Source organism: Bradyrhizobium erythrophlei (assembly GCF_042430365.1).
Taxonomy (GTDB): Bacteria; Pseudomonadota; Alphaproteobacteria; order Rhizobiales; family Xanthobacteraceae; genus Bradyrhizobium; species Bradyrhizobium erythrophlei.
In genome coordinates this window covers 1-57671 of record NZ_JBHMET010000068.1, presented here as the reverse complement: position 1 = coordinate 57671, position 57671 = coordinate 1, and the positions used below count along the sequence as shown (strand labels likewise).

Annotated in this window: 50 protein-coding genes and 1 pseudogene (1 of these 51 running past the window's edge); 29 read left to right on the top strand and 22 right to left on the bottom strand. The window is 65.0% G+C overall.

Features of this window, described 5'->3' with window-relative positions:
• The 6 genes and pseudogenes from ACFFWD_RS12475 to ACFFWD_RS12450 form a co-directional block, all read right to left on the bottom strand.
• A protein-coding gene (locus ACFFWD_RS12475; RefSeq protein WP_376965382.1) for a SoxY-related AACIE arm protein crosses the window boundary here: on the bottom strand, window positions 1-97 show its 5' portion. 383 nt of this gene lie to the left of the window's left edge; 97 of the gene's 480 nt are visible here — the first part of the coding sequence; it begins with the start codon at window positions 95-97; the stop codon falls past the left edge of the window.
• Window positions 98-106: 9 nt separating this feature from the next.
• Window positions 107-556 (bottom strand): sulfur oxidation c-type cytochrome SoxX, encoded by a 450-nt coding sequence (gene soxX, locus ACFFWD_RS12470; RefSeq protein WP_376965380.1) that lies wholly within the window; start codon window positions 554-556, stop codon window positions 107-109.
• Entirely contained in the window at window positions 549-1820 is a 1272-nt protein-coding gene (locus ACFFWD_RS12465; protein WP_376965378.1) for an FCSD flavin-binding domain-containing protein, read from the bottom strand. Before ACFFWD_RS12465 ends, soxX begins: the two co-directional genes overlap by 8 nt.
• Window positions 1821-1875: 55 nt before the next feature.
• Window positions 1876-4074 (bottom strand): xanthine dehydrogenase family protein molybdopterin-binding subunit, encoded by a 2199-nt coding sequence (locus ACFFWD_RS12460; protein ID WP_376965376.1) that lies wholly within the window; start codon window positions 4072-4074, stop codon window positions 1876-1878.
• Between the two features lie 10 nt (window positions 4075-4084).
• Window positions 4085-4534, bottom strand: a complete 450-nt coding sequence (locus tag ACFFWD_RS12455) for a (2Fe-2S)-binding protein (RefSeq protein ID WP_376965374.1) — start codon at window positions 4532-4534, stop codon at window positions 4085-4087.
• Between the two features lie 152 nt (window positions 4535-4686).
• Window positions 4687-6034: pseudogene (locus ACFFWD_RS12450) on the bottom strand (MFS transporter).
• Here ACFFWD_RS12450 and ACFFWD_RS12445 point away from each other — a divergent pair.
• A complete protein-coding gene (locus ACFFWD_RS12445) occupies window positions 5949-6125 on the top strand; it encodes a hypothetical protein (RefSeq protein ID WP_376965433.1) in 177 nt (58 codons plus the stop codon). The pseudogene ACFFWD_RS12450 and the gene ACFFWD_RS12445 overlap by 86 nt on opposite strands.
• A 67-nt stretch (window positions 6126-6192) precedes the next feature.
• Here ACFFWD_RS12445 and ACFFWD_RS12440 read toward each other — a convergent pair whose 3' ends face one another.
• Complete coding sequence (locus tag ACFFWD_RS12440) at window positions 6193-6804, bottom strand: TetR/AcrR family transcriptional regulator (RefSeq protein WP_376965372.1); 612 nt, start codon at window positions 6802-6804, stop codon at window positions 6193-6195.
• A gap of 76 nt (window positions 6805-6880) precedes the next feature.
• Between ACFFWD_RS12440 and ACFFWD_RS12435 the strand changes: the two genes are divergently transcribed.
• The 5 genes from ACFFWD_RS12435 to ACFFWD_RS12415 all read left to right on the top strand — a co-directional run bounded on the left by ACFFWD_RS12435 (window position 6881) and on the right by ACFFWD_RS12415 (window position 12004).
• Window positions 6881-7243 carry a darcynin family protein gene (locus tag ACFFWD_RS12435; protein ID WP_376965370.1) on the top strand — a complete coding sequence of 121 codons (363 nt, stop codon included), beginning with the start codon at window positions 6881-6883 and terminating at the stop codon, window positions 7241-7243.
• A gap of 174 nt (window positions 7244-7417) precedes the next feature.
• Window positions 7418-9187 carry an ABC transporter permease gene (locus ACFFWD_RS12430; RefSeq protein ID WP_376965368.1) on the top strand — a complete coding sequence of 590 codons (1770 nt, stop codon included), beginning with the start codon at window positions 7418-7420 and terminating at the stop codon, window positions 9185-9187.
• Between the two features lie 21 nt (window positions 9188-9208).
• A complete protein-coding gene (locus ACFFWD_RS12425) occupies window positions 9209-10234 on the top strand; it encodes an ABC transporter substrate-binding protein (RefSeq protein WP_376965366.1) in 1026 nt (341 codons plus the stop codon).
• 15 nt (window positions 10235-10249) lie between these two features.
• A complete protein-coding gene (locus tag ACFFWD_RS12420) occupies window positions 10250-11353 on the top strand; it encodes an ABC transporter ATP-binding protein (protein ID WP_376965364.1) in 1104 nt (367 codons plus the stop codon).
• Window positions 11354-11425: 72 nt separating this feature from the next.
• Entirely contained in the window at window positions 11426-12004 is a 579-nt protein-coding gene (locus tag ACFFWD_RS12415) for a diguanylate cyclase domain-containing protein (RefSeq protein ID WP_376965362.1), read from the top strand.
• A 2-nt stretch (window positions 12005-12006) separates the two neighbouring features.
• Here the strand turns inward: ACFFWD_RS12415 and ACFFWD_RS12410 are convergent, their stop codons facing one another.
• From ACFFWD_RS12410 to ACFFWD_RS12385, 6 genes are all read right to left on the bottom strand, one after another.
• Window positions 12007-12792 carry an ABC transporter ATP-binding protein gene (locus ACFFWD_RS12410; protein WP_376965361.1) on the bottom strand — a complete coding sequence of 262 codons (786 nt, stop codon included), beginning with the start codon at window positions 12790-12792 and terminating at the stop codon, window positions 12007-12009.
• Window positions 12780-13835, bottom strand: a complete 1056-nt coding sequence (locus ACFFWD_RS12405) for a dihydrodipicolinate synthase family protein (protein ID WP_376965359.1) — start codon at window positions 13833-13835, stop codon at window positions 12780-12782. Before ACFFWD_RS12405 ends, ACFFWD_RS12410 begins: the two co-directional genes overlap by 13 nt.
• An 8-nt stretch (window positions 13836-13843) precedes the next feature.
• A complete protein-coding gene (locus ACFFWD_RS12400) occupies window positions 13844-14668 on the bottom strand; it encodes a GNAT family N-acetyltransferase (RefSeq protein ID WP_376965357.1) in 825 nt (274 codons plus the stop codon).
• On the bottom strand, window positions 14655-15692 hold the full coding sequence (locus tag ACFFWD_RS12395; RefSeq protein ID WP_376965355.1) for an NAD-dependent epimerase/dehydratase family protein: 1038 nt from the start codon (window positions 15690-15692) through the stop codon (window positions 14655-14657). The genes ACFFWD_RS12400 and ACFFWD_RS12395 overlap by 14 nt, the downstream gene beginning before the upstream one ends.
• A gap of 15 nt (window positions 15693-15707) precedes the next feature.
• Window positions 15708-16478 (bottom strand): ABC transporter permease, encoded by a 771-nt coding sequence (locus tag ACFFWD_RS12390; protein WP_376965353.1) that lies wholly within the window; start codon window positions 16476-16478, stop codon window positions 15708-15710.
• A gap of 940 nt (window positions 16479-17418) precedes the next feature.
• A complete protein-coding gene (locus ACFFWD_RS12385) occupies window positions 17419-18066 on the bottom strand; it encodes a TetR/AcrR family transcriptional regulator (protein WP_376965351.1) in 648 nt (215 codons plus the stop codon).
• 99 nt (window positions 18067-18165) lie between these two features.
• Between ACFFWD_RS12385 and ACFFWD_RS12380 the strand changes: the two genes are divergently transcribed.
• Entirely contained in the window at window positions 18166-19182 is a 1017-nt protein-coding gene (locus ACFFWD_RS12380; protein WP_376965349.1) for an ABC transporter substrate-binding protein, read from the top strand.
• Window positions 19183-19303: 121 nt separating this feature from the next.
• Here ACFFWD_RS12380 and ACFFWD_RS12375 read toward each other — a convergent pair whose 3' ends face one another.
• Window positions 19304-20287 (bottom strand): Bug family tripartite tricarboxylate transporter substrate binding protein, encoded by a 984-nt coding sequence (locus ACFFWD_RS12375; protein ID WP_376965348.1) that lies wholly within the window; start codon window positions 20285-20287, stop codon window positions 19304-19306.
• 43 nt (window positions 20288-20330) lie between these two features.
• Entirely contained in the window at window positions 20331-21119 is a 789-nt protein-coding gene (locus ACFFWD_RS12370; RefSeq protein WP_376965346.1) for an IclR family transcriptional regulator, read from the bottom strand.
• Window positions 21120-21223: 104 nt separating this feature from the next.
• Here ACFFWD_RS12370 and ACFFWD_RS12365 point away from each other — a divergent pair, with 104 nt between their 5' ends.
• Genes ACFFWD_RS12365 through ACFFWD_RS12355 form a run of 3 tightly spaced genes read left to right on the top strand, consistent with a single transcriptional unit; the run spans window position 21224 to window position 26317 of the window.
• Window positions 21224-22468 carry an acyl-CoA dehydrogenase family protein gene (locus tag ACFFWD_RS12365; protein WP_376965344.1) on the top strand — a complete coding sequence of 415 codons (1245 nt, stop codon included), beginning with the start codon at window positions 21224-21226 and terminating at the stop codon, window positions 22466-22468.
• Window positions 22469-22515: 47 nt separating this feature from the next.
• Entirely contained in the window at window positions 22516-24336 is a 1821-nt protein-coding gene (locus tag ACFFWD_RS12360; protein ID WP_376965342.1) for a flavin-containing monooxygenase, read from the top strand.
• A 37-nt stretch (window positions 24337-24373) separates the two neighbouring features.
• Window positions 24374-26317 (top strand): alkyl/aryl-sulfatase, encoded by a 1944-nt coding sequence (locus ACFFWD_RS12355; RefSeq protein WP_376965340.1) that lies wholly within the window; start codon window positions 24374-24376, stop codon window positions 26315-26317.
• 118 nt (window positions 26318-26435) lie between these two features.
• On the opposite strand, the gene ACFFWD_RS12350 is transcribed toward ACFFWD_RS12355, so the two are convergent.
• Complete coding sequence (locus ACFFWD_RS12350) at window positions 26436-27506, bottom strand: glycosyltransferase family 4 protein (RefSeq protein WP_376965339.1); 1071 nt, start codon at window positions 27504-27506, stop codon at window positions 26436-26438.
• A 313-nt stretch (window positions 27507-27819) separates the two neighbouring features.
• On the opposite strand from ACFFWD_RS12350, the gene ACFFWD_RS12345 reads away from it, so the two are divergent.
• From ACFFWD_RS12345 to ACFFWD_RS12330, 4 genes are all read left to right on the top strand, one after another.
• Window positions 27820-29583, top strand: coding sequence for an ABC transporter ATP-binding protein (locus ACFFWD_RS12345; protein WP_376965337.1), 1764 nt, complete (start codon window positions 27820-27822; stop codon window positions 29581-29583).
• Window positions 29584-29652: 69 nt separating this feature from the next.
• A complete protein-coding gene (locus ACFFWD_RS12340) occupies window positions 29653-31848 on the top strand; it encodes an amylo-alpha-1,6-glucosidase (RefSeq protein WP_376965335.1) in 2196 nt (731 codons plus the stop codon).
• A 54-nt stretch (window positions 31849-31902) separates the two neighbouring features.
• Window positions 31903-32421, top strand: a complete 519-nt coding sequence (locus tag ACFFWD_RS12335; protein WP_376965333.1) for a PRC-barrel domain-containing protein — start codon at window positions 31903-31905, stop codon at window positions 32419-32421.
• A 93-nt stretch (window positions 32422-32514) separates the two neighbouring features.
• On the top strand, window positions 32515-33753 hold the full coding sequence (locus ACFFWD_RS12330) for an MFS transporter (protein ID WP_376965331.1): 1239 nt from the start codon (window positions 32515-32517) through the stop codon (window positions 33751-33753).
• Here ACFFWD_RS12330 and glgA read toward each other — a convergent pair.
• On the bottom strand, window positions 33722-35158 hold the full coding sequence (glgA, locus tag ACFFWD_RS12325; RefSeq protein ID WP_376965431.1) for a glycogen synthase GlgA: 1437 nt from the start codon (window positions 35156-35158) through the stop codon (window positions 33722-33724). The genes ACFFWD_RS12330 and glgA overlap by 32 nt on opposite strands.
• A gap of 190 nt (window positions 35159-35348) precedes the next feature.
• Between glgA and ACFFWD_RS12320 the strand changes: the two genes are divergently transcribed.
• The 8 genes from ACFFWD_RS12320 to ACFFWD_RS12285 all read left to right on the top strand — a co-directional run bounded on the left by ACFFWD_RS12320 (window position 35349) and on the right by ACFFWD_RS12285 (window position 44362).
• Complete coding sequence (locus tag ACFFWD_RS12320) at window positions 35349-36560, top strand: CaiB/BaiF CoA transferase family protein (protein WP_376965329.1); 1212 nt, start codon at window positions 35349-35351, stop codon at window positions 36558-36560.
• A gap of 120 nt (window positions 36561-36680) precedes the next feature.
• On the top strand, window positions 36681-38222 hold the full coding sequence (locus ACFFWD_RS12315) for an ABC transporter substrate-binding protein (RefSeq protein ID WP_376965327.1): 1542 nt from the start codon (window positions 36681-36683) through the stop codon (window positions 38220-38222).
• 6 nt (window positions 38223-38228) lie between these two features.
• Entirely contained in the window at window positions 38229-39179 is a 951-nt protein-coding gene (locus ACFFWD_RS12310) for an ABC transporter permease (RefSeq protein WP_376965325.1), read from the top strand.
• A complete protein-coding gene (locus ACFFWD_RS12305; RefSeq protein WP_376965323.1) occupies window positions 39166-40035 on the top strand; it encodes an ABC transporter permease in 870 nt (289 codons plus the stop codon). Before ACFFWD_RS12310 ends, ACFFWD_RS12305 begins: the two co-directional genes overlap by 14 nt.
• Before the next feature lie 32 nt (window positions 40036-40067).
• Window positions 40068-41021 carry an ABC transporter ATP-binding protein gene (locus ACFFWD_RS12300; RefSeq protein ID WP_376965321.1) on the top strand — a complete coding sequence of 318 codons (954 nt, stop codon included), beginning with the start codon at window positions 40068-40070 and terminating at the stop codon, window positions 41019-41021.
• On the top strand, window positions 41018-41986 hold the full coding sequence (locus tag ACFFWD_RS12295; RefSeq protein WP_376965319.1) for an ABC transporter ATP-binding protein: 969 nt from the start codon (window positions 41018-41020) through the stop codon (window positions 41984-41986). Before ACFFWD_RS12300 ends, ACFFWD_RS12295 begins: the two co-directional genes overlap by 4 nt.
• An 80-nt stretch (window positions 41987-42066) precedes the next feature.
• Window positions 42067-43137, top strand: a complete 1071-nt coding sequence (locus ACFFWD_RS12290; RefSeq protein ID WP_376965317.1) for an alcohol dehydrogenase — start codon at window positions 42067-42069, stop codon at window positions 43135-43137.
• Window positions 43138-43279: 142 nt separating this feature from the next.
• Entirely contained in the window at window positions 43280-44362 is a 1083-nt protein-coding gene (locus ACFFWD_RS12285; protein ID WP_376965315.1) for an isocitrate/isopropylmalate dehydrogenase family protein, read from the top strand.
• 38 nt (window positions 44363-44400) lie between these two features.
• Here ACFFWD_RS12285 and ACFFWD_RS12280 read toward each other — a convergent pair whose 3' ends face one another.
• Entirely contained in the window at window positions 44401-44715 is a 315-nt protein-coding gene (locus tag ACFFWD_RS12280; protein ID WP_376965313.1) for a hypothetical protein, read from the bottom strand.
• Window positions 44716-44900: 185 nt separating this feature from the next.
• Window positions 44901-46262 (bottom strand): L,D-transpeptidase family protein, encoded by a 1362-nt coding sequence (locus tag ACFFWD_RS12275; protein ID WP_376965311.1) that lies wholly within the window; start codon window positions 46260-46262, stop codon window positions 44901-44903.
• A gap of 299 nt (window positions 46263-46561) precedes the next feature.
• Between ACFFWD_RS12275 and ACFFWD_RS12270 the strand changes: the two genes are divergently transcribed.
• Complete coding sequence (locus ACFFWD_RS12270; RefSeq protein WP_376965309.1) at window positions 46562-47545, top strand: Bug family tripartite tricarboxylate transporter substrate binding protein; 984 nt, start codon at window positions 46562-46564, stop codon at window positions 47543-47545.
• A 175-nt stretch (window positions 47546-47720) separates the two neighbouring features.
• Here the strand turns inward: ACFFWD_RS12270 and ACFFWD_RS12265 are convergent, their stop codons facing one another.
• On the bottom strand, window positions 47721-48116 hold the full coding sequence (locus ACFFWD_RS12265) for a helix-turn-helix domain-containing protein (RefSeq protein ID WP_016844123.1): 396 nt from the start codon (window positions 48114-48116) through the stop codon (window positions 47721-47723).
• Window positions 48117-48417: 301 nt separating this feature from the next.
• Here ACFFWD_RS12265 and ACFFWD_RS12260 point away from each other — a divergent pair, with 301 nt between their 5' ends.
• Window positions 48418-49005 (top strand): hypothetical protein, encoded by a 588-nt coding sequence (locus ACFFWD_RS12260; protein WP_376965306.1) that lies wholly within the window; start codon window positions 48418-48420, stop codon window positions 49003-49005.
• 112 nt (window positions 49006-49117) lie between these two features.
• Here the strand turns inward: ACFFWD_RS12260 and ACFFWD_RS12255 are convergent, their stop codons facing one another.
• Window positions 49118-50437 carry a dicarboxylate/amino acid:cation symporter gene (locus ACFFWD_RS12255; protein ID WP_376965304.1) on the bottom strand — a complete coding sequence of 440 codons (1320 nt, stop codon included), beginning with the start codon at window positions 50435-50437 and terminating at the stop codon, window positions 49118-49120.
• 99 nt (window positions 50438-50536) lie between these two features.
• Window positions 50537-51811, bottom strand: coding sequence for a serine hydrolase domain-containing protein (locus ACFFWD_RS12250; RefSeq protein WP_376965302.1), 1275 nt, complete (start codon window positions 51809-51811; stop codon window positions 50537-50539).
• Window positions 51812-51946: 135 nt separating this feature from the next.
• On the opposite strand from ACFFWD_RS12250, the gene ACFFWD_RS12245 reads away from it, so the two are divergent.
• The 5 genes from ACFFWD_RS12245 to ACFFWD_RS12225 all read left to right on the top strand — a co-directional run bounded on the left by ACFFWD_RS12245 (window position 51947) and on the right by ACFFWD_RS12225 (window position 57458).
• Window positions 51947-52861, top strand: coding sequence for an intradiol ring-cleavage dioxygenase (locus ACFFWD_RS12245; protein ID WP_376965300.1), 915 nt, complete (start codon window positions 51947-51949; stop codon window positions 52859-52861).
• Window positions 52862-53206: 345 nt separating this feature from the next.
• Window positions 53207-54523 (top strand): CmpA/NrtA family ABC transporter substrate-binding protein, encoded by a 1317-nt coding sequence (locus tag ACFFWD_RS12240; RefSeq protein ID WP_376965298.1) that lies wholly within the window; start codon window positions 53207-53209, stop codon window positions 54521-54523.
• Window positions 54524-54587: 64 nt separating this feature from the next.
• Window positions 54588-55490, top strand: a complete 903-nt coding sequence (ntrB, locus tag ACFFWD_RS12235) for a nitrate ABC transporter permease (RefSeq protein WP_376965296.1) — start codon at window positions 54588-54590, stop codon at window positions 55488-55490.
• Between the two features lie 11 nt (window positions 55491-55501).
• On the top strand, window positions 55502-56296 hold the full coding sequence (locus ACFFWD_RS12230) for an ABC transporter ATP-binding protein (protein WP_376965294.1): 795 nt from the start codon (window positions 55502-55504) through the stop codon (window positions 56294-56296).
• 259 nt (window positions 56297-56555) lie between these two features.
• Window positions 56556-57458, top strand: a complete 903-nt coding sequence (locus ACFFWD_RS12225; protein ID WP_376965292.1) for an SMP-30/gluconolactonase/LRE family protein — start codon at window positions 56556-56558, stop codon at window positions 57456-57458.
• The last annotated feature ends 213 nt before the right edge of the window (window positions 57459-57671 follow it).

The window sequence follows — 57671 nt, the reverse complement described above, 5'->3', positions numbered from 1 at the left end:
CCGGCCGCACGATCACGACGGGCACGGCGCCGAGCGTAGCGGCGCCGCCGGCGAGACCCAGGAACGTTCGGCGTGTGGTGTAGTCCGAATTCGCCATGGTGTTTTCCTACTCCCGCAGCGTCACCAGATACGCCACGATATCCTCGATCTGTTCCGCCGACAGGATCGGCTTGCCGCGCCAGGAAGTGCCGACGCGATTGAGCTCGTCCACGCGATAATAGGACGGCATGATCGTCGCGGCATTGAGGCGTGACGCGTCCACCAGCCGCAACCGCAACTGCCCTTCCGACCAGCGGCTGCCGCTGCCGGACAGGCTCGGCGCCAGGTCGCCCTGGAACTTCTGCTCGGGAAATGGGCCACTGTGGCAGAGGATGCAAGTGCTGGAGCGCTCAACAACCAGTGCGCGTCCTCGCGTTGCATCGCCTCTGGCTCCCGTCAGCGGCTCGGGAATGGCGTCGCCGGCGATGGTGGCGGGCCGCAAGCCCTGCGCAGCGGCGGGCGAGGGCGCGGCGAGCCACGCGGCGGCCAACAACGCGATGGTTGCGACCCTAGCCAAACGTGTCCACCGTGATGCTCTTGAACCAATCCAGCGCCTGCTCGGCCTCACGCTGGCGCAGCTCGCGCGGCGCATCGACCGGACTGGTCGTCACCTCCGCCTCGGCGTACTGATCATCCTTCGGCTGGTAAATGCCGCGCAGCGAGAATGCATAGCCTGGTGCCACCGTGTTGTAGCAGGCGCCATTGAGGCGCGGCGTATCCGCCGGCTTTCCTGCAAGCGCATTCACGATCGAAGCCGCGCAGGCCTTGCCTTGCGCGCTCGCCGCGGAGGCGGATTTCGGAATGCCGCCGGAGATGGCGGCATCACCGACGACATGGATATTGGGAACGAGCTTCGAGGCAAAGGTGACGGGATCGATCGGGCACCAGCCGGTGCGGTCGGCGGCGCCGGCGATTTCGGCGATGCGTCCGGCCTTCTGCGGCGGGATCACGTTGGCAACGGCGGCGGTGTAGTTGCCGAAGTCGGTAACGATTTCGTTGGTGGCGAGGTTGACCGACGTCACGCGCCCGCCCTGCGACAATCCGATGCGCTCGATCATGCCGGGATAGAGCTCCTTCCAGGCGCTCTCGAACAGCTTCTGCTGTGAATAATTATCCTTGGCGTCGAGGACCAGGATCTTCGAACGCGGCTTGTTGGCCTTGAGATAGTGCGCGATCAGGCTGGCGCGCTCATAGGGCGCCGGCGGGCAGCGCAACGGCGCGGCCGGAACGGCGATCACGACCAGGCCGCCATCGTCCATCGCCTCGATCTGCCGGCGCAGCAGCGCGGTCTGCTCGCCGGCCTTCCAGGCATGCGGCATTTTTGCCGACGTGGCCTCGTCGTAACCGGGCAGCGCGTCGAAATGCATGTCGATGCCGGGCGCCAGCACCAACCGGTCATAGGCGAGGGTGCTGCCGTCGGCAAGTCCGACCATGCGCGCTTGCGCATCGACTTTCGCTGCGACCTGCGCGACGATAGCCACGCCGTCGGCCGCGGTCCGGTCGTAGGTGAATTGCTGCTCGGAGAGCTCGCGCAGGCCCGCGATCACTTCATTGCTGAACGGGCACGCGGTGAACGTCTTGTTCGGCTCGATCAGCGTGACCTGAAGCTTTGGGTCGAGCCGCCGCAGTGCACGCGCGCAGGCCGCGCCGCCAAAGCCGCCGCCGATCACGGCGACGCGCGCCGAGCCTTGCGCGAATGACGGGCATGCCAACGTCGTCGCCGCGACGACCGCGGCGCCACGGACGACATCCCTGCGCGTCTGAAGACGCGTGACGACCATGCGCGTGATCCGGAAAAAGGGAACGGCGGCCACGGGGCCGCCGTTGGTTGTCTTGTCAGGCGAAGCTGATGTTCTGGTCGCGCAGCGGGAACGAGCGGATTCGCTTGCCGGTCGCCGCGAAATAGGCGTTGAGCACCGCGGGCGCTGCGACACCGATGGTCGGCTCGCCGACACCGCCCCAGAACCCGCCGCTCGGCACCATCACCGACTCCACCTTCGGCATCTCGTTGATGCGCATCGAGTTGTAGGTGTCGAAGTTGGTTTGCTCGATGCGGCCGTCCTTCACCGTGCAGCCGCCATAGAACAGCGCGCTCAGACCGTAGACGAAGGAGCCCGCGATCTGCCGCTCCACCTGCGCCGGATTGACGACGTAGCCGGGATCGGTGGAGGCGACGATGCGATGCACCTTGATCTTGCTGCCGTCGGTCACCGAGATTTCGGCGGCGCCGGCGACATAGCTGCCGTAGCCCATCACCTGCGCGATGCCGCGATAGACACCCTTGGGTGCTGGCGTGCCCCAGCCGATCTTCTCGGCCACGGCGTTGAGCACCGCCAGATGCTTCGGATGCTTCCCCATCAGCTTCCGGCGGAATTCGAGCGGGTCCTGGCCGACAGCCTGGGCCAGCTCGTCCATGAAGCATTCCATGTAGATCGCGTTGTGATTGACGTTGACGCCGCGCCAGAAGCCGGGCGGGACGTGCGGATTGCGCATCGAGTGCTCGACCAGGAGGTTGGGCACCGAATAGCCGATCGCCGCTTCACCTGATTGGGCGACGCCCTGGAAGGCGGCCGGATCCATGCCGTTCTGCAGCGCTTCGGGACGCACCGAGAACAGAATGGATTGGCCGGACAAGCGGTAGTGCAGTGCGATCAGGTTGTTGTCGGCATCGAACGCACCGGTCAGCTTGCACTGTGTGACCGGGTGATACTTGCCGTGCGCCATGTCCTCTTCGCGCGACCACAACAGCTTGACCGGTGTGCCCGGCATCTGCTTGGCGATCGCGACCGCCTGGCGCACATAGTCGGTCATGCCGCGCCGGCCGAAGCCGCCGCCGAGCATCAGCTTGTGCACCTCGCACTTCTCGGCCGGCAGACCGGAGGCCTCCAGCGCCGCCGCGAAGGCCGCCTCGCCATTTTGCGTGCCGCACCAGACCTCGCATTTGTCCGGCGTGTAGAGCGCGGTGGCGTTGAGTGGCTCCATCGTAGCGTGGTTCTGATAGGGGTAGCTGTAGATCGCCTCGACCTTCTTCGCGGCGCCGGCGATGGCGGCCTTGGCGTCGCCGTTCTGGTTGCCGACATAGGCCGGCTGCGCATTGTCGAGGCCTTCCGCCAGCCATTTCGCAATCGACTCGCTACTGACCTTGGCGTTGTCGCCTTCGTCCCAGACGATCGGCAGCGCGTCGAGCGCAGTCTTGGCGTGCCACCAGGTGTCGGCGACAACCGCAACCGCGCTGTCGCCGACTTTGACGACCTTCTTCACGCCCTTCATGTTGGCGATCTTGGCCTCGTCGTAGCTCTTCACCTTGCCGCCGAACACCGGGCAATCCTTGATCGCCGCGTTCAGCATGCCCGGCAGCTTGATGTCGATGCCGTAGATCATCGCGCCGGTGGTCTTGTCTGATGTGTCGAGCCGCTTGATCCCCTTGCCGGCAATCTTCCAGTCCTTCGGGTCCTTCAGCTTGACGTCGGCCGGCGGCTCGAGCTTGGCCGCAGCTTCCACCACCTTGCCGTAGGTCGTGGTCTTGCCTGATGGCGTGTGGGTAATGACGCTGCTGGACGCTGTGCATTCGGAAGCCGGTACCTTCCATTCATTGGCCGCGGCCTGGATCAGCATCATGCGCGCGGTGGCGCCGCCCTTGCGCACATAGTCCTGCGAGGTGCGGATGCCGCGGCTGCCGCCGGTCGAGAAATCGCCCCAGGCGCGCTTGCGGGCGACGCTCTGGCCGGGCGTCGGGTATTCGGTCGTGACCTTCGACCAGTCGCATTCGAGCTCCTCGGCGACGAGCTGGGCGAGGCCGGTCAGCGTACCCTGGCCCATCTCCGAGCGGGCGATGCGGATCACCACGGTGTCGTCGGGCCGGATCACGACCCAGGCGTTGATTTCGGGCGAGCCGTCGGCCGCGCGCACCACGGTCGGGCCGCCGAAGGGCAGATCGAGGCCGAGCGCGAGACCGGCACCGGCGGTGGCCGTGCCGATCACGAAGGCGCGGCGATTGAGTCTTGAAGTATGTTTTGGCATGACGTGCTGATTCATGGCTGCCCCCTTATGCGCTTGCGGCAGCGTGGATCGCCTCGCGCACCTGCTGGAAGGTGCCGCATCGGCAGATATTGGTGATGGCCTCGTTGATGTCGTCGTCGGTCGGCTTCGGCTTCTCGTTCAACAGCGCCGCCACCGCCATGATCATGCCGCTCTGGCAGTAGCCGCATTGCGGGACGTCATTGGCGATCCAGGCCAGCTGCACCTTGTGCAGGGCGCCGTTGGCGCCGAGGCCCTCGATCGTGGTGATCTGCTTGCCGACTGCTTCGCTGACCGTGACGCCGCAGGAGCGCATCGCGACGCCATCGATATGCACGGTGCAGGCGCCGCATTGTGCGATGCCGCAACCGTATTTGGTCCCCGTCAGCCCAACGTTTTCCCTGATAGCCCAAAGCAGCGGCGTATCGTCCTCGACGTCCACATTGATTGTTTTGCCATTGATGTTGAGGTTTGCCATCGCGTTCCCCTGATTGGTCCAATCCTCCGATTGAACTTCGCTGTGATGTTGGACGTGAAACTGGAACGGTTCAAATCAAGAAAAAGCGTTTGCGCCACGGAAGAAATTTGATGGAGCGGTGTTGAGACGTGGTTGCGTGCGCCGCATGGCTGTCATGTCTTTTGCGGCGAGCCAACAGCGAGCCGCAGGACGCTCATGATGCTGCCGAGCACCGCGAATCCTGCGCCGAGCGCCAGCGCGATCGTCGCGCCGTCGCGGCCGGCGAGGGCAAAGCACAGCGCGGCAAGTGCCGCGCCGGTCGTCTGTCCGATCAGCCGCGCGGTCGCGACGATGCTGCTCGCGCTTCCGCTGCGATGCGACGGCGCGCTCGACATGATCGCCTTCATGTTCGGGGTCTGGAAGAAGCCAAAGCCGATGCCGCAGATGACCATGCGCCAGACGATGTTGGCGACGCCGGGCTCGCTCGGCAGGACCGCCAACAGCACCATGCCGAACCCAAGCAGCAGCATGCCGATGCTGCCGAGGATGCCTGCGGGATAACGGTCGGACAGGCGTCCGCCGATCGGCGCCATGAAGGCGACGACCATGGGCCAGGGCGTCATGAAGAAGCCGGTCTCGACCTGGGAGCGGCGCAGAACGTCCTCGAAGTAGAACGGCAGCGACACGAAGGCGAGCCCCTGCACGGCGAATGAGCAGATGGCGGTGGCGGCCGACAGCGCGAAGATCGGCCGGCGAAACAGGTCGAACGGCAGCATCGGCGCAGGATGATCGGCGTGTCGCCTGATGAGGATCCACCCGAACAGGACCGCACCGAGGATTGCGGCGCCGACCAGCCATGGTGATGTCTGGTGGGCGGCACTGCCGATGGCGATGATGAAGAGGCCGAGGCAGGCCGAGGTGAGCGCCGCGCCGGTGAAGTCGAAGGCGTGGGTGGCGCGTGGCGTCGACGGCAGCGTTTTCATGCCGATCGCGAGCGCGATCAGGCCGAAGGGCAGGTTGACGGCGAACAGCCACGGCCATGGTCCCAACGCCAGGATGCCGGATGCGATCGTCGGCCCCAGCGTCATCGCGGTTGCGACCACCAGCGCATTGTGACCGAAGCCGCGGCCATGCATGCGGCTCGGATAGACGAAGCGCACCAGCGCGGTGTTCACGCTCATCAGACCGCTTGCGCCGAGCCCTTGCAGCGTCCGCGCCACCAACAGGCTCGGCAGTGACCACGCCAGGGCGCAGCCGAGTGACGCCAGCGTGAACAGCAGAAGGCCGCCGAGATAGATGCGCTGGTGGCCGACGATTTCGCCGAGTGCCCCGAGCGGCAGCAGGGGTCGCGACCAGTGCGATCTGGTAGACGTTGACGACCCATACCACTTCAGCCGGGCTGACATGCAGATCTGCAGCGATCGCGGGCAGCGCGATGTTGGCGATCGCGACGTCGAGCGAGGCCATCGCCAGCGCGGCGAAGATCGCAGCCACCGCCCAGCGTCCGCGGTCCGGCGGCAGTCCATCGGCGACGGGCGCCATCGGCGCAGCGGTGGTGGCGGTCTTTTCGAGCATGTCCAGGCTTTCCCGGGACCGCATGTACTACGCCTGACATTCGTTCCACAGGCGTGTCCCTGCATGATGCATATGCGGCGTTGGCGACATCGTCACTGCCCCGGTCACCGCGCATGCAAGTATCCCTCGACGGCGCGCATGATCCGGCGCGCCGCTACCGGCCGCGACAGGTCCTTCTGCAACGCGTGATCCACCATGGCACGGGTGATCACGATCAGGTCCTCGACGGCGGCGGCGTCCACGGGCCTGGCGATCTCGCGCTCGTGGCTCGCCAGCAGGGTGCTGACCAGCTTCTTCAATTCCGCGGCCGCCGACAAATCGCCGGACGCCGGCTGCAGGCGATCTTCCTCGATCTCGAGGATGCGGTTGAGCCTCGCGCGCTCGGCATGTGCCTCGAGGAGGCCGCCGATGACGAGATCGAGCGATGCCTTGAGGCCCTTTCCCTCTGACGCCGCGACCGCGGCCCGCGCTTTCTCAAGCAGCAAGGCCTCGAACCGCGCGATCAGGGCGAGCGTCATCGCGTCCTTGTTGGGAAAGTACTGGTACACCGACCCGACGCTGATCCCGCCGCGCTCGGCGACCGCGTTGGTGTTGTAGCCCTCGAGCCCGCGCTGCTCCAAAACGCGAGCCGCGGCTTTCAGGATGACGGCGACGGTTTCCCGCGAGCGCTGCTGAAGCGGCTGTTTTCGGGCACCTAGGCGCTGTTTGGTTGCCACGGGAGTCGGTTTCCGGAACGCGAGTTGTGAATATGAGCAATTACTCAGATTATGGCCGCGAAAGGAGAACTGATCAATGTCCAATCTGCAATCCACGACGTCACCGATCCTCCCCGAGCACGAGGACGATCCCGACACCTTCCACATCTTCGTCATGGTCAAGACCACGCGGCACTGGCTCGACATGAAAACCGAGCATCGCCGCGCCTTCCTGGACCAGGAGATCATCCCGCTGCTGCGGCGGCGCCCGGAGCTCAAGATACGCTGGTTCGAACCGGAGGCATTCTCGATCCGGGCGACCGACGTGATGATCTGCGAGACCAGGGATCTCTCGGCCTGGGCATGGTTGTGCGACCATCTTCGCGACAGCCTGTTCTGGGATCATTACTTCGAGGTGCTCGACATCATGCCGGCGCTCGAAGGCAGCTACCTGCGCTGACGCGGCGAGCGGCCGGCCCGGGAACGCATCCGGGCTGGCCTCGCCATTCTCGCAGGACGTCGTCCCGCAATCGCGAGGCGACTTTCGGATAGTTGCGTCCCCGGGGCGATGGACTACGCTTGGAATACAAGGCGTCAGCGACATCACAAATGACGCCGCAAGAGGGGAAGCGCATTGCACGGACAGGCGGACCTGCGCAACGAGGCCACAGGTAGCGCCAGCGAGAGAACTCGTCGGCGCGCAATCACGGGCCTTTGGGTCGCATCGCTGCTCGCGATCCTGACCTTCCTCGTGATCTATCCCATTTTCATGCTGCTGTTGGGCGCGCTGACCGACAGCAATCCGGTGGTTGACGGAATTGGCGTCGGCCGGCTCTCGATCGCCAATTTCCTCACCGTGCTGGCCAACCCGAACGTCGGCGAAGCGCTGCTCAACACACTGATCGCCTGCGGCGGCGGCACGGCGATCGCAGTCGTGATCGGATTGTTCTTCTCCTGGATCGTGGTTCGCACCAACACGCCGTTCAAGGGCTTCATCGCTGCCGCCAGCATCCTGCCATTGTTCGCGCCGCCGCTGGTCGCGGGGGTGGCGTGGGCGATCCTCGGTTCGCCAAAGACCGGGCTTATCAACACCATGTTCAAGTGGATGGGGTCGGACCTTCGCGTCGACCTCTACTCGATGTGGGGCTTGGTGTTCGTGTTTGGCATCTACTACGCGCCCTATGTCTACATGTTCACCTCGTCGGCGCTGCGCAACATGGATCCGAGCCTGGAGGAGGCGGCCGAGATTTCCGGCGCCAGCGCATTCGCGACGCTTTTCACCGTGACGTTTCCGCTGATCATGCCGGCGATCGTGTCGGGCATGCTGCTGTCGTTCATCGTGATGCTCGGTATCTACGGCATCCCCGCAGTACTCGGCGCGCCGACCAATCTCAGCGTGCTCACGACCTACATCTTCAAGCTCACCAATTGGTCGCCGCCGCTCTACGACACTGCCGCTGCGGTTGCGATCATCCTGATGGTAGTCACCGGCCTCCTCGTCTATCTGCAGCAAAAGGTGCTGAGCGGGCGCAGCTACACAACCGTGGCCGGGAAGGCGTTCCGGCCGCGCAGCCTTGATCTCGGACGCTGGCGCTGGTTCACCTTTGGACTCGGCATCGCCTATCTTCTGATTGTCGTGGTGCTGCCGTCGCTTGCCCTGATCGTCGCCGCATTCCGCAAGTTCATGTTCATCCGCGACCTCGCGAGCCTGTTCGACACGCGGCAATATTCGCTGATGCATTTCGAGGCGATCTTCGACAATCCGCTGACGATGCGGTCGATCTACAACGCGGTCGAGGTCGGTATCATCACCGCTATTGCCGGCGGCGCGCTTGCATTTGCGATTGGCTATACCGTCCATCGCACCCAGGTGGCAGGACGCCGCAGCATCGACCTGATCGCGACGCTGCCGGTCGCGATCCCCGGGCTCGTGGTCGGTGTCGCCTATCTCTGGGCCTGGATCGGTGTTCCCGGCGGGCTCTACGGCACGATCTGGATCCTGGCGCTGGCGTTTATCGCACGCTTCATGCCCGATACCGTGAAAGCGCTGTCGACCTCGTTCCTGCAAATCCACCGCGAGCTCGAGGAGGCGGCCTGGGTCTGCGGCAGGGGCATGCTCGGCACCATCAGGACGATCGTGCTGCCATTGGCGCGGCCGGGCGTGCTCGCCTCGATGACGCTGTTGTTCGTGCTGGCGATCCGCGAGCTCGGCTCGTCGCTGTTTCTCTACACCAGCAATACGATGGTGATGTCGGTGTTGCTGCTCGACTACTACGAGGGCGGCAATATCGGGAAGACTGCGGCATTCAGCCTCGTGCAAACTGTTCTGCTCGCTGTTCTCATTGGCGGCGCCAATTGGCTGTCGCGCGGATCGGCGCAAGGCAGCGTGGCGCGAACCGGATAAGAAACATGGGGAGGAGTGGCGATGGATAGACGGAGTTTTGCCGCATTGGCCATTGCCGGCGTTGCGATGGCGGCCCTGGCGCCGGCCGCGCGGGCGCAAGAGTTCGGCCCGCCTGAGCTGATCGCGGCCGCTAAGGCGGAAGGCAGGCTTGTCTATTACACCGCCAATTTCGCCGAGATCGAGCAGCAGGTGATCAAGGCCTTCAACAAGCGGTTTCCCGAAATCAAGATCGAGATGGTCCGCGCGCCCGGCGGCCAGCTCATCACCCGCGTGAAGACGGAGGCCGCCGCCGGCAAGCTGATCGCCGACGTGGTCGACCATTCCGACCGCGCGCTGATGCAGCCGCTCGAGGACCTGTTCCAGGATTACGCGCCGCCGAACGCCGCCGACTACAGCAAGGATGCGCTGATCTCGCCCAAGCTCTGGCCGCGCGTGACCCTCGCCTGGTCGATCGCCTACAACACCGAGCTGGTAAAGGATCCGCCGAAATCGTGGATGGACCTGACCAAGCCGCAATATGATAAGATGATCGGACAGGTCTTCGCGCAGTCCGGCGGCACGACCTGGACGCGGGTCATGTTCGAGCGCCAGGTGCTCGGCGAGGACTATTGGGCCAAGCAGGCGGCGACCCACCCGGTGCTTTATCCGTCCGGTGCGCCGATGGCTGATGCGCTGGTACGCGGCGAAATCGCGATGGGGCCGCTGCTGTACAACGTGATCTACCAGAAGAAGAAGGACGGCGCGCCGATCGAGATCTTCTTCCCACCCGAGGGAACGCCGGTCAATCCCTATGCCACCGGCATTCCCAAGACAGCTGCGCATCCCAATGCCGCAAGGCTGTTCCTGAACTGGTGCCTGTCGAAGGAAGGGCAGACCTTCATGATCAAGGAGCTCGGCAATTTGACGTCGCTGAAGGAGCCGCCGGCCTATCCGGAAGGGTTCGATCCCAAGATCGTCAAGCTCTGGTATCCGAAGTTCGACGACTATGTGAAGCTGCACGCAGCATGGGTGGCCGACTGGGACAAGACATTCGGCTATCGACAGTGAGATACAGGTGCATCGATGACGGCGACGCTCGAGGTCACCGAGCTCAGGAAGCAATTCGCGATCGGTCGGCCAGCGATCGACGGCGTCAGCTTTGCCGTGCCGGCAGGCGAGATCGTTGTGCTGCTCGGCCCGTCCGGCTGCGGCAAGACCACAACGTTGCGCTGCGTGGCTGGGCTCGAGCATCCGACGGGCGGCGAGATCTCCATGTCCGGGCGCCTGATGTCGTCGCCGGCGCGCGGCATCCTGGTTCCGCCGCGGGCGCGCGATCTCGGCATGGTGTTCCAGTCCTATGCGGTGTGGCCACATATGACGGTACGGCAGAACGTGATCTATCCGCTGAAGCACCGGAACATCAGCCGCGCCGATGCTAGCCGCAAGGTGGAGGAGACGCTGGCGCTGGTCGGTCTCTCCGACTATGCCGACCGGTCGGTGGTGGCGCTCTCGGGTGGACAGATGCAGCGCGTGGCGCTGGCGCGCAGCATCGTTTACCGGCCGCAACTGCTGCTGCTGGATGAGCCGCTGTCGAATCTCGATGCCAAGTTGCGCCTGCGGCTTCGCGACGATCTTCGCGTCATCCTCAAGCAGACCGGCATGACCGCGCTCTACGTCACTCATGACCAGGCCGAGGCGGTCGTGCTCGGCGACCGCATCGGCGTGATGCGCGACGGCAAGCTGCTGCAGATGGACACGCCCAGCGCAATCTACAACCGTCCGGCCGATCTGTTCGTCGCCAATTTTACCGGCGCCACCAACGAACTTGCCGGCACGCTGGTCGCGTGCAACGGCGAGTTCGGCGTGGTCGATTTCGGCGATGGCAGGCAAGGCGAGGTCGCGCTGCTCCATGCGGTCAGGCCTGACGAAAAGGTGCGGGTCGCGCTGCGGCCGGAGAACATCGCGATCGGGAGGCCAGACGGCGCCAACACCTTTTCGGCAAAGGTGCTCGACCGCCGCTACCAGGGCACGCAGACGGCCTACGGCATCGAGCTGTTCGGCAGGCGCCTCGAGGTGATCGAACTCGGTACCGCGGCGCGGCATCAGGTCGGCGTCGAGGCGCCGGTCTCACTGCCACGTGAATGCCTGTGGGCCTATCGCGACGCAGGGCCGTCGTCCTATGAATAGCGGCGACCAGGAGTCGTGAGGAAACGCAATGCCCATTGTTGTTCTGCCGGGCGACGGCATCGGACGGTTCGCTTGTCGTATCGCAACACGCTGAACCAGATGACGCTGAAGCAGAAGTTCGAACAGCTCGCGCGCATCGATCCGATGACCGGCCTGCTCAACCGTTCGGCGCTTGCCGCCGACGTCACTAAGATCGTCGCCGGGCGCGGCGACGCCATGATCGCGGTTCATACCATCGACCTCGATCACTTCAAGGCGGCCAATGATCGATTCGGCCATCCCGTCGGCGATGCCTTGCTTCGGCAGGTGGCGGCACGGCTGTCGTCGCTTGCGGGCCGATCCGATCTTGTGGTGCGGATGGGCGGCGACGAATTCATTCTGGTGCAGACCGTGCCGAGCTCCCGCGGCGGTGCCGAAGCCATGGCGCAGCGGATCTTCGAGACGGTCAGCGCGCCGTATCGGATCGGCGACCATGAGATCGTGATCGGCGCCAGTATCGGCATTGCCCTGTCGCCGGAGCACGGCAAGACGGTCGAGGCGTTGCTCTCCCGGTCCGATGCGGCGCTTTATCGGGCGAAAGAGCGTCGCGGCGGCTACGCCATCGCGGCCGAGCCCGCGGGTCTCGATCACGATCGGCAGCGGGCCGCCTGACATCATCCACCCGCGCCGAGCCCGAGGCTCGCATAGATCCGCCGCGCATAGGCGCCGAACGCGTCTGACGTCTTGATCGGCAGGTCGCGCGGGAAGGGCAGGTCGATCGGGAAGTATTCCGCCATCTTCGCGGGGCCCGAAGTCAGCACTGCGCAATGCGAGGCCAGGAACACCGCCTCCTGGATCGAGTGGGTGACGAAGATGATGGTCTTGCCGCTCTCGCGCCAGATCCTGAGCATTTCGAGGTTCATCTGCTCGCGCGTCAGCGCGTCCAGCGCGCCGAACGGTTCGTCCATCAGGATCAGCTTTGGATCATGCACGAAGGCACGCGCGATCGCGGTGCGCTGCTGCATGCCGCCGGAAAGTTGCTGCGGATATTTGTCCTCGTAGCCGGCGAGCCCGACCAGGTGGAGCAGGTCGCGGGCGCGCTCGCGCGCCGCCCTCATCGGGAGGCCTACGATCTCCGCAGGCAACAGCACGTTGTCGAGGATGGTGCGCCATTTCAACAGCAAGGCCTGCTGGAACACCATGCCGATGTCGCGCGCGGGATCGAACGGCGTTTTGGCGTTGCCGATCTTCACGGTGCCGCTGTCGGCGCCGTGCAATCCAGCCAATATCTTCAGCACGGTGGTCTTGCCGCAGCCGGACGGCCCGACCAGCGACACCAGCTCGCCTTCCTGCACGTCCATGGTGACGTCGGACACCGCAAGGAATTCGATGCCCTTCGTCCGGTAAACTTTCCGGACGTTGCGCAGGCTGATGAAGGGTTCGAGCGTCATGCCAGCCATTTCTGAAGGTTCGCGGCGACGAACGCATCATCGGAGAGATCGGCGTGCTCGCGGCAGACCCGGTCGATCTCGGCCATCTGGCCGGGGCTCAGGCCTTCGTCGGGATCGAGGCACCAGATGCCCTCCATCAGGCCTTGACGCCGCAGGATCTCGTGACAGCCTGCGATGCAGCCATGGAAATTGTTGGCGACGTCGAAGAAGGCGCTGTTGCAGTCGGTGACGCGGGCATCGAGCGCCAGCAGATCCGCCGGCACGGTGTCCTTGTGCCGCGCCGCCTTGCAGGCCTCGAACTGTTTGATCGCGCTTGCGGTCCAAACCGACCAGTGGCCGAGCAGGCCGCCCCTGAAATAGGTCCGCGTGGTGACGCCCTTGTCGCGCAGGTCGAACGGCAGCATCAGGTCGAGCAGGATGTGGTCGTCATTGCCGGTGTAGAGCGCGACGCGGTCGAGCGCGTTCGCCGCGGCAACCCCGCGCAGCACGTCGAGCGTGCGGTAGCGGTTGAACGGCGCGATCTTGATCGCGATGACATTGTCGATCGCGGCAAACCGCCGCCAGAAATCGGCGCTGAGGATGACGCCGCCGACCGCCGGCTGTAGATAGAAGCCGACCAGCGGGATCTCGCGCGCAACCGCCGCGCAATGGGCGATGATCTCGTCCTCGGAGGCCGATTTCATCGCGGCAAGGCTGAGGAGGCCGGCCTGATAGCCGATGCCGCGCGCAATCGTTGCTTCTGCGACCGCCTGGCTGGTCGGGCCGGCGAGGCCTGCGACCATCGCCAGCGGCCGCTTGGTCCAGCTCGTGGCGGTCTCGGCGGCGAGCTCGAGCACCGGTCTGTAGAGGCCGACATCGCGGATCGCGAATTGCGTGGTGTGGACACCGACCGCAAGGCCGCCGGCACCGGCGTCGACATAGTAGCGCGTCAGCGCACGCTGGTGGCGGACATCGAGCTTGCGGTTGGCGTCGATCGCGAGCGGATGCGCGGGCAACACCGTGCCGTCGACGATCAGTTGGCGTATCTCGGACTTGATCTCGCTGTGGTGCATGGCATGTCCTATCCAAACTCGGGGCCGGCGACGGCGAAAGCTTGTTCGGTCGCCTGCGTCGTCGGGCGGCCGAACCGCATGCGCTGGAACGGACGCTCGATGCTCCAGCCGGCGGCGGTGAGGCCTGTCACGAACGCGGCCTGCGAATGCACGGCGTCGATGATCAGGGGCCGCGCCTCGGCTTCCGCGACGGCGTCGACCAGCGCCAGCGCGCTCGCCGTGTCGTCCGCGAACAATGGTCCGAGCTGTCGTGCGACCCGGCCATCCCGAACGAGGGCCATGGCCTTGCCGTCGGACACGAGGCGTGAGCCTGCGCGATCGCAAAATGCGCGCAGCAGCGGTCCGCGGTCGAAACCCATGGCGCGCCGGTCGCGTGCGATCAGCTCATCCAGGTCTCCGGTTGAGAGCGCAAGCGTGGCCGCCGGCGGTGCGGGGTGTGCCAGGCGAAGCCGCCGCAATTCCACCGTCGGGGTGAAGCCGAGCGGTCCGTAGACCGCCGTGCCCGCGGGCGTCGCATCGAGCCAGACCGTCAGTTTCCGCATCTTCGCGGCGTCGAGGCATGCATCGACCAGCCGTGTCGCGATGCCGCGGCGCTGAAAGCGCGCGGTCACCAGCACCATGCTGATCCAGGCATTGCCGACGGAGTAGGGCAACAGCGCGGCGGTAGCGATCAGATCGTTGCCGCTGCGCACGCCGTAGACGATGCCATGGTTGAGGAAGGTCAGCCAGTCGGCCTCGTTCTGGTTCCAATGCGCCTCGGTCGACAGCGCAAGACCGGCCTGCGCGTCAGCAGGACCGAGTTCGACGATCGCGACATCGTCAGTACCGGCCATCGCGCACCTCGTATTTGGTCGGCTTGCCCAGGCTCGGCATCGATCGCGCGACCCAGTCGGCGGTCCATGCGATGAGCTGATCGGTATCGACGATCGGCAGGCCGAACAGTTTCACCGCCTGCGAGGTATTTGTCAGCCAGGCGGTCGGCTCCTCCCTGCCGACGAACACGGGCCTGCGGCCGAAACGCGCGCCAAATTTGGCGGCAAGGTCGCGCACGGCCAGGATCTCGTGGCCGCTGACATTGATCGGCGAGGTCGGGGTGTCACAATGGGCGAGGCAGCGCAGCGCCTGCGCGGACGCATCGCCCTGCCAGATGAAATTGACATGGCCGAGGCTGACGTCGATCGGCGCGCCCAAAAACACCTTGGTCGCGATGTCGTGCAGCACGCCGTAGCGCATGTCGATCGCGTAGTTGAGGCGGAACAGCCGGCCCGGGGTCGAGAATTTGCGGGAGAAATATTCGAACATGCGCTCGCGCCCGACGCAGGACTGCGCGTACTCGCCGGGGGGGTTCGGCGCCATCGCCTCGTCCGAGCCTTTGCCGTCGACCGGCACGAACGGATAGACGCAGCCGGTCGAGAAGGCGACGATCCGCGAGCTGGCGAAGGCCTGCGCGACCAGCGCCGGAACATGCGCGTTCATCGCCCAGGTCAGCGACAGGTCACCCTCGGCGCCGAACTTGCGCCCGGCCATGAAGATGACGTTCGGGCTCTTCGGCAACGCCTTGATCGCGGCCTCGTCCAGCAGGTCGCAATTGATGGTCTCGATGCCGCGGGCGCTCAGCCAGTCCTTTACGCTGGCGTCGCTGAAGCGCGCGACGCCGATCACCCGGCGGTCCGGCAGCGCGCGTTTGGCGAGGCCCGCCAGCGTTGGACCCATCTTGCCGGCGACGCCGAGGATCATGATGTCGCCGTCGACCTTGCTGAGATCGTCGATCAGCGCCTGGCTCGGCCGGCACAACAGCTCGTCGAGGGTTGCGATATCGGGGATCGCTTCAGGCAGAGTGTCGCGGGTGAGCAGCATGGTTCGTCCCTGTCGTTATTGCAGCCTGACGTCGCGGACCACGAACAATCGTTCAAGTCCGAGCACGAGGCCGTAAAGCGCGACGCCGAGCAGCGTGAGCAGCACCACGGCCATCACCATGGCCGGCGTATCGAGCGAAGACTGCACCTGGATCATGAGGTAGCCGAGCCCGCGCTCGGAGGCGATGAACTCGCCGACGATCGCGCCGGCGACGGCGAGGATGGCGCCGACCTTCATCCCCGAGAACACGTAAGGCAGCGAGCCCGGCAACTGAATCTTGCGGAACAGCGTCCAGCGCGAGCCGCGCAGCGACTTGACGAGATCGAGCAGGTCGGGCTCGACCTCGGAGAGACCCCGCGCGGTGGTGAGCAGGATCGGGAAGAAGCAGATCGAGAAGGCGATCAGGATGTTCGGAAAGATGCCGTAGCTGAACCAGACGATGAACAGCGGCCCCAGCGCGACCTTCGGGATCATGTTCAACGTCACGAACAGCGGCAGCAGCAAGAGACTGACCAGCGGCGACCAGGTGAACATCACCGCCAGCGCCACGCCGACCAACGCGCCGAGGCAGAAGCCGCCGAGGATCTCGGCCGCGGTCACCAGCAGATTCGACAGCCAGGCATATTTGGCGGCGCCGAGCGTCGCCACCGTTGCGAGCGGCGAGGGCAGGATGAACTTCGGAATCTGAAAGGCATCGACCGCGACCTGCCAGAGCACGATCACGGCAAGGTGCACGATCAGGATGACCGCAAATGACCGTGCCGACCGCCCTCCGTCACTGAACACCCGAGTACTCCCTTGATCGCGTCCGTTCCTGATGGCTCGGGTAGCCTATCGCGGTCTCCGGCAACTTTCAACCAGTTGGTTGATTAGCTAGCAAGTCGGTCCCCGTCATTGCGAGCGAATCGAAGCAATCCATCGGCCGCGGTGGGAAAGATCGTCGCTATCGCTCCTCGCAATGACGGGAAGAGCGCGCCGCGCTCACAAGCGTCGTCCCGGCGCAGGCCGGGACCCATGCTCCGCGGCGGATGTTGTGAATGGGACTCGTCGTTCTGGCGTCGCAAGGCAATCTGCGCCTGTGATTATGGATCCCGGCCTGCGCCGGGACGACGCCGAATTTGTTGCGCCGTCTGAGAGACATATCCCCGCCTTCTCGCGGCGCGATGCGTCCGAGTCTTGCGTCTCGTTCCGCCCTCCTATCGAATAGAGGGCGCAGGGAAAGCCGGGTGCCGATTGCACCCATGGGCCCTGTGCAACAAAAAGCACAGGGGTAGGACCACAGGTGAAACCGGAAAACACGCCGGCTTTCCCTGCACGATGGTTTTACGGCTTGCTTCGTGCTCTCCCCGGCGAGACCGGGCTTTCTTGTCACCGTCCTCGCAGAACGCTTCGCGTCTTGCGAGGAGACACCAACCACTGGGGCGTCAGGACCACACGACTTCACCGTCCGCTTCACGCGTGCTCGTCAGTCACGCCATCGGCGTCCACCGCATCCCACACCACGTTCGTGACGATCGCGAGCCGCCCCTCAATCGGGTGGGACGGGCGGAGTCATACACTGAGTTGTCGTTCCGAAAAACAGAAATATTTTCGCGCGAGGGGCTTGCGCCGTCGGGCAAATCAGTGCCAAGGCGCCAGTGCGTAGGGCGGATGAGCCGAAGGCGTAATCCGCCGCCCGGCCGCGCAGGGAAAGGCGGATTACGCCTGCGCTAATCCGCCCTACAGCCTACGGCCGTAGCGACTGCAGCACGAGGTCGACGACGTGCTTGCGGCGGGCGCGCTTCTCGGCCGCGCTGGAGAGGTCCTTGCCGAAGATCGCCGACAGTGTTGGCGTGTTGGAGAAGAAGAAGTAGCTCAGGCCCGCGATCGAGATGTAGAGGTGGACCGGGTTGACGCCCTTGCGGAACGTGCCGGCGCGAACGCCCTCGCCGAGGATCTTCGAGACCATGCTGACCAGCGGCGAATGCATCGCCTCAAGCCGGCGCGAGGAGCGCACATGCGGCGCGCCGCCGCGGTTCTCGTCGTTCAGCAGCACGATGAAATCGGGGTGCGCGGCGAGGTGGTCGAACGAGGCCTCGATCAGCGTCTTGATCGCCTCTTCGGGCGGCAGGCCATCGAGATTGAGCTTGCGCTCCTGGGCGCGGATCTCCTCATAGACCCATTCCAGCACGGCGAGGTACAGCGCGTCCTTGTCGCCGAAATAATGGTAGACGAGCTGCTTGTTGACGCCGGCGCGGGCGGCGATCTCGTCGACCCGGGCGCCGGCCAGGCCGTTCTGTGCAAACTCGCGCCGCGCCGCGGTCAATAGCTTCTTCCGTGTGGCGACGGGGTCGCGCCGCTTCGGCTTTGTGTCGTCCGATCTCTTCTTCGGCATTTCCAACCAAACAGTTGACAACTTGTCTCGGCCTCTGTTGCATTGGTAGCGTCAGGGGCGGGCAACGACAAGGCCGGGTGGAGCTTGAGGAGATCTGCGATGAGGGGTTTGAAAGCGGCGGCCTTAGCGATCGCCTTGGCGATCGCGCTGCCGATGCCGGCCGCGCCGTCGTTTGCCGGCGAGGCCGTCAACCTGGTGCTGAACTGGACGCCGACCGCGGACCATTCGCCGTTCTATTATGCCAAGTCGCAGGGCTGGTACGAGAAGGCCGGCATCGACCTCACCATCGAGGTCGGCAAGGGCTCCGGCGTCTCCGCGCTGAAGGTCGGCTCGGGCGGCTCGCCGTTCGGTATCGCCGATCTTGCGACCATGCTGGTGGCCAAGAGCAAGGGCGCCGACGTGGTGGCGCTGATGAGCATCTATGCCAATACCGGACAGACCTTCTACTGGCTGAAGAGCTACGGCGTGAAGGCGCCGAAGGACTTTGCCGGCCACAAGATCGGCAACCCGCCGGGCGATGCCTCGCGCGTGATGTGGCCGGCCTTCGCCAAGGCCGCCGGCATTGCGCCTGATGCGGTGACCTTCGTCAATGTCGGCCCGACCGCGAAGATCGCGGCGCTGAAGAGCCACACCGTCGACATCATCAGCGATTTCTACAACGAGCACGATCTCAAGGTGATCGAGTTCGGCGGCGATCTCGGCTACGTCAACTGGAAGGACATTGGGCTCAACCCATACGGCAATTCGCTTGTTGTCAACGGCGCCTATATGGCGAAGAACCCGAAGCTGGTCGAGGAATTCGTGCGGGTCAGCCAGAAGGCCTATGCGGCCTGCGTCGCCGATGTCGCGCCCTGCCTGAAGGCGCTGCTCGACCAGGTCTCCGGCCTCGACAGGGAGAACCAGCAGCGGCAGTGGGAGCGCATCAAGTTCCTGATGACCGACGAGTTCACCACGACCAAGGCGCTGGGCTGGATCGACGGCGAGCGGATGAAGAAGGACTACGAGCTGGTCCAGACCTATCTCGGCATGGAGAAGCCGTTTGACGTCACCAACGCGTTCTCGACCAGGATGCTCGATGGCAGCATCAAGATGGATGCGAGCAAGGTGAAGAAGTGAGGCCGAAGGCCTTCCCTGATCGTCATTGCGAGCGAAGCGAAGCAATCCATCGGTCCGCATGTGGAGGCATGGATTGCTTCGTCGCTATCGCTCCTCGCAATGACGTGGAGGGTGAGCGGGTCTACTGCAACGCCATGCCCGCGGTCTTGATCACGGTCGTCAGCTTTTCCTGGTCGGTCTTCATCAGCACGGCGAGCTCATCCAGCGACATTGGCTTGCCCGGAATGTTGGCGAGCGAGAGCTGGCGCTGGACGTCGGGATTCTCAAGCGCCTTGCTGATGGCGGCGTTGATCTTCGTAAGCAGCGGCGTCGGCGTCGCCGACGGCACGTAGATGCCGTACCACGGCACATAAGCGGCTTCGGCAAAGCCGGCTTCCGCAATCGTCGGGACGTCGGGCAGGTCAGCGACGCGCTTTTCGGTGAAGACGGCGAGCGGTTTCACGCTGCCGGCCTTGATGTGCGGCAGCGCGAGCTCGAGCGAGACGATCTCGAAATGCATCAGGTTGGTCATCAGGTCGATCAGCGCCTGGGGCTGGCCCTTGTAGCCGACATTGGTGAGCTTGATGCCTGCGACCTGAAACAGCTTCTGCGCGCTGAGGTCGATCGACGATCCCGTGCCGGGATTGCCGAAGTTGAAGACGCCGGGCTGCTTGCGGGCGAGCTCGACGAACTCGCCGATGGTCTTGACTGGCATCGACGGATGCACCAGCGCCACGCTCTGGTTCCAGACCGCGAGGCCGACGCAGCGGAAATCCTTCGCCGCGGTCCAGCCGGCGTCGTTGTAGAGGTCGGGGTTGACCAGCACCGCGGGGCCGGTGACGAGCCAGGTGTAGCCGTCAGGCTCGCTGCGGGCGACGGCCGACGTGCCGATATTGCTGTTGCCGCCGGGCCGGGCCTCGACCACCACGGTTTGCTTGAAGTCGCGGCCGACCTGCTCGGTCACGGCGCGCGCGACGATGTCGACGATGCCGCCGGCGGGGTAGGGCACGATGATGTGGATCGGCCGGCTCGGATAATTGTCCTCGGCGAGAACCGAGGCTGAGCCGCCAAGCAATGCCGCGGCGATGGCCGCAGCGAAGCGGATGGCGGTTGTGATGCCGCGCATGTCTCCCTCCCCATGTCTGACGCATCGTCTTTCGCGATGCGTTTTAATCGTTGGCCACCAGCGAGCGGATGCTGCGGGCGAGCCCGAGGATGCGCGGACCGCATTCGCGCTCGATCTGCTCGGCGCTGAAGCGGAATGAAGGGATGCCGCAATTAACCGACAGGCATTCGCCGGTCGGCGTGCGGTAGAGCGGGGCGGCAACGCCAAAAATCTCGCGTCGCCATTCGCCCAGCGACACGGCGAAGCCGCGCTCCTTGCAGAGCTCGATATCGGGCAGCGTGCGCTTCTGCACGTAGTCGAATTCGTCCGGACGCTCGGCCTTCACGCGCGCCACGTAGGCGTCGAGCTCGTCCTTGGTGAACAGCGACAGCAGCGAGCGCCCGACCGCGGTCGGCGCCAGCGACGAGACAAAGCCGACATCGGGCACGTGCGGCACCGCGTCGGTGGTGCGCAGCGTCTCGACATAGATGAAGTCTAGCCCGAACGGCATCGCGATCGACACCGTGCCGCCGGCGTAAGCCGCGAAGTCGCGCATCAGGGGCCGCGCGAGCTGGCGGACCTTCAGGGCCGACAGCACCGGATAGGCGGCCGCGAGCACGCCGAGCCCGAGCACGAAGCGCCCCTTGGCGTCGCGCCTGACATAGCCGAGCTGCTCCAGCGTGTAGGTCAGCCGCGACACCGTCGGCCGCGACAGCCCGGTGTGCGCGGCGAGCTCGGCATTCGACAGCGAGCCTGGGTGGTTGCGGAAGGCGGCCAGCACGTCGAGCCCATGCGCCAGGGTGGTCGCAAAGGATGGATCGGCCTGGGTTTCGACAGGGGCGAGTACCGTCATACGAAATAATGGTCTCAGAACGGAATATTTGTCAATATATCGAAATAAATTTGCAAATTGTGTCGATATAGGTATATGTGCCAGCCAAAAGGACGGGAGGCGACATGGATTTCGAGCTGTCCGGCAGATCGGAGCAGTGGCGGAAACGGCTGTTCAGCTTCTTCGAGGCCGAGGTGCTCCCGCGCCACCGCGCCTGGCTCGAGCATGTCCGCGAGCGCGGCGATACGCCGCCCTTCATGGCCGAGCTGCAGCAGAAGGCCCGCGCGGCGGGCCTGTGGAATCTCGGCCTGCCCGAACTTGCCGACGACGAGCCCGGCACCCGGCTCTCCAATCTCGACTACGCGCCATTGGCGGAGATCATGGGCCGGCTGTTCTGGGCGCCGGAGGTCTTCAACTGCCAGGCGCCCGACGTGCCGAACATGATCGCGTTACAGCACTGCGCGACGCCGGAGCAGAAGGCGCGCTGGCTGCGCCCGCTGCTCAATGCCGAGACGCGCTCGGCCTTCGGCATGACCGAGCCCGATGTCGCCTCATCCGATGCCACCAACATCGCGACCAGGATGGTGCGCGACGGCGACCATTACGTCATCAACGGCCGAAAATGGTTCATCACGGGTGCGGCGCATCCGCGCTGCAGCTTCCTGATCGTGATGGGCGTGACCGACGCGGGCGCCGAGCGCACCGGCCGCCATTCCTGCATCATCGTGCCGATGGATGCACCGGGCGTGCGGCTGGTGCGGCGGCTGCGCTGGATGGGCTGCGAGGATCATGTCGCGCCGATCGGCGAGCTCACCTTCGAGAATGTCCGCGTGCCGGCCGAGAATCTTCTTGGCGCCGAGGGCGAAGGCTTCAAGGTCGCGCAGGTGCGGCTCGGGCCGGCGCGCATCCATCACTGCATGCGCTCGATCGGGCTCTGTGAGCTCCTGATCGAGCTGATGATGGCGCGCGCGTCCGAGCGCAGCGCGTTCGGGCGCAGCGTGATCCAGTACGACACTATCCAGCGCTGGATCGCCGAATCCCGCGTCGAGCTGGAGCAGGCGCGCCTGCTCGCCTATCGCTGCGCCTGGCGGCTCGACCAGGCCGGCCATCACGGCGCCTGGCGCGACGTCTCGCTGATCAAGGTCGCAGTGCCTGCGATGCTGCAGAAGATCGCCGATCGCGCGATGCAGGTGTTCGGCGCGATGGGCGGCTCCGACGATACGCCGATCCATCAGGCGCTGGCATGGGGACGGCTGTTGCGGATCGGCGACGGGCCCGACGAGGTGCATCTCCGGCAGATCTTCCGGATGGAGCCGATGCCGGAATGGTCGATCGCCAGCTCGCCCTATCTCTCTGCACACCCGTCCTGAGTGGCGCTAGAGTGAGCCACCGATTTCCCTGAACAAGGCGCCTTCTGATGACAATGACGGACCAACCCCAGGACGCAAAACCGGCTGCAATCGACAAGGCGCGGCTGCGGCAGAAATATCAGGAGGAGCGCGCCAAGCGGTTGCGTCCTGACGGCAACGACCAATACATCCAGGTCAAGGGCCAGCTCGCGCATTATCTCGACGATCCCTACACACCGGTCACGGAGCGCGCGCCGAAGACCGATCACGTCACCTTTGCCTTCGTCGGCGGCGGCTTCGCCGGGCTTGCCACGGCGGCCCGGATCGCGGAGGCGGGTATCGAGGATGTGCGGATCGTCGAGAAGGGTGGCGATTTCGGCGGCACCTGGTACTGGAACCGCTATCCCGGCGCGCAGTGCGACACCGCGTCGATGGTGTACATGCCGCTCTTGGAAGAGACCGGCCACATGCCGTCGGAGAAATACGCGCATGCGCCTGAAATCCTCGCGCATTGTCAGCGGATCGGCCGGCAATTCGGCCTCTACGACAACGCGCTGTTTCACACCGAGGTGACGAGCCTCGCCTGGGACGCGGCGCAATCGCGTTGGATCATCCGCACCACGCGGGGCGACGAATTCACGGCGCAGTTCGTCGGCATCGGCACCGGCCCGCTGCATGTGCCGAAGCTGCCCGGCATTCCTGGCATCGAGCGCTTCAAGGGCCACTCGTTCCACACCAGCCGCTGGGACTATGACTACACCGGCGGCAATCCCAAAGGCGGGCTGATGTCGAAGCTCGCCGACAAGCGCGTCGGCATCATCGGGACAGGAGCCACCTCGGTGCAGTGCGTGCCGCACCTCGCGCGCGCGGCGAAGGAGCTCTACGTGTTCCAGCGCACGCCGTCGTCGGTCGATGTGCGCGGCAATGGCCCGATCGATCCCGACTGGTTCTCCGGCATCGCGACGCCGGGCTGGCAACAGCGCTGGCTGGAAAATTTCACCGCCAACCAGGCCGGCGGATCGGCCGAGGAGGATCTGGTGCAGGACGGCTGGACCGACCTGTCGAAGCGGATCCGCGCCAGGGTCATGCTGCTGCCGCGCGAGCAACGGACCGTGGAAAACATGCGGGCCGCCTTCGAGGATTCCGACTTCGAGAAGATGGAGGAAATCCGCAACCGGATCGACACCATCGTCCGCGATCGCGAGACGGCTAGGAACCTCAAGGCCTGGTACGGCCAGCTCTGCAAGCGGCCGTGCTTCCACGATTCCTATCTGCAATCGTTCAACACCCCTGGCACGCATCTGGTCGATACCGACGGCAAGGGCGTCGACGAGATCACCGAGAACGGGATCGTCGTCGCGGGCAAGGAATACGCGCTCGATTGCATCATCTATGCGTCGGGATTCGAGGTCGGCACCGAATATCGCCGGCGCGCGGGCTTCGACCTGACCGGCCGCGACGGCGTCAAGCTGTCGGAGCATTGGGCACAGGGCATGCGCACCAAGCACGGCATCCACGTCCATGGCTTTCCTAACGTGTTCTTCGTGCAGCCGACGCAGGGCGCCAATCTCATCTCCAACGTGCCGCACAATCTGACCGAAGCGGCGCGGACCATCGCCCTGATGGTCAGCCATGCGCGGGACAACGGCTTCAAGGAAATCGAAGTCACAAGGGATGCCGAGGATCGCTGGGTCGAACTGCTCTTGACCGGCGTCGGCCGGATGATCGGCGGGCCCGACTGCACGCCCGGCTACTACAACAATGAAGGCCGCGAGCCCGGGCCGGCCGCCCGCCTCAATGTCGGCCATCCCGCCGGCGCGTTGGCCTATTTCAAATATATCGACGGCTGGCGGCGCAGCGGCCAGTTCGAAGGATTGCAGTTTCGCTGAGTGAATTGATCTCCGTTATGTGAGGGAGTGCTTGAGTATGACCCAGACCACCGCAGGTGAAACGTCACAGGAACGTCCGAAGGCCGCGTCCGCCTCTGTCATCGCCCAGCATGAGGCGACGCTGAAGGCGCTGCCGTTCTCGGACACGCGCGACTTCGACGACGCCGCGCGCGGCTTCCTCGGCACGATCGAGAACGCGCGGGTCACCTCGGCGCAGGGCAGAGTGGTCTGGAGCCTCGAGCCCTACGGCTTCCTGTCCGAGGAGAAGGCGCCGGCGAGCGTCGATCCCAGCCTGTGGCGGCAGTCGCGGCTCAACATGCATCACGGCCTGTTCGAGGTCGTGCCCGGCGTCTACCAGGTGCGCGGGCTCGACATCGCCAACATGACGCTGATCGAGGGCGACAAGGGTGTCATCGTCGTGGACACGCTGACTTCGATCGAGGGCGCGCGCGCCGCGATGGAGCTCTACTTCCAGCACCGCGGCAAGCGGCCGGTCGCGGCTGTGATCTTCACCCACACCCATACCGACCATTGGGGCGGTGCGCGCGGCGTGGTCGACGACGAGATGCTGGCGGCCGGCGTGCCGATCATCGCGCCGAACTTCTTCATGGAACACGCGGTCTCCGAGAACATCATCGCGGGGCCGGCGATGCTGCGCCGCGCGCAGTATCAGTTCGGGCCGTTCCTCGCCAAGGGCGTGCGCGGCCATGTCGATTGCGGCCTCGGCAAGACCATGGCGGCGGGCGCGGTGGCGCTGTTGCGGCCAACGGACCTGATCATCGCAACCGGCGACACGCGCGTGATCGACGGCGTCGAGTTCGAATTCCAGATGGCGCCGAACAGCGAGGCGCCGGCGGAGATGCACTTCTTCATCCCGCGCTACAAGGTGCTGAACCTTGCGGAAAACTGCACCCACAATTTCCACAATCTCTTGCCGTTCCGCGGCGCCGATGTGCGCGACGCGTTGGCCTGGTCGAAATATCTCGGCGAGGCCTTGCAGATGTGGGGCGGCAAGGCGGAGGCGATGTGCGGCCAGCATCACTGGCCGGTGTGGGGGCGGGAGCGGATCGACACCATGATCCGCCAGCAGCGCGATCTCTATAAATACGCCCACGACCAGACCATCCGCCTGATGAACCACGGCCTGACCGCGGCCGAGATCGCCGAAACCATCCGCCTGCCGAACAGCCTCGACGGCGCCTGGCACGGCCGCGGCTATTACGGCCACATCAGGCACAATGTGAAGGCGATCTACCAGAAATATCTCGGCTGGTACGACGCCAACCCGGTCAATCTCGATCCGCTGCCGCCGGTCGAGTCGGGCAAGAAATATGTCGAGTATATGGGCGGCGCGGACGCGATCCTGAAGCGCGCGGCCGCGGATTTTGCCAAGGGTGAATTCCGCTTCGTGGCGCAGGCGGTCAGCCATCTCGTGTTCGCCGAACCGGACAACCAAGCCGCGCGCGCGATGCTCGCCGATACGTTCGAGCAGCTCGGCTACGCCGCCGAAAGCTCGACCTGGCGCAACGCGTACCTATTTGGCGCCCAGGAACTGCGGCAGGGCATGCCGAAGACGCCGCCACGTTCGCCGATGCCGCGCGAGACGCTGGCCGCGCTGCGTACCGAGCAGCTCTTCGACGTGCTCGGAGTCCGCCTCAACGGCCCCAAGGCCGACGGCAAGCGCATCGTGCTGAACTGGACCTTCACCGACACCCGCGAGACCTTCGTCCTCAACCTCGAGAATTCGGCGCTCACCTATGTGAAGGGCGCGCAGGCCTCCGATGCACAGGCGGGCTTCACGCTGGCGCGCGGCACGCTCGATGAGGTGATCGCCAAGCAGACCACGTTCCCGGACGCGGTCGGCGCCGGCAAGATCAAGGTCGCGGGCGATCCGATGCGCCTCGCCGAGCTGATGGCGCTGATGGACGAATTCCCGCGGATGTTCGAGATCGTCGAGCCGAAGCGGACGGTGGTGACGTGAGCTGACGGCCCCGCGGCTGTCATTGCGAGCGCAGCGAAGCAATCCATGGTTCCGCTTGTGCGGAGAGATGGATTGCTTCGTCGCTTCGCTCCTTGCAATGACGGGGAGGGAGTGCCGATTACTCCGCGCTCGCCACCAGCTTGAAGCGCGGCTTGGCGTTTTCCATCAGGCCGCGATAGACGGCGAGATAGTCGAGCGCCATGCGACGCGCGGTGAAGCGGGTCTCGAACTGCGTGCGGATCGCGCCGCGGTCGAGATTGCCGAGACGGCCGACCGCCGACACCGCGCTGATCTCGTCTTCGACGACGAAGCCGGTCAGCCCGTCGTCGATCACCTCGGGCACCGATCCGCGGTTGTAGGCGATCACGGGCGTGCCGCAGGCCATCGCCTCGATCATGACAAGGCCGAACGGCTCCGGCCAGTCGATCGGGACCAGTAGCCCGATCGCCCCGCTCAGGAAATCCGGCTTCTCGCGGTCGCTGATCTCGCCGATGAAGTCGACCAGCGGGTTGTTCTCGATCATCGGGCCGATCAGCTCGTCGTAATAATCCTGGTCGGCGCGATCGACCTTCGCCGCGATCTTCAGGGGAATGCCGCAGCGGGTCGCGATGGTGATCGCGCGGTCGACACCTTTCTCCGGCGCGATGCGGCCGAGCACCGCGAGATAGGACGGCTTGACCGGTTGCGGCGTCAGCAGGTTCTCGGGCAGGCCGTGATGGATGGTCCGCACCCAATGCGCCTGCGGCACCGGACGCCGCTGCGCATTCGAGATCGAGATCACGGGGATCTTAGAGAAAGTGTTGAAGACCGGCTGGTGCTCGGGAAGGTCTAGCCGGCCGTGCAGGGTGGTGAGGAACGGCGTCGGCTGCCGGTAGAACAGCGACCACGGATAGTAGTCGAGGTGGAAGTGCAGGAAGTCGAATTCGTCGTCGTCGCATTTCTGTCGCACGCGTTCCAGCATCACCATATGCAGCGCATTGGCATCTCGGACGGAGCCGTCGAGACGCAAGGCCTTGGGCCAGGTCGCATCGAGCTTCGCTGAGGTCCGGGAATCGCCGCTGGCGAACAGCGTGACGTCATGTCCGAGGGCTACAAGTTCTTCGGTCAGCCAGTGCACGACCCGTTCGGTGCCGCCGTACAGTTTGGGGGGAACAGCCTCCGTCAGCGGGGCAACCTGCGCGATGCGCATCTCTCCGTCTCCTGTGTCTGATGTGGTGAACTACCCTCAGCCCTCTGATGGCACTGGCATGCCGAACACGGGAACGTTCTTGCACGTGCGAAGTTCCCTAGGGGTGTGCGATCCGGTCCTTTCTTGTTTCACACACACTGTGGTCTTGCTGATGCCATCTCACTCCAACAGGTTTTTGCCGACGCCAGCGGTGCAAAATTGTTGCGCAGTGATGGCTGCACCAAGGAATCAGTCCACCGCACTTCACGTCATCGTGCACGAGAGTCGCGTCTAGAGAATTCTCGTTCACCCTCAACAGGTTTTGCAGGACGTCATGGATCATCTGTCAGGATACGCGCATCGCCCCTTTCCGTTTGTGTTGCGCTATCTGCGCCGGCGGCGCGCGTCGCATGTCGTCATCCTGTCGGCGGTTGTTGCGGCAGTTGCCTGCTCGGTAGGCACGCAATACGGCGTGAAGAACCTCGTCGACAGCCTGTCGGCCGGCGCGTCGCACGCGGGTGGCGTATGGCTGGCATTCGCTTTCCTCATGTCGCTGATCGCCGCCGACAACCTGCTGTGGCGGGTCGCAAGCTGGACAGCGAGCTTCACCTTTGTCGGTGTCACCGGCGATCTCCGCCGCGACATGTTCCGCCATCTCACCGGCCATGCGCCGAGCTATTTCTCGGACCGGCTGCCGGGCATGCTGACCAGCCGCATCACCGCGACCTCGAACGCGGTGTTCACGGTCGAGAACATGTTCGTGTGGAACGTGCTGCCGCCGTGCATCGCGACCTTCTCCGCGATCGCGCTGATTGGAACCGTCAGCCTCTCGATGTCGGCCGTGCTGGTTGCGATCTCGGGAACCATGGTCATCGCCATGTTCCACATGGCGGCCGCCGGCAAGCCGCTGCATGACGATTTCGCCAACAAGGCCGCGGCGGTCGACGGCGAAATGGTCGACGTGATCAACAACCTGCCGCTGGTGCGTTCGTTCTGCGGCCTCGGCTACGAGCACGACCGCTTCGACGCGACCGTGAACCGGGAACTCGCCGCGCGCGGCCGTTCCCTGCGCTATCTCGAGAAGCTCCGGCTCACGCATGCGGGCGTGACAGTGGTGCTGACCATTGCGATGCTGGCCTGGGCGATCAATCTCTGGCAGCAAGGCGCGGCCACCACCGGCGACGTCGTTCTGGTCTGCACGCTCGGCATCTCGATCCTGAGCGCCACCCGTGATCTCGCGGTCGCGCTGGTCGACGTCACCCAGCATGTGGCACGGCTGACCGAGGCGCTGGCGACGCTGTTGCAGCCGCATGAGCTGAGGGACCATCCGGAGGCGGAACCCCTGGTCAAGAGCGGCGCCGCGATCGCCTTCAACAACGTCTCGTTCCGCTATCCCGGCGGCCTGCAGGTGTTCGAACGCTTCAGCCTGCGCATCCAGCCCGGCCAGCGCGTCGGCCTGGTCGGCCACTCCGGCGGCGGCAAGTCCACCCTGTTCACGCTGCTGCAGCGCTTCTACGACGTGGACCACGGCAGCATTGCGATCGACGGCCAGGATATCGGCCGCGTCACCCAGCAAAGCCTGCGCGAGGCGATCTCGGTGGTTCCACAGGATATCTCGCTGTTCCACCGCTCGATCATGGAAAACATCCGCTACGGCCGGCCGAACGCCACCGACGACGAGGTGCTGCGGGCGGCGATCGCGGCGCGCTGCGATTTCATCGAGGCGCTGCCGGAGGGCATGGACACCATCGTCGGCGACCGCGGCATCAAGGTGTCGGGCGGCCAGCGGCAGCGGATCGCGATCGCGCGCGCCTTCCTGAAGGACGCGCCGATCCTGCTGCTCGACGAGGCCACCGCCGCGCTCGACGCGGAGTCCGAGGAGGCGATCCGCGAGGCGTTGTCGCGCCTGATGCGCGGGCGTACGGTCATCGCGATTGCGCATCGTCTCGCGACCCTGCGGAATTTCGACCGCGTCGTGATGCTGCAGGGCGGCCGTATCATCGAGGACGGTCCGCCCGACATCCTCGTGCAGGGAAAGGGCCCCTACCGCGAACTGGTCGCGCGCGAAATGGGTCGCCTGGCCACCAGCGCGGCCTGATCCGATATCGGCCAGTGTTGTTGCGTCCCGGTGCGTGCGTTGCCGCAACAGAGTTCGTCCGAGGTGAAGATGGCAGCCGACGTCGTCACGCAAATCGTCAGTGCCCGCATCGTCGAAGTCGAATCCCCGTTCTACATTCCGATGACGGGGCCCGCGGCGCGGCCGCGGCGCTCGCTGAAGCATGACGACACCTTCATCGTGCTCGACAGCCATGGCGATATCGGCGCCTCCGCCGGCGGGCCGGACGGGCTGTTCAACGCCGATACGCGCTATCTCGCACGTCTGGAGATGGTGCTGGACGAGGTCCAGCCGCTATTGCTCGGCTCCAACCTGCGCGACGACAATTCGGCGCTGACGGTCGATCTCACCAATTCCGACGTCTATCGCAACGACCGCCTGGTGCTGCAAAAGGACACGCTGCACATCGTGCGCTCGATCTTCCTGTGGCGCGGCACCGCCTATCAGCGCATCGGCTTGCAGAACCACGGCGACCGCCCGGCGAGCTTCGATCTCACATTGCTGTTCGACAACGACTTTGCCGATCTGTTCGAGGTGCGCGGCGAGCGCCGCGCGCGGCGCGGCACCGGCTCCAGCAAGCTGTTGGGGCCGAACGATGTCGTGCTCGAGTATGGCGGCCTCGACGGCCAGTCGCGGATCACGGCGCTGCATTTCGACCCGCGTCCGACCCGGCTGTCGGTGAACGCGGCGACCTATCATTTCGACCTCGCGCCGGGGCGGGCCACCTCGCTCTTCATTGCCGTCTCCTGCAACAAGCCGATCATGCAGAAGCCGGTGCCGTTCTTCCGCGGTCTGCTGGCGCATCGTCGCGAGATGCGGGGATCGTCGGCGGGTGCCACCAGCATCGAGACCTCGAACAACATCTTCAACGAGGTGCTGTGCCAGGCGATGGCCGATCTCAACATGCTGATGACCGAGACGCCGCAGGGCCGCTATCCCTATGCCGGTATCCCCTGGTACTCAACGACGTTCGGCCGCGACGGCCTGATCACCGCGATGCAGATGTTGTGGGTCGATCCCAGGATCGCCAGGGGCGTGCTGAGGCGGCTGGCCCATTTCCAGGCGAGGAGCGTCGATCCGCTGGCGGATGCCGCGCCCGGCAAGATCCTGCACGAGATGCGCGGCGGCGAGATGGCGGCGCTGCGCGAGGTGCCGTTCGCGCTGTACTACGGCAGCGTCGATTCGACGCCGCTGTTCGTGCTGCTCGCCGGGCTCTATCTCGAGCGCACCGGCGATGTGGAGACGCTGCGCGAGCTGTGGCCTGCGATCGAGGCCGGATTGCAATGGATCGACGGCCCAGGCGATCCGGATGGCGACGGTTTTGTCGAATATCAGCGGGCGACGGAGCAGGGCCTTCGCAATCAAGGCTGGAAGGATTCGTTCGACGCCATTTTCCATGCCGGCGGCAGGCTGGCCGAAGGCCATATCGCGCTGTGCGAAGTGCAGGGCTACGTCTTTGCCGGCAAGCAGCTTGCCGCCCGCGCGGCGCGCCGGCTCGGATATCTCGACAAGGCCACGACGCTGGAGGCCGAGGCGGAACGCCTGCGCGAACGCTTCGAGGCGGCGTTCTGGTGCGAGGAGCTCGGCACCTATGCGCTGGCGCTCGACGGCGCCAAAGAGCCGTGCCGGGTCCGCACCTCCAATGCCGGCCAACTTCTCTTTACCGGGATCGTGCGCGAAGACCGGGCGCGGCGGGTCGCTGCCGATCTGATGAGCCAGAAGTTCTTCTCGGGCTGGGGCATCCGCACCGTTGCGGTCGGCGAAGCGCGCTACAATCCGATGTCCTATCATGACGGCTCGATCTGGCCGCACGACAACGCCCTGATCGCGCTCGGCTTGGCGCGCTACGGCCTGAAGCATTCGCTGGCGCATCTGTTCAAGGCGCTGTTCGACGCCGCAAGCTACATGGACCTGCGGCGGCTGCCCGAGCTGTTCTGCGGCTTCCGCCGCGAGCGCCGCCGCGGGCCGGTGCTCTATCCGGTCGCCTGCGCGCCGCAGGCCTGGGCGAGCGCCACGGCATTCACGCTGCTGGAGGCGGCGCTCGGCCTCGAGTTCGACGCCATCAGAGGCGAGATCCGCCTGCGCGATCCCCGCCTGCCGGAATTCCTCAATGAGATGGTGCTGCGCGACCTCAGGCTCGGTGCCTCCAGCGTCGATCTCCGGCTGCGCCGCCACAACAGCGAAGTGTCGCTGGAGGTGCTGCGCACGCGCGGGCAGATCCAGGTGTCGATTGTGCTGACGCATTGAACGACTGCGCAGCGTCGCCGGGCGACGCGGAAAAACTTAATCTTGGGAGGGGTTATGCGTTCGAGAATCGTGATCGCTTTCGTCGCGGTGGTGCTTGCCACATTTGCCGGCGTCCGCGCGGCGGACGACACGCCGCCAGCACCGGACAAGGCCGCGCCGAGCGAGTCCGCTAAGGAACCGACAAAGGAGCCGGCAAAGGAACCGGCCAAGGAGCCGGCACCGCCGCCCTCGGTCACGGTGATCGGTGCGCGCGACGCGCACGGGATCCTGGGGCGCGAGGTTCGCAGTGCGAAGAACGAGGACATGGGCCGCATCGTCGACGTGATCGTCGACCGCGAGGGCACGGTCCGCGCTGCCGTGATCGACTTCGGCGGTTTCCTTGGCGTCGGCAGCCGCAAGATCGTCGTCGACTGGAACGCGCTGCATTTCGCCGGCGTTTCCAACAAGAGCGACAGCATCACGCTGGAGCTGACCAAGGAACAGGTGATGGCGGCGCCGGAATACAAGGAAGATACGCCGCTGATTGTGCTGGGCGCGGCCGGCAGTCTGCGCCCCTGGCAATTCGATCATTGATGTCGGAGAAGAACGCTGGCCGCACGTCCCTTCTATCAGGCGGACACGATAGACGGCGGTCGCCGGGGGCGGTCGGCAGAGGACGATAGAGTTGTGCCGCGGCCAGGCGCGCCATCGCCCGATCCGCCGAAGACGCCATCGCGCGAAAGCCAGCGCGGGCTCGACTGGTTCATTTTCTTCCTTGCCGACGTGCAGACCGGCTTCGGCCCGTTCGTCGCGGTCTACCTGACGACGCAGAAATGGACCCAGGTCGAGATCGGCTTTGTGCTCTCGATTGGCGGCATCATCGGGTTGCTCGGCCAGATGCCCGGCGGCGCGATTGTCGATGCCGCGCGCTCGGAGCGGATCGTTGCGGGCCTTGCGGTCGCAACCATCGGCGCGAGCGCCTTGGCCTACGCGCTGTGGCCGATCTTTCCCGTGGTGACGCTGGCCGCGACGCTGCATGCGCTCGCAAGCTGCGTGCTGGGGCCGGCAATCGCGGCGATCAGCCTCGGGCTCGTCGGACCGCTTGCGATCGGCGAGCGGCTCGGCCGCAACGCGCGGTTCGCCTCGCTCGGCAACGGATCGGCGGCGGCGCTGATGGGCGCCTGCGGCTACTTGTTGTCCAGCCGTTCGGTGTTTCTCGTAACCTTCCTTCTCGCGATTCCGACACTGCTGTCGCTCTCGCGCATCCGTGAGCGCGAGATCGACATTGCGCAGGCGCATGGCGCGGTGAAGCGCGAGCAGCCGGACCGGAGAGCGACCAGCGTATGGACGCTGGTGAAACAGCGGCCGCTCCTGATCTTTGCCGGCAGCGTGATGCTGTTCCAGCTCGCCAATGCGGCGATGCTGCCGCTGATGGCCGGCGTGGTGACGACGCGCTCGAGCCAATGGGCGCCGGTGCTGATCGCGGCCTGTATCATCGTGCCGCAGGCGATCGTGGCGCTGGCCTCGCCCTCGGTCGGCCGCAAGGCGCAGCAGATCGGCCGGCGTCCGCTGCTGCTGCTGGCGTTCGGTGCATTGGCGATCCGCGGCGTGTTGTTTGCGGTTGTCAGGGATCCCTATCTCTTGGTCGTCGTCCAGGTGTTCGACGGCATTACGGCTGCGGTGTTCAGCGTCATGGTGCCGCTGATCGTGGCCGACGTCGCCTTCGGCAGCGGCCATTTCAACCTGGCGCAGGGCATCGTCGGCACCGCGACCGGCATCGGTGCCTCGCTGAGCACCGTGCTCGCGGGCTATGTCAGCGACAAGCTCGGCAGCGGTACGGCGTTCCTGGGATTGGCGGGCATCGCCGCGCTGGGGCTTGTCGTGATCCTCCTGATCATGCCGGAGACGCGGCGGATGGCGGCGTGATCAGCCGCTGGTAGAGCGCGCTGTAACAGGCGGCCGACAAATCCCAGCTGTAGGATTTCGCCATCGCACTGCTTCGCATGGCATTGAGCCGATCCTTGGCGCGGAAGGCGTCGAAAGCGCGCCTGACGCCGCCAAGGAAGGATTCCGCCGAGGGCCGCGGGAACAGGAACCCGGTCTCGCCGTCGGTGATGGTTTCCGCCAACCCCCCGGTCTGGTGACCGATCGGCAGCGAGCCGAAGCGCTGTGCGTACATCTGGCTGAGCCCGCAGGGCTCGAAGCGCGACGGCATCAGGGTGAAGTCGCTGCCGGCGAAGATCCTGCGCGCCTGCGCGTCGTTGAAGCCGATCACGACGCCGATCGCGTCCGGCCGCCGCCGATGCGCGGCCACCAGCGCGTCCTCGAGCGCGGGCTCGCCGCTGCCCGTGACGACGATCTGGCCGCCGGCCTCGATGATCTCGTCGGCGGCCGACAGCACGAGGTCGACACCCTTCTGGTGCACGAGCCGGGCAACGAGCCCGAAGATCGGTCCGCGCGACAGCGCGAGCCCGAACTGCCGGCGGACATAGTCCGCATTGGCCTGCTTGCCTTTCCAGTCGCCGGCGCCGAACGGTTGGGCGAGCTGCGCGCAGTGGCGCGGGTCCCAGCTCTCGTCGATGCCGTTCAGGATACCGGTCAACTGGTCGGCGTCGGAGCGGATGCGGAGCAAGCCTTCGAGCCCGCAGCCGAGCTCCTCCGTGGTGATCTCGCGCGCGTAGGTCGCGCTGACGGTGGTCAAATGCGAGGCGTAGACGAGGCCGCCCTTGAGGAAGGAGAGCTGGTCGTAGAATTCCAGCCCGTCGATATGGAACGAGCTTTCCGGCGCGCCGATCCGCCGCAGCGAGGCGCGCGGAAACAGCCCCTGATAGGCGAGATTGTGGATGGTCAGGATCGACGGAATCCGCGCGCCGCGCCAGGCGAGGTAGGCGGGGGTGAGCGCCGCCTGCCAGTCATTGGCGTGGACGAGGTCGGCTGCCCAATTCTTGTCCAAGGTGCCGGCTGCAAGTTCGGCAGCGGCGGAGGCGAAGCGGCCGAAGCGGACGTCATTGTCCGGCCAGTCATGGCCGGATTCATCGCCGTAAGGATTGCCCGGCCGGTCGTAGAGTTCTGGGCACAGCAGCACATAGACCGGCATGCCGTCTTTGGTCGACGCACGCCCGAGCGTGCACGCCGGCATCTCGGCGAGCGGGGCACATTGTCCAACGATTTCAATATGGGTGAACTGTTCGACGATGTCCCGATAGCCGGGAAGCATGATTCTGACGTCACCGAAGGGGCGCAATGCGCGGGGAAGGGCGGCGGAAACAGCGGCGAGCCCGCCCACCCGGACGAAATCGTCCATCTCCGTGGTGACGAATAAGACCTTCAACAAGCGCCCTCGCTCCAGCCCATAGGACAGGCCATGCAAGATCGGGTCCAATTTGCCTTTGACGAAAATGCAAGTGACGAAAATGCAAGACAGCCCGCGGGGCCCCGTCCCGACGAGACGCTTTCCTGTCAGAGCGGCTCACCTTAGGGTCGCGCAGCACCATAAGACGAACCACGCGGTGGAGGAAGCCTTGGGAACGACGATAGCCGGCAACGATGAGGGGAATTTGACACGGAGCTTTGACGGGCTTCGCGTGCTCGATTTTTCGACCACGATCGCCGGACCTCACTGCACGCGGATGCTCGCCGACCTGGGCGCGGAGGTGATCAAGATCGAGACCGCCGAAGGCGAGACGATGCGGACCCGGCCGCCGGTCAGGAATAAATGCTCGACGGCCTTTGGCCAGCTCAACGTCGGCAAGAAGAGCATGGTGCTCGATCTCAAGTCGCCTGAAGGCGTCGAGGCGGTGCGCCGGCTGATCGCGACCGCCGACGTGCTGGTCGAGAATTTTCGCCCCGGCGTGATGCGGCGGCTGAAGCTGGACTATGCGGCGGTCCGCCACATCAATCCGAAGCTGATCTATTGCTCGATCTCGGGCTATGGACAGAGCGGGCCGTCGGCGGAACTGCCGGCCTATGCGCCGGTGATCCATGCCGCATCCGGCTATGAGATGGCGCATCTCGCCTACCAGCCGGGCCGCTCGCGGCCGGACTATTGCGGCATCTATCACGCCGACGTGCTGACCGGCGCCTACGCCTTTGGCGCTGTTACGGCGGCGCTGTACCAGCGCAGCACAGGCGGCAAGGGCCAGCACATCGACGTCTCCATGCTGGAATCGATGCTGAGTCTCACGCTCAACGAGGTGCAGTGGTCGCAATTCGAGGTGAAGCCGACGCAGCGCCCGATGTTCGGCCCGATCGAGACCTCCGACGGCTATGTGATGGTGGCGATCGCGAGCGAAAAGACGTTCCAGAGCCTGATGCAGGTGATCGGGCATCCCGAATGGGTCTCCGATCCGCGCTTTGCCATATATTCCGATCGACGGGAAAATTGGGCGAGCCTGATGGACGGTGTCGAGGCGTGGTCGCGCACGGTGGACACGCAGGCCTGCCTCGCCGCGCTGAACGAGTATGGCGTGCCGTCGTCGGCCTATCGCACGGTACGCGAGGCGCTCGCCGACCCGCAGATTGCGCATCGCGGTGCGCTCGCCGAGGTCGCGGACGGCGGCGGCACGTTCAAGGTGCTCAACCTGCCGTTCCGGATGTCCGGCGCCACGGTGTCTGCGGCGAAACGGATGTCGACGCTCGGCGAACACACGCGGTCCTATCTCAAGGAGATTGGACTTTCGGAGGATGAGATCGCAGGCTTCGCGGCCGAACGGGTGAAAACGGCGCGTAGTTAAGCCCTGCGGCTTTTCATCCGCGTTATGGCCTTGCCGTGCGCGGTGATTCCGGACAATCTTCCCTCGCCATGACACGACGATCCGGAACACCGGACGTCGCGCACTCGGGAGGGAGCAGGGATGAAGCCGGTCAACCGCGCGCACGCGCTTGCGCGTTTATTTCTTGTGGCGGGATTTGGCGCTGCCATGTTCGCGACGCCCGCCAGCGCACAGAAGCAGGGCGGCAGCATCACGGTCGGCCTTGAGCTTGATATCCCCGGCTTCGATCCGCTGAAGGTCGGCGTGTTCGACACCTCGGCGGAAACCGCGGCGGCAGCGATCTTCGACACGCTTGTCGGGTTCGACGACAAGGGCCAGCCGATCCCGAAGCTCGCGTTGTCCTGGACGCGTTCCGAGGACTTGAAGACCTGGGAGTTCAAGCTGCGGCCCGGGGTCAAGTTCCACGACGGCACGCCGTTCAACGCGCAGGCGGTCAAGGAGAATTTTGACCGGCAGAAGGATCCCGCCAACAAGTGCCGTTGCGCCTTCTACATCTCCAACATCGCCAGCGTGGATGCGCGCGACGAACTTACGGTCGTCTATCATCTGAACGACCCTGCGGTGAACCTGCCGGCGCTGTTCACGATCCAGAGCTCCAACAACGTGATCCAGTCGCCGACGGCCTGGAAGACCAGGGGCGACGACTACAACCGCAACCCGGTCGGCACCGGCCCCTACATCCTGAAGTCATGGACCGCCGGCGACCGCATGGTACTCGAGAAGAACCCGGACTATTGGAACAAGGGGCATCCCTATCTCGACCGGATCATCCTGAAGCCGCTGCCGGATGCGCAGTCGCGCTTCGCCAGCCTGCAATCGGGCGAGGCCGACATCGTCTGGGACGACGAATACGACCCCGACAACATCATGAAGGCGCAGAAGGACCCGAACCTGACCGTGCACACCTATGCGGGCTCGGGTGCGCAGGTCTACGCCTTCAACACCAAGGCGCCGCCGTTCGATGACGTTCGCGTGCGCCAGGCGCTGGTGATGGCGCTCGACCGCAAGAAGATCTCGCAGGCGATCACCAACGGTCTGGCGCGGTCCACGACCAACCCTTACGGCGACGGCTCCTGGGTCAAATGCAAGGACGACGGCGCCCTGCCGGAAGACGCAGCCAAGGCCAAGGCGCTGATCGCGGACTACGGCAAGCCGGTCGATTTCAAGATGATCGTGTCGGCGACGCCGCGCGGGCGCACCGTCGGCCAGGTGCTGCAGCAGGTCTGGAAGCGGGTCGGCGCCAATATGGAGATCGAGCAGGTCGATCAGGCCACCATCGTGCCGCGCGCCTTCATGCGCCAGTTCCAGCTGACGCCGTGGCGCATTGTCGATCTCGCCGATCCCGATCCGCAGATGTACGCCAACTTCCACACCGGAAGCCCGGTGGCGCTGGCCAATTTCTCCGATCCGGAGCTTGACCGCCTGCTGGAGCATGCGCGCGTCACGCCCGACACCGAGAAGCGCTCCGAGGACTATTGCGCGATCAGCCGCCTCATCAACAAGGAGGCGATCTGGTTCTGGACCTTCCAGAACACCTATTATGCGATCTCGAGCGCGAAGCTCAAAAACCTACCGAAGATCTATCATGGAGTGATCGACGTTTCCGACGTCTGGAAGGAATAGCCGCGCATGCTGTTCTTCGTCGCGCGCAGGCTCTTGTACCTTGTGCCGGTGCTGATCGCCGTCTCGCTGCTGACGTTCTGCATCGCCTCGCTGCTGCCGGGCGATCTCGCTTACGTGATCCTCGGCGACCAGGCGACGCCGGAAAACGTCGCGGCGCTGCGTCACGACATGGGGCTCGATCAGCCGATCTGGTGGCGCTATTTCAGCTGGCTCGGCAATATCCTGCAGGGCGATTTCGGGCGGTCCTTCCGCACCGGGCAGACCGTGCTGCAGGCGATGAGCGAGCGCATTCCGGTGTCGCTCGAGCTGATGCTCTTCGCCGAGTTGATAGGGCTTGCGATCGGCGTGCCGCTCGCGATCGCCTGCGCGGCCAAGAGCGGCAGTGCGTTCGACCGCTTCATGACCGGGTCGGCTTTCGCCATGCTGTCGGTGCCGACCTTCCTGTCCGCGATCCTGCTGATCTATCTGTTCGCGGTCGAGCTGCGCTGGCTGCCGGCGACCGGTTACGTGCCGTTCACCGAGGATGCCGTAGGCAATCTCCGCTTCTTCGTGCTGCCGGCGCTGACTCTGGCCCTCGCGGAATGGCCGGGCATCATGCGCGTGCTGCGCTCCGACATGATCGCGGCGCTTCAGGAGGACTACATCGCGCTCGCCAAGGCGAAGGGATTGAAGCCGTCGCGCATCCTGTTCGTGCATGCGCTCAAGCCGTCGTCGCTGACGCTCGTCACCATCACCGGCATCAATATTGGCCGGCTGATCGGCGGCGCCGTGATTGTCGAGACCGTTTTCGCGTTGCCGGGGATCGGCCGTCTGCTGGTCGGCGCGATCTATACCCGCGACCTCATCATCCTGCAGGGCGTCGTGCTCATGGTCGCCGCGGGCTTCGTGATGATGAACTTCATCGTCGACATGCTCTACGCCGTTCTCGACCCGAGGATTCGCCATGGCCACGCTTGAACTCACCATCGAGGAGGTCAGTGCGCAGCCTGCGCGGCGCGGACGCCGACTGGGGCTGTTGTTCTGGTTTGCGATCGGTTGGATGACGCTGGTCTTTGCGCTCGCGATCTTTGCCGACCTGCTGCCGCTGCCGAGCCCGACAGAGATGGACATGCTCGATCGGCGAGCCCCGTTCTCGCTCGAGCACTGGCTCGGCACCGACGGCCTCGGCCGTGACGAGCTGGCACGTCTCATCTACGGCGCGCGGATCTCGCTCATCGTCGGCCTCTGCGCGCCCGTGATCGGGCTCACCATCGGCGGCGCGCTCGGCCTGCTCGCGGGCTATTTCCGCGGCCGCTTCGAGACCTTCGTGGTCGGCAGCATGGATGTGCTGCTGGCGTTCCCGCCCTTGATCCTGGCGCTTGCGGTGACCGCCTATCTCGGCCAGTCGATCTTCTACCTGACCTGCATCCTCGGCGTGCTCGGTATTCCCGCCTTCATGCGGGTGGCGCGCGCCGCCACCCTGTCGCTGGCGCGGCGCGAATTCGTCATCGCGGCGCAGGCGCTCGGCGCCACCCATGCCCGCATCCTGTTGCGCGAGCTCCTGCCCAACGTGCTGCTGCCGCTGCTCGCCTTCTTCCTGCTCGGCGTTGCCGTCACCATCGTGGCCGAGGGCGCGCTGTCCTTTCTCGGCCTTGGCGTGCCGCCGCCGATCTCGAGCTGGGGCAGCATGATCGGCGAGGGACGCGAGAGCCTCGATGTTGCCCCTCGGCTCGCCTTCCTCCCGGCAATCGCAATGTTCCTGTCCGTGCTCTCCTTCAATCTCGTCGGCGACACCATGCGCGCGCTGACTGATCCCAGGCAGGGCGCGCTGTGAGCGGCGGCATCCTGCTTTCTGTGGAAGATGCAGTGGTCGACCTGCCGACCCCGCGCGGCAATCTGCGCGCGGTCGACCATGTCGATCTGACCGTCGAGGCCGGGCGGACACTCGGCATCGTCGGCGAGTCCGGCTGCGGCAAGACAATGTTGTCGCGCGCGATCCTGCAGCTCTTGCCCAAGAAGGCGAAGCTTTCGGGCCGCGTAATGTTCGACGGACAGGATCTCCTGAAACTGTCGCCGGAAAAGCTGCGCAAGCTGCGCGGCCGCTCGCTCGCGGTCGTGTTCCAGGACCCGATGACATCGCTCAACCCGGTGCTGACCATCGGCACGCAGCTGATCGAGACCATTCAGGAGCACCTCGAGCTCGATCTGGCGGAAGCCAGGCGACGCAGCATCGAGCTGCTCGCGGCTGTCGGCATTCCCGCGCCGGAGCAGCGGCTTTCGCAATATCCGCACCAGCTCTCCGGCGGCATGCGCCAGCGTGTCGCGATCGCGGTGGCGCTGTCCTGCGAGCCGAAGCTCCTGATCGCGGATGAGCCGACCACGGCGCTCGATGTCACGATCCAGGCCCAGATCCTCGACCTGCTGGCGCGCGAGCAGCGCCGCCGCCACATGGCGATGATCATCATCACCCACGATCTCGGCGTGGTCGCCGGCCGCACCGACGAGGTCGCGGTGATGTATGCGGGACGCGTGGTCGAGCGCGCGCCGACGCCTGCGCTGTTCAAGGATATGCGGATGCCGTACACCGAGGCGCTGCTTGCGGCGCTGCCCAAGCTCGACGCTGCGCCGCATACGCCGCTGCCGGCGATCTCGGGGCGGCCGCCGGATCCGACCCGGCCGCTCAAGGGTTGCTCGTTTGCGCCGCGCTGCCGCTATGCGAACGGCCGCTGCAATACCGAGAAGCCCGCGCTCAGCGCCGCGGACACCGCCGGACATCTCTATGCCTGCTTCCATCCGATCGCAGCGGGTGTCGGCGCATGATGCAGCAAGCCCTATCCGATCCGCTGCTGAAGGTGGAAAACCTCGTCGTCGAATATTCGGTTGGCGGCAAGACCATCCACGCCGTGTCCGGCGTCAGCCTCGCGATCGCGCGCGGCGAGACGCTCGGCCTGGTCGGCGAATCCGGCTGCGGCAAGTCGACCCTCGGCCGCGCCGTGCTGCAATTGCGCCAGGCAGTGTCGGGCAAGGTGCTGTTCGACGGCCACGACCTCACCACCATGCATGGCGACACGCTGCGCAAGATGCGCCAGCGCGTGCAGTTGATCTTCCAGGATCCGATCGCTTCGCTCAATCCGCGACGGCGGATCGGCGATATCGTCGCCGAGCCGCTGGTGATCTCGGGCGTCAAGGACCCGGAAGAGCGCAAGCAGCGCGTCTTCGACGTGCTGTCGGCGGTCGGCCTCGATCCGACGCTGGTCAGCGGGCGGCTGCCGCATGAATTCTCCGGCGGCCAGTGTCAGCGCATTTGCATCGCACGCGCGCTCGTGCTCAATCCGGACTTCATCATCTGCGACGAGCCGGTGTCGGCGCTCGATGTGTCGATCCGCGCGCAAATCCTCAACCTGCTGGAGGAGATGAAGGCGCGCTACGGCCTCACCCTGCTGTTCATCGCCCATGACCTTGCGGTGGTGAAGGCGGTCAGCGACCGCGTCGCGGTGATGTATCTCGGCCGGCTCTGCGAGGTCGGCCCGCCTGAACAGCTCTTTGCAACGCCGGCGCATCCCTATACCGCGCTCCTGATCGAGGCGATCCCGGTACCCGATCCGGACATGAAACCCACCGAAACCGTGCCGGTCGGCGAGCCGCCGTCGCCGATCGCGCCGCCCTCCGGCTGCCGCTTCCGCACCCGCTGTCCGCGGGCGGACGCGCGTTGCGCCAGCGAGGTACCGGAACTGCGTCGCGTCGCGCCCGGCCAGTTCGCGGCTTGCCATCATCCGCTGATCTAAATAGACCAACACGCGCGTTTGTCCGGAGCGGGCAGGCGTGGCAAGGTCCGCTGCAAGAACAAGATCACGGGAGAACTGCGATGAAGAGCTTTCAGGTCGTCGATTTCAATGCCCCTCTGAAGGAGGTCGATCAGCCGACGCCGCAGCCGTCGGGCACGCAGGTGCTGATCAAGGTGAAGGCGGCCGGCGTCTGCCACAGCGACCTGCACATCTGGGAAGGCGGCTATGACCTCGGCCACGGCCGCAAGCCGCTGTCGCTGAAAGATCGCGGCGTGTCGCTGCCGCGCACGATGGGCCATGAGACGGTCGGCGAGGTCGTGGCGTTCGGCCCCGACGTGACGGAAGCCGACAAGGGCGGGCTGAAGACCGGCGACGTCGCGCTGGCCTATCCCTGGCTCGGCTGCGGCAAATGTCCGACTTGCCTTGCCGGCGACGAGAACATGTGCGCGGTGAAGCCGAATTCGCTCGGCGTCTATTGCGACGGCGGCTATGCCGACCACATGACCGTGCCGCATCCGAAATATCTTTTGAACCTGAAGGGGCTCGATCCGGTCACGGCCGCGCCCTATGCCTGCTCGGGCGTCACCACCTACAGCGCGCTGAAGAAGGTCGAGAAGGATCTGGACACGCCGATCGTGATCTTCGGCGCCGGCGGTCTCGGCCTGATGGCGCTGTCGCTGTTGAAGGCGATGGGCGGCAAGGGCGCGATCGTGGTCGATATCGATGCCAAGAAGCGCGAGGCGGCGGAAGCGGCCGGCGCGCTCGCCACCGTCGACGGCAAGGCGCCCGACGCGCTCGAGCAGTTGATGAAGAAGGCCGGCCAACCGATCCGTGCCGCGATCGATCTGGTCGGCAATGCCCAGACCTCGCAGCTCGGCTTCGACTGCCTGACCAAGGGCGGCAAGCTCGTGATCGTTGGCCTGTTCGGCGGCGGCGCGACCTGGGCGCTGCCGCTGATCCCGATCAAGGCGGTCACCATCCAGGGCAGCTATGTCGGAAACTTGCGCGAAACGCAGGAACTGCTCGATCTCGTCCGCGCGAAGAAGATCCCGGCGATCCCGGTCACCACGATGCCGCTCGCCAAGGCGAACGACGCGCTGTCCGATTTGCAGAAGGGCAAGTTGGTCGGCCGCGCGGTGCTGACGCCGTAAGACTTTAATCTTCGTCATGGCCGGGCTTGTCCCGGCCATCCACGTCTTACTCGCTGTCGGTTCGAAAGTCGTGGATGCCCGGGACAAACCCGGGCATGACGAGCTCTTGAACTTCGGTCGTTGTGAGCCTGAGGGAATCGCTATGTCCGCCAACAACGCCTTCCACATTGCCGTCCTCGGCGGCGACGGTATCGGTCCGGAGGTGATGGCGCCCGCACTCGAGGTGCTGCGCCGGATCGAGGCGACGACCGATCTGAAATTCCGCTTCACCGAGGCGCCGGCCGGCGCTGTCAATTACAAGGAAACCGGCAAGTCGATGCCGGACAGCACGATCAAACTGTGCGAAGAGGCCGACGCGATCTTGCTCGGCGCCTGCGGCCTGCCGTCGATACGCTATCCCGACAATACCGAGATCGCGCCGCAGATCGAGCTGCGCATGATCTTCGACCTCTATGCCGGCGTGCGCCCGGCGCGGCTGATCCCGGGCGTGCCGAGCTCGATCGTCGGTGCCGAGCAGAAGGGCATCGACCTCGTCGTCATCAGGGAATCGACCGAAGGCCTGTTCGCTTCGATGGGCAAGGGCGTCGTCACCGACAGCGAGGCGCGCGAGACCATGGTGATCACGCGCCGAACGTCGGAGCGGCTGTTCGAATTTTCCTTCCGCCTCGCCGAGCGCCGCAAGGCACGAGGCAAGGTCAATGGCGGGCTGACCTGCGTCGACAAGGCGAACGTGTTCAAGGCCTTCGCCTTCTTCCGCGAGATCTTTGACGAGACCGCAAAGCGGCATCCCGGCGTCAAGGCCGATCACCTCTACATCGACGCGGCCGCGGCGGCGCTGGTGAAGCGGCCCTGGGACTTCGACGTCATGGTCACCGAGAACATGTTCGGCGACATCCTGTCCGATCTCACGGCGGGCCTGATCGGCGGCATGGGCATGGCACCGTCGGCCGACATCGGCGACCGCCATGCCGTGTTCCAGCCCTGCCACGGCACCGCGCCCGACATCATGGGGCAGGGCAAGGCCAATCCGACCGCGATGATCCTCTCGGTTGCGATGATGCTGGACTGGTTGGCCGACAAGCATGGCCTGCCGAGTGCAGCCGAGGCCGGCGCGCGAATCGAGCGCGCGGTCGACAAGGTCTATGCCGACGGCATCAAGCCGTTCGAGTTCGGCGGCAGCAATGGCACCGCCGATATCGCAAAGGCGGTGCTGGCGGCGCTCTGACCGAAAGGGATGAGGGGGCCCGTGCCCCCTCATTGAGGTTAGCGGTGATGTCCGTGCCCATGACCGCGGCCATGATGTCCGCCGTGATGGCGCGGCCCGTGGTGATGGTGGCCATAGTGGTGCGGACGATGATGCCATCCATGATGGCGCAGTCCGTAGTAGCCGTATGCGCCCGGCCGCCAATGGCAGCGGCCCCAGGAATCGCAGACATAGCGCACCTGCGCGATGTTGGGCGTCTCGCTCGCGACGCGGCCGGCCTGCGCGAGCCCGTTCGGCATTGCCGAGGCCGCACCCGATGCCAGCGCAGCGCTTGCCAAAGCGGCCAATCCCATCACAGCAAGCTTGATCTTCATTGAGAACTCCTTCGTTGAACATTGCAAACGTCCATGCGGCCGCTTGGTTGCCGCGACAAAAAGACGAGCCGAGAATGGGCTCGTGTCGCGGACGTCGGGTTCAACGAAGCAAATGCGGAGTTCTGACGTCGCTTCGTCGCGCGGGCGACAATCGGTCGCGCGACGAATTGGCAGGGCGATGCGATCTACTGCGCCAGATGCGCAGTCAGCGGATGCTCGGCGGCCTTGTTGAAGAACGCCGCTTCCTCTGTGGTCGCTTCCAGGAGCTGCTCGTCCTGGGCGTAGATGTCGTTGCGGAACTGCACGGTCTGGTCCTTGGTCATCCACGCCGTGAGGTAGATCCAGGCCACCGGGACCTTCTTCAGCATATGAACGTCCTGGCGCTGGCCGGTGGCGATCGCCGCGTCGATCGCGGCCCTGTTCCATTGCGGCTGGTCCTTGAGCAGCCATGCGGCGAGATCGCGGACATTGTCGACGCGCGAGCAGCCGTGAGAATCGAAGCGGTAGTCGTCGTTGAACAGGTTGCGTTGATTGGTGTCGTGCATGTAGACCGAATAGGAGTTCGGCATGTCGATCTTGACCGCGCCGAGCGCATTCCATGTGCCGTTCTGCTGGCGCACCGTGAAGTTCGGCGTGTGGTTGCCGGACCAGTCCACTGAATTCGGATCGATCGGATTGTCGTGGCTGTCGAGCACGTCCATGTGCATGCGCGACAGATAGGTCGGGTCCTTGCGCATATGCGCCGAGATTTCGCTCTTCGCGATCGACGACGGCACGGTCCAGGTGGGGTTGAGATTGACGCTGGTGATCTCCGCAGTCAGCGTCGGCGACGGCTTCTCGGTCTTGCCGACGATCACGCGATAGCGCCGCACCACCTTGTCGTCCTCGACGGCCTCGGCGAATGCCGCGGGAATGTTGACGACCACATAGCGCTGACCGAACGGGAAGCTCATCTGGGCGAGCCGCTCCAGCGACGCCTCGAGCTGCCTGATCCGCTTCTGGACGGGGACATTGAGCGCGGCGAGCGTGCGCGGCGTCACGGTGCCGGTGGCGGCGAGGCCATGGCGGGCCTGGAAGCGCTTCACCGCCTCCGCCAACGTATCGTCATAGCCGCCGGTGGCCTTGTCGGCGGCAAGATCGCCGCTCATGATCAGGCGCTTGCGCAGCAACTCGTCATTCGCCCCCGCCGTGCCGATCGCGAATTTGGCATCCGCCGGGATTGTTGGCCATCCGCCACGGACGGCCAGATCGGAATAGCTCAGTGCGGCCTCGCGGATACGCTGCGCGCTGCTTTCATCATAGGTCGGTTCGTGCGAGAGCGCGAGGGCCGCGGCCGATCGCTGCTCCGGCGTGGAGGCGGGCGCGGCCGGCTTGGCCGGAGTGGCGTGCGCCGCAGTTGCCGCGCCCGCCGGAGCGGTCGCTGCGGGCGCGACGTGATGGGGCTGAGGCGGAGCGGCTGTACCTGGCGCACCGGCGCCGGCGCCCTGGCCGAAGGCCGGCGCGGCAATGAGCATCGCGGCCATGGCGACGAGTGTCATTCTCTGCATGTCTGACGTCCCCGGAATGCGCGCGAGGCGCGGATGTTGAAGCCTGAAGCGCGGCCGCCCGTCCGGATGAACGGCAGGGCGGTAAGTCCGCATGCGCGTGTCGCAAGATTTTTCTCATGAGCGTTGCGTCTTGATTAAGTTTCGGTTGCGGTTGTTGCGTCGCTGCAACCTCGTCACCACTCTGCCGCCCGAATCGGACTTTTGTCTCCCCTGCTAAGTCGCGTTGACCGATGTGATGGTTCGGCAGCGGGCCAAAAAAATCAGAGAAAAAAGCAGAGAAGAAAAGCAGAGGAAATGCCATGCGGCTGACGCGCCGGGACATCATTGCAGGAAGTGGCGGCGCGCTGGCGCTGCTCGCGGGCGTCCCGGCCTCGGCGCAGGGCGGTTATCCTAGTCGCGCGATCAAGATGGTCGTGCCCTATCCGGCCGGCGGCACCACCGATCTGCTTGGCCGGATGGTCGCCGACCAACTGAAGAGTGGGCTTGGGGCGACCGTCGTCGTCGAGAACAGGCCCGGCGTCGGCACCACGCTCGGCGCCGAGCAGGTCGCCAAATCCGATCCGGACGGCTACACGCTGCTGATGGCGACCTCGACGACACTGGCGATCAACAAGGCGCTGTACAAGACACTGCCCTACGATCCGGTCAGGGATTTTGCGCCGATCGCGCTGATCGCCAACGTTCCCTTCGTGCTGATCATCAACCCATCGATTCCGGCAAAGTCGCTGACCGAGTTCATCGCCTACGCCAAGTCGAAGCCGGGACTGGCCTTCGCGTCGGCCGGCAACGGCAGTCCGCAGCATCTTGGTGCGGAGATGCTGAAGGCGGCAGCGGGCATTCAAATTCGCCACGTGCCCTATCGCGGCAGCATGCCGGCGATGCTGGATGTCATCGCCGGACACATCCCCTTCATGGTCGTCGACCTGCGCCCGGCGCTGCAACAGATCAAGGAGGGCAAGGTGAGGGCGCTCGGCGTCACCACGCCGAAACGCGTGATCGCCGCACCCGGGATTCCGACCCTTGCCGAGAGCGGGCTGCCCGGCTTCGAACTGGTGGCCTGGCAGGGGGTGGTCGCGCCTGCGGGTACGCCGCGCGACATCGTCGATCAGCTCGCGGGACAGATCGGCAAGCTGCTGGCCGAACCCGCCACGCGCGACAGGCTCGCCGCGCTGACGCTAGAGCCGTTGCCCGGGTCGACGCCGGCGAGCTTTGCCGCCTACATCAAGGCCGAGGTTGATCGCTGGGCTTTGATCGTGAAGAAGTCCGGCGCCCAGATCGAATGACGACGGCAAGGCGCGACCGACGAGGCCGCAAGTAAAAAGCGCCGCCATCCAGGATGGCAGCGCTTTGTTACGTCCCGGTCCGGCCAACAGGTAGCATGGCGCGGCGACCGGCTACCGGCCGATCCGCTCGGGCTTGTCGATCGCGTTCGCGGGACCGCGATCTGACTGACGCCGCTCAGTCTTCGTTGGCGGCGATCGATTCCATCAAGGACACCAGCTGGCGTTGCACGGTCTGGTCCTTGATCTTGCTGTAGGCGCGCAGCAACCGCAGGCTGAAGGCGCTGTCCAGGAACAGGAGGCTCTCGACCTCACGTGCCTTGTTGTCGCCGTCGTAGAAGAAGGTGACCGGCACGTCGAGCGCGGTGGCGATCTGCTGAAGGCGGGCAGCGCCGACGCGGTTGACGCCCTTCTCGTACTTCTGGACCTGCTGGAAGCTGACGCCAAGCTTATCGCCGAGTTCGGCCTGGGAGATCTTCTGCTCCACACGCCGCAGGCGAATCCGCTTGCCCAACTCAATGTCCGGTTTGCCGGCACTGCGCTGTTTCATCTTCTTTGCTGCTGATCTGTTCATTCTGGTGACCCGTCCTTCAAATCGGGAAGCCCTGGCCTTGATAGGTCAGGGATTCGTCCATGATGTACCGCGTTAAAGTTCGTTTGGATCGTCAGTTGGTCGTGACAACCACGGTAATCCAAGAAGATCGCGGGGTGGTATCCAATCGCATTTGCGCAATGGAAGCACCCTGATACCGACGCGCCCGACTACCTAAAGTCGATCACGCCAAGGCGTCTCTCGACACCCCGCCTTCTACATTTGGCAAAATATTGACCGATCCACAACTACCACGAGTTTGATCGCCACAGATTTTGCGCGCATGCTTACCGGCGGAGATGCTCATGCCCCGTATTCCTACGGGCATTTCTATCTTACGGGCGTCGTTGACGAGATGCAACCCTTGCTAGTGTTGGCGCAAGGTCAGGGATCGGTGCTCTGCAACGCTGCGGCGACAGCACCCAGCGAAAGGTTGACGCAAGCGCGCCGTGAGCTTTCGGAATGTTGCTGGACAATTGCCCAAAAGTTCTGGATCATCGGGAACAAGCTCGCGCCTGACCACGCCGGCGAACTTTGGTGGGAGAGGCAAATGAAACGAAAGAGGGGAATGCCTCGACTCTACCTCGCGAGTTCGGGAGCGGAAGACATGCCGGTGGCAAATACAGAACAACGATTGCGCTCGCTTCTGACGACTCTGGAAGAGTGTCAGACGTTTCTGCTGGACCGCGCCAGCGATGAGACCGCGCGATTGCTGTCGCTTGCCATCCTTGAGCTGCGGATGGAGCTTCACAAGGTGACGGACTCCGAGCTGAAGGCGCTGTGCGACATGATGGCGGCGAACGAACTGCCGCCGGAGCCGGCGACGCCGTCGACCAGGCAACTGCCGCCCTATCTGAAGCTCATCAAGTAGATTTCCGACAAGCCCGATCGATCGCGGGCGGCGCGTTTGCGTGCCGTCGTGCGGTGCCTTGTGCGCGTTGCCCGCTCGGCACGGCACAACCCCTTGTGTCGATGATCCGCCTTTAGCCCGCGGTGACGTCGACCGTCTCGGCGCCGTCGAGCACCCGGCGCGCCTGGTCACGATCGAGATCGCCTTCCCAGGCCGCGACCACGACGGTGGCGACGCAGTTGCCGATCAAATTGCCGAGTGCGCGCGCCATGCCGATGAACCAGTCGACCGACAGCACGAGCACAAGGCCGATCGCGGGGATGCTGGGCACGGCATTGAGCGTTGCCGCCAGGATTACGATGGCGGAGCCGGGCACGCCATGCGCGCCCTTCGAGGTGATCAGCGAGATGCCGAGCACCAGGAGCAGGTCGCCGAACGACAGCGGCGTGTTGGTCGCCTGCGCGATGAACACCACCGCCAGCGTCAGGTAGATCGAGAAGGCGTCAAGGTTGAAGGAATAGCCGGTCGGGATCACGAGGCCGACCACCGAGTCCTTGACGCCGAGCCGCTCCAGCTTGCGCATGATCTGCGGCAGCACCGCGTCGGAGGACGCGGTCGCGAGCACGATCATCAGCTCCTCGCGCAGGTAGCCGAGGAATTTCACGATGTTGACGCCGGCGAGCGCCATCACGCCGCCGAGCACGCCGAGCACGAAGACCGCGACCGAGACGTAGAACAGCGCGACCAGCGACACCAGCTGCTTCAGCGAGCCGACGCCGTATTTGCCGACGGTGTAGGCGACCGCCCCGAGCACGCCGAGCGGGGCAATCCGCACGATCAGGCCCATGGCGCGGAACAGCACGGTCGACGCCGCGTCGATCAGCGACGAGATCTTCTCGCCCTTTTCGCCGCCGACCAGCGCCAGGCTGACGCCGAAGATGATGGCGAAGAACAGCACCTGCAACACGTCGTTGCGCGACAAGGCGTCGAACGAGGTGGTCGGAATCACGTTCAGCAGGAAGCTGCCGATGCCGCCGCCCTGCAGCTTGTGGGCGTTGTCGGCATAGGTGTTGAGCGCCTTGGCGTCGAGCGTCGAGGTATCGATGTTCATGCCGTGGCCGGGGCCGAACAAATAAGCCAGAAGGAGGCCGATCACGAGCGCGACCGTCGTCATCGCCTCGAAATAGATCAGTGCCTTGACGCCGACGCGCCCGACCTTCCGGAGGTCGCCGGCGCCGGCGATGCCGTGCACGACGACGCAGAACACGATCGGCGCGACGATCATCGAGATCAGCTTCAGGAACGCGTCGCTGAGGATCTTCAGGGAGACGGCGAAATCCGGCACCGCCATGCCGAGCACGATGCCGAGCAATAGCGCGATCAGCACCTGAACGAACAGCGACGTGTAAAGCGGCTTGCGTGTTTCCGCGGCAACCGCTGTGATGGTCGACATGGCGATACTCCCCTGATCGGCTAGTCCAAACAGGGGCATCGTAGCAACTTGCGTGCCAAATTCCGCGGCGCGCGCGGTGCGCCGCGGATGGGTCAACCGTCAGAGATTGCTCTCGGTGATCGCCGCATAGACCATCGTGCGCAGCTCGCGACGCAGCGGATAGGCGCTCGACGGCAGCACCTGGGTCATGAAGATCGTGATCAGCTCTTCGGCGGGATCGATGAAGAACGACGTCGTCGCCGCGCCGCCCCAGTTGAATTCGCCGGGGCTGCCGGCGATCAGCGTCTGCGCCGGGTTCATGGTGACGGCGAAGCCGAGGCCGAAACCGATGCCGTTATAGGCGGCCTCGCTGAACAGCGAACGCGACATCGCCGGCAGGTCGACGCCCCCGGGCAGGTGGTTGGAGGTCATCAGCTTCAGCGTCTTCGGACCGAGCAGCCTGATGCCACCGAGTTCGCCGCCGTTGAGCAGCGCACGGCAGAAGGTGAGGTAGTCGGCCGCGGTCGAGCACAGCCCGCCGCCGCCCGAGATCAGCGAGGGCGGCGACAGGAACGAGCTCGTGGTCGGGTCGTCCTGCAGCGTCAGCGTGCCCTTGCGCTCGGCGGCGAGCAGGTTGAAGCCGCCTTGCGGATCGGCGGAATAGCAGGCGGCGAAGCGATGCGCCTTCTCGGCCGGCACGAAGAAGTCGGTGTCGTTCATGCCGAGCGGCTTGAAGATGCGTTCCTTGAGGAACTGTTCGAACGGCATGCCCGAAATCTTGCCGACGAGGTAGCCGATCACGTCGGTTGCGACCGAGTAATTCCAGGCTTCGCCTGGTGAGAATTCCAGCGGGATCTTCGCGAGGTCCTCGATCATGCCGTCGAGCGTGCCGGCCTTGATGACCTCGCCGATCTTCTTCTCGCGGTAGGCGGCATCGACATTGGAGCGCTGCTGGAAGCCGTAGGTGAGGCCCGAGGTGTGGCGCAGGAGGTCGACGATCAGCATCGGCCGCGACGGCGGACGTGTCAGGAAGGCGGGCGCGGTGCCGGCGGCGAAGACGCCAAGGTTCTTCCATTCCGGGATGTATTTGGCGACCGGCTCATCGATCGCGACGCGGCCTTCCTCGACCAGCATCATGAAGGCGACTGACGTGATCGGCTTGGTCATCGAATAGATGCGGAAGATGGTGTCGTCCTTGACCGGCGCCTTGCGCTCGAGATCGGCAAAGCCCTGCACTGCGGAATGCACGATCTTGCCGCGGCGATAGATCAGCACCTGGGTGCCGGGAAAGCGGCCGGCGTCGATGTAGCGGTTCTTCAGATGCGCTTCGAGGCGGTTGAGCGCCGCGGTCGACATTCCCGCGGATTCGGGGGAGGCAGGGGTAGGGGCTAGCATCAGGCTCTTCTCCGGCTGGCAGGGAGGTCTTGATAGCCGAAAAGTGTGCCTTGCACCAACCGCCGCGGCTTACCCGGTGGGGGGCGCTGGTGTAGGCTCGCGGGCCGCAGTCGCGCGCCCCAGGGAAACGCAGAGATGACCCAGTTCAACGACACCGAACTCACCGCCGCCGTGATCCGCAGCTTCGACCAGACGCCCAATCCGCGGGCCAAGTTCCTGCTGCAGGAACTGGTGAAGTCGCTGCACGACTATGTGCGCAAGACCGATCTCACCTTCGAGGAATGGGATTACGCGATCGACTTCCTGACCCGCACCGGCCAGAAGTGCACCGACATCCGCCAGGAGTTTATCCTGCTTTCCGACGTGCTCGGCGTGTCGATGCTGGTCGATGCGGTCAACCACCGCGATCGCGACGGCGCGACCGAGACCACGGTGCTCGGCCCGTTCTATGTCGGCGAGCACAGGGTGACGCCGCACGGCACCGATATCTCCGCCGATTTGCCGGGCGAGCGTATGTTCGTGCAGAGCCGCGTCACCGACCTCAAGGGCAAGCCGCTTGCCGGCGTGCCGGTGGACGTCTGGCATGCCGATGGCGACGGCTTCTACGATTCGCAGAAGGCGAGCTACGCCAGCGAAGGCCCGTCGTCGCGCGCACGCTTCGTCACCGACGCCGACGGTCGCTTCTTGTTCCGCACCATCGTGCCGTGCAGCTATCCGATCCCGACCGACGGCCCGGTCGGGCAGATGATCACCGAGACCAACCGCCACCCGATGCGGCCGGCGCATGTGCATTTCCTGGTCAATGCCAAGGGCTACGAGCCGCTGATCACGCACGTCTTCATGGATGGCGACAAATATCTCGATTCCGACGTCGTGTTCGGCGTGAAGGATGAACTGGTCGCCAGGATCGAGAAGCGCACCGATCCGGTGATGCCGGACGGGAAGCCGGCAGACGGTCCCTGGAATTTGATGACCTACGAATTCCACATGAAGCCCGGCGGCGGAATGGCGCCGGCGCCGCTCGGCACCAAGGTGACCGAAGTCGCCTGATCAACGCCCTGAAAAGCGGTCTGCTCAATTCTTGTGCGACGCACAAGAATTGAGCGAATCGCAAATTTGAGGTGCGCGCAGAAATTTCGCGCGCGCTGCGACATGTTGCGCAAGGTCTTGCGACAAAATCAATTTTCGCGCTGCGGCAGCTTGGCACAAGGCTTGAATAGTCAGTGCCGACGCCATTGAAGCCGTCCCTCGAGGCCACCCCATCGGATTTCTGACGCCGCCAGACCGGGGCCTCCCCGGCGCACGCCCTCTTGCGCCCCGCGCGCGTCGCCACCCGACGGACGGCGCTCGACGCACAGACGCAACACCCTAACGCAACGACGCAAAGGACGACCGATGACCAAGCCCACCAACAAGCCCTCAGGCCGTGGCCTCAGCCGCCGCAGCCTCCTGAAGGCAACCAGCGGCACCGCCGCGCTGCTCGCCGCGGCCAAGCTCAATTTCCCCGCGGGTGCATTTGCGCAAGGCGCGGGCCCCGAGGTGAAGGGCGCCAAGCTCGGCTTCATCGCGTTGAGCGACGCCGGTCCCCTGTTCGTCGCCAAGGACAAGGGCCTGTTCGCCAAATATGGCATGCCCGATGTCGATGTGCAGAAGCAGGCCTCTTGGGGCACCACACGCGACAATCTCGTGCTCGGCTCCGAGGGCAACGGCATCGATGGCGCCCATATCCTCACCCCGATGCCGTATCTGATCTCGGCCGGCAAGGTGACGCAGAACAACCAGCCGACGCCGATGTACATCATGGCGCGGCTCAACCTCGATGCGCAGTGCATCTCGGTTGCCAAGGAATATGCCGACCTCAAGCTCTCGACCGACGCATCGCCGTTCAAGACGGCACTGGAAAAGAAGAAGGCGTCCGGCAAGGCGGTGAAGGCCGCGATGACCTTCCCGGGCGGCACCCACGATCTCTGGATCCGCTACTGGCTCGCCGCCGGCGGCATCGATCCCGACAAGGACATCGAAACAATCGTAGTGCCGCCGCCGCAGATGGTCGCCAACATGAAGGTCGGCACCATGGATTGCTTCTGCGTCGGCGAGCCCTGGAATCTGCAGCTCATTCACCAGGACATCGGCTACACCGCGGTCAACACCGGCGAGATCTGGAACAAGCATCCGGAGAAGTCGTTCGCGATGCGCGCCGCCTGGGTCGACAAGTATCCGAACGCGGCGAAGGCCATTCTGATGGCCGTGATGGACGCCCAGCAATGGGCCGACAAGGCCGAGAACAAGCAGGAGCTCGCGGCCATCATGGCCAAGCGGCAGTGGATCAACTGCCCGGTCGAGGACGTCTATGACCGCACCGCCGGCAAGTTCGACTACGGCACCGGCAAGGTGGTCGAGAACTCGCCGCACATCATGAAGTACTGGCGCGACTTCGCGTCATACCCGTTCCAGAGCCACGAGCTCTGGTTCCTCACCGAGGACATCCGCTGGGGCAAGTTTGAAGCGGGATTCGACGCCAAGGGCCTGATCGGCAAGGTCAACCGCGAGGACATCTGGCGCGCGGCCGCCAAGGAGCTCGGCGTGCCCGCCTCCGAGATCCCGGCCTCGACCTCGCGCGGCAAGGAGACCTTCTTCGACGGCAAGGTGTTCGATCCGGAGAATCCGGCCGCCTATCTGAAGTCGCTGTCCATCAAGCGCGTTGACGTCTGATCCGAGCAGGGCTGCGCGCTGGTCGCGCGCGGCCCACCCATTTGACCACGGAGATACTTTGTCAATGTCCATGCCTGCCATGAAGACCGAAGTCACCGCGGCTGCGATCTCAACCACCGCGGCAGCGGCGCCGGTCGTGACCATGACGCCCAAGCGGGCGCCCGTGTCAGAGAAGTACGCCAAGATGGCGAAGGAGGCCGCGGTGCGCGTAGTGCCGCCGCTGGTCGTGCTCGCGCTGCTGCTCCTCGTCTGGGAGCTGGTGTGCCGCCGTGCCGGCTCGGCCCTGCCGCCGCCCTCGCGCGTTTTCAAGGATACGAAGGAGCTGATCTTCGATCCGTTCTTCGATCACGGCGGTATCGACAAGGGCCTGTTCTGGCACCTGTCGGCGAGTTTGCAGCGCGTCGCGCTCGGCTATTCGCTCGCCGCGATCGCCGGCATCGCGCTCGGCACGCTGGTCGGACAATCGGTCTGGGCAATGCGCGGGCTCGATCCGCTGTTCCAGGTGCTGCGCACGATCCCGCCGCTCGCCTGGTTGCCACTGTCGCTCGCCGCGTTCCGCGACGGCCAGCCGTCGGCGATCTTCGTGATCTTCATCACCTCGGTGTGGCCGATCATCATCAACACCGCGGTCGGTATCCGCAACATCCCGCAGGACTACCGCAACGTCGCCGCTGTCGTGCAGCTCAATCCGCTCGAGTTCTTCACCAAGATCATGATTCCCTCCGCCGCGCCGTACATGTTCACGGGCCTGCGCATCGGTATCGGCCTGTCGTGGCTCGCGATCGTCGCGGCCGAGATGCTGATCGGCGGCGTCGGCATCGGCTTCTTCATCTGGGATGCGTGGAATTCCTCGCATATCAGCGAAATCATCCTGGCGCTGTTCTATGTCGGCATCATCGGCTTCGTGCTCGACCGCCTGATCGCGGGGCTCGGCAAGGTCGTGACCCGCGGCACCGCCGCAAGCTGAGGGGACAAGTCATGCAGGCCTATCTGAAGCTCGACCATATCGACAAGACTTTTACCCGCGGCAGCGCCACGACGGAGGTGTTGAAGGAGATCAACCTCACGATCGACAAGGGCGAATATGTCTCGATCATCGGACATTCCGGCTGCGGCAAGTCGACCTTGCTCAATATCGTGGCCGGCCTGACCGGCACCACCAATGGCTGCGTGCTCCTGGAGAACCGCGAGGTCAATTCGCCGGGGCCGGATCGCGCGGTGGTATTCCAGAACCACAGCCTGCTGCCGTGGCTCACCGTCTATGAGAATGTCAGGCTCGGCGTCGACAAGGTGTTCGCGAAGACCAAGAGCAAGGCCGAGCGCGATGCCTGGGTGATGCACAACCTCAACCTCGTGCAGATGGCGCATGCCAGGGACAAGCGGCCGAACGAAATCTCCGGCGGCATGAAGCAGCGCGTCGGCATCGCGCGTGCGCTCGCCATGGAGCCGAAGGTGCTGCTGCTCGATGAGCCGTTCGGCGCGCTCGACGCGCTGACGCGCGCGCATCTGCAGGATTCGGTGATGGCGCTGCACCAGAAGCTCGGCAACACCATCCTGATGATCACCCACGACGTCGACGAAGCCGTGCTGTTGTCGGACCGCATCGTGATGATGACCAACGGCCCGAGCGCGCGGATCGGCGAGGTGCTCGAAGTGCCGCTGGCGCGGCCGCGCAAGCGGCTCGAGCTCGCGACCAATCCCGGCTACCTCAAGTGCCGGCAGCGCGTGCTCGAATTCCTCTACGAGCGCCACCGCTTCGTCGAGGCCGCATAGGCATCCGGTCCGGCAACACTGCATCCCCGAACTGAAGCGGCTGATCGCGCAGAGCGGTTCGGCGCCGGACCAGCAGAAGTTGGTCGCGGTGAAGTAGCACTCCCGTCATTGCGAGCGAAGCGAAGCAATCCATCTCACCGCGGTTTGGAGGGAATGGATTGCTTCGTCGCTTCGCTCCTCGCAATGACGGCAGGAGACATTGGCGGCTCGATTGATGTCCTCTACAGTCCACCCGTTCCGCCAACGGGTGAACCAAGAAATGATGTATCTGGAAACGCCGCCGAAACTGATCCCGACCGAGGTCTTCTCGTCCGTCCCCGCCGAATTCCGCCGCAAGGTTGCGAGCGAATGGGCCGATGCCAACCGGCCGGGGGCAGTCACTGACTGCTTCATCGAGGGCCCGTCATTCGATGCCGCGGGCAATCTCTACATCGTCGATATTCCTTTCGGCCGCATCTTCAGGATCGCGCCGGACAAGAGATGGTCGCTGGTCGCCGAATATGACGGTTGGCCCAACGGGCTGAAGATCGATGCTCACGGCCGCATTCTGATCGCCGATTACCGGAATGGGCTGATGGAGCTCGATCCGAGAGTGGGCAAGGTCACGCCGGTGCTGCGGTCGCGCAATTCGGAATCGTTCCGCGGCTGCAACGACCTGCATATCGCCGGTAATGGCGATGTCTATTTCACCGACCAGGGCCAGACCGGCCTGCACGATCCGACCGGGCGTGTCTATCGCTTCAGGACCAACGGGCAGCTCGATTGCCTGATCGACACCTGCCCCAGCCCCAACGGTCTCGTGCTCGATCCGCAGGAGGCCGTGCTGTTCGTCGCGATGACGCGCGACAATGCGGTCTGGCGCGCGCCGTTCATGAACGATGGCAGCGTGTCCAAGGTCGGACGCTTCTGCACGATGTTCGGGCCGAGCGGGCCCGACGGCATGACGATGGACAAGGCGGGCCGGCTGTTCGTCGCCCACGCCTCGCTAGGCCACGTCTTTGTCTTTGCGCCGAACGGCGAGTGCATCGCGCGGATCAAGTCGTGCGCTGGACAGAGCTGCACCAATGTGGCGATCGGAAGCGCCAAGCGCGATAGGCTGTACATCACGGAGTCGGTGACGGGCACGGTGCTGGTTGCGGATATCGGTGGGCTTGATGGATAGGCGTGATCCCATCCAATTGACCCCGCAACTCGCTCTATCCCCGTCATCCCCGCGCAACGGCTTCGCCGTCGTCGCTGGAGGAGCGCCCTCTTGCGCGCGTCTCGAAGGATCGACGGCCACTAGCGGGGCCGTGCATCCTTCGAGGCTCGCTTCGCGAGCGCCTCAGATCCTATGGGGTGGCGGGTGGTCAAGAGAGGTTAGGATTGGATTGCC

Bases quoted from the DNA above. Each gene is read 5' to 3' on its own strand.
- ACFFWD_RS12465 (WP_376965378.1), bottom strand. From the start codon at position 1,820: ATGGTCGTCACGCGTCTTCAGACGCGCAGGGATGTCGTCCGTGGCGCC.
- ACFFWD_RS12460 (WP_376965376.1), bottom strand. From the start codon at position 4,074: ATGAATCAGCACGTCATGCCAAAACATACTTCAAGACTCAATCGCCGC.
- ACFFWD_RS12455 (WP_376965374.1), bottom strand. From the start codon at position 4,534: ATGGCAAACCTCAACATCAATGGCAAAACAATCAATGTGGACGTCGAG.
- ACFFWD_RS12445 (WP_376965433.1), top strand. From the start codon at position 5,949: ATGTTGGCGATCGCGACGTCGAGCGAGGCCATCGCCAGCGCGGCGAAG.
- ACFFWD_RS12435 (WP_376965370.1), top strand. From the start codon at position 6,881: ATGTCCAATCTGCAATCCACGACGTCACCGATCCTCCCCGAGCACGAG.
- ACFFWD_RS12425 (WP_376965366.1), top strand. From the start codon at position 9,209: ATGGATAGACGGAGTTTTGCCGCATTGGCCATTGCCGGCGTTGCGATG.
- ACFFWD_RS12420 (WP_376965364.1), top strand. From the start codon at position 10,250: ATGACGGCGACGCTCGAGGTCACCGAGCTCAGGAAGCAATTCGCGATC.
- ACFFWD_RS12410 (WP_376965361.1), bottom strand. From the start codon at position 12,792: ATGGCTGGCATGACGCTCGAACCCTTCATCAGCCTGCGCAACGTCCGG.
- ACFFWD_RS12405 (WP_376965359.1), bottom strand. From the start codon at position 13,835: ATGCACCACAGCGAGATCAAGTCCGAGATACGCCAACTGATCGTCGAC.
- ACFFWD_RS12400 (WP_376965357.1), bottom strand. From the start codon at position 14,668: ATGGCCGGTACTGACGATGTCGCGATCGTCGAACTCGGTCCTGCTGAC.
- ACFFWD_RS12395 (WP_376965355.1), bottom strand. From the start codon at position 15,692: ATGCTGCTCACCCGCGACACTCTGCCTGAAGCGATCCCCGATATCGCA.
- ACFFWD_RS12385 (WP_376965351.1), bottom strand. From the start codon at position 18,066: ATGCCGAAGAAGAGATCGGACGACACAAAGCCGAAGCGGCGCGACCCC.
- ACFFWD_RS12380 (WP_376965349.1), top strand. From the start codon at position 18,166: ATGAGGGGTTTGAAAGCGGCGGCCTTAGCGATCGCCTTGGCGATCGCG.
- ACFFWD_RS12375 (WP_376965348.1), bottom strand. From the start codon at position 20,287: ATGCGCGGCATCACAACCGCCATCCGCTTCGCTGCGGCCATCGCCGCG.
- ACFFWD_RS12370 (WP_376965346.1), bottom strand. From the start codon at position 21,119: ATGACGGTACTCGCCCCTGTCGAAACCCAGGCCGATCCATCCTTTGCG.
- ACFFWD_RS12365 (WP_376965344.1), top strand. From the start codon at position 21,224: ATGGATTTCGAGCTGTCCGGCAGATCGGAGCAGTGGCGGAAACGGCTG.
- ACFFWD_RS12360 (WP_376965342.1), top strand. From the start codon at position 22,516: ATGACAATGACGGACCAACCCCAGGACGCAAAACCGGCTGCAATCGAC.
- ACFFWD_RS12355 (WP_376965340.1), top strand. From the start codon at position 24,374: ATGACCCAGACCACCGCAGGTGAAACGTCACAGGAACGTCCGAAGGCC.
- ACFFWD_RS12350 (WP_376965339.1), bottom strand. From the start codon at position 27,506: ATGCGCATCGCGCAGGTTGCCCCGCTGACGGAGGCTGTTCCCCCCAAA.
- ACFFWD_RS12345 (WP_376965337.1), top strand. From the start codon at position 27,820: ATGGATCATCTGTCAGGATACGCGCATCGCCCCTTTCCGTTTGTGTTG.
- ACFFWD_RS12340 (WP_376965335.1), top strand. From the start codon at position 29,653: ATGGCAGCCGACGTCGTCACGCAAATCGTCAGTGCCCGCATCGTCGAA.
- ACFFWD_RS12335 (WP_376965333.1), top strand. From the start codon at position 31,903: ATGCGTTCGAGAATCGTGATCGCTTTCGTCGCGGTGGTGCTTGCCACA.
- ACFFWD_RS12315 (WP_376965327.1), top strand. From the start codon at position 36,681: ATGAAGCCGGTCAACCGCGCGCACGCGCTTGCGCGTTTATTTCTTGTG.
- ACFFWD_RS12310 (WP_376965325.1), top strand. From the start codon at position 38,229: ATGCTGTTCTTCGTCGCGCGCAGGCTCTTGTACCTTGTGCCGGTGCTG.
- ACFFWD_RS12305 (WP_376965323.1), top strand. From the start codon at position 39,166: ATGGCCACGCTTGAACTCACCATCGAGGAGGTCAGTGCGCAGCCTGCG.
- ACFFWD_RS12295 (WP_376965319.1), top strand. From the start codon at position 41,018: ATGATGCAGCAAGCCCTATCCGATCCGCTGCTGAAGGTGGAAAACCTC.
- ACFFWD_RS12290 (WP_376965317.1), top strand. From the start codon at position 42,067: ATGAAGAGCTTTCAGGTCGTCGATTTCAATGCCCCTCTGAAGGAGGTC.
- ACFFWD_RS12285 (WP_376965315.1), top strand. From the start codon at position 43,280: ATGTCCGCCAACAACGCCTTCCACATTGCCGTCCTCGGCGGCGACGGT.
- ACFFWD_RS12280 (WP_376965313.1), bottom strand. From the start codon at position 44,715: ATGAAGATCAAGCTTGCTGTGATGGGATTGGCCGCTTTGGCAAGCGCT.
- ACFFWD_RS12275 (WP_376965311.1), bottom strand. From the start codon at position 46,262: ATGCAGAGAATGACACTCGTCGCCATGGCCGCGATGCTCATTGCCGCG.
- ACFFWD_RS12270 (WP_376965309.1), top strand. From the start codon at position 46,562: ATGCGGCTGACGCGCCGGGACATCATTGCAGGAAGTGGCGGCGCGCTG.
- ACFFWD_RS12265 (WP_016844123.1), bottom strand. From the start codon at position 48,116: ATGAACAGATCAGCAGCAAAGAAGATGAAACAGCGCAGTGCCGGCAAA.
- ACFFWD_RS12260 (WP_376965306.1), top strand. From the start codon at position 48,418: ATGCTTACCGGCGGAGATGCTCATGCCCCGTATTCCTACGGGCATTTC.
- ACFFWD_RS12255 (WP_376965304.1), bottom strand. From the start codon at position 50,437: ATGTCGACCATCACAGCGGTTGCCGCGGAAACACGCAAGCCGCTTTAC.
- ACFFWD_RS12250 (WP_376965302.1), bottom strand. From the start codon at position 51,811: ATGCTAGCCCCTACCCCTGCCTCCCCCGAATCCGCGGGAATGTCGACC.
- ACFFWD_RS12245 (WP_376965300.1), top strand. From the start codon at position 51,947: ATGACCCAGTTCAACGACACCGAACTCACCGCCGCCGTGATCCGCAGC.
- ACFFWD_RS12240 (WP_376965298.1), top strand. From the start codon at position 53,207: ATGACCAAGCCCACCAACAAGCCCTCAGGCCGTGGCCTCAGCCGCCGC.
- ntrB (WP_376965296.1), top strand. From the start codon at position 54,588: ATGTCCATGCCTGCCATGAAGACCGAAGTCACCGCGGCTGCGATCTCA.
- ACFFWD_RS12230 (WP_376965294.1), top strand. From the start codon at position 55,502: ATGCAGGCCTATCTGAAGCTCGACCATATCGACAAGACTTTTACCCGC.
- ACFFWD_RS12225 (WP_376965292.1), top strand. From the start codon at position 56,556: ATGATGTATCTGGAAACGCCGCCGAAACTGATCCCGACCGAGGTCTTC.